A 57,671-nucleotide genomic window follows, 5' to 3' on the forward strand; every position below is an offset into this window, starting at 1 on the left:
CGGCTTTCAGCCTGACCCCGCGGACATAGCGGCAAGGGCCGAGGGCGCCCGATCCCTGCTGATCAACTCGCCCAACAACCCGACCGGCGTCGTCTATACCCACGAAACGCTCACCGGCATTGCGACCCTCGCGACGGAGCGTGAGCTGTGGCTGATCTCGGACGAGGTCTACGATACCCAGGTCTGGGAGGGTGATCACCTTTCGCCGCGCCAGTTGCCGGGCATGGAGACGCGCACGCTGGTCATCGGATCACTATCCAAGAGCCACGCCATGACGGGGAGCAGGCTGGGCTGGATCGTCGGACCGGAGGAGGCCATCGACCATCTCGCAAATCTCTCGACCCACACGACCTACGGCGTGCCGGGCTTCATCCAGGACGCGGGCCTGTTCGCGCTCGAACAAGGCCAGGGATTGGAGGATCGGATTGGAGAACCTTTCCGCCGCCGCCACAGGGATGTGCAGGACAGGCTCCGGTTCCGCGGAGTGCCGGTCGTGCCTTCGGGCGGCGCCATGTACCTGATGCTGGACATCCGGGCGACAGGTCTCTCGGGCGAGGCTTTCGCCCACCGGCTGCTCGATGAGCACAGGATCGCCGTCATGCCGGGCGAGAGTTTCGGCACCGCCGCCGCAGGACACCTCCGGGTCGCGTTGACCGTCGCCGACGAGCGCCTTCTGTCTGCGGTGGACACGCTGGCCGACCTTTACGACCAACTGACCGAGGCCGCCGCATGAGCTTTCGCGATCTGCACCGAAAGGGTGATCCGTTCATCCTCGCAAATGCCTGGGACGCAGGGTCGGCGCGCATGCTCGCCGCCCTCGGGGCACCTGCCATAGCCACCTCCTCCGCCGCTCATGCCTTCACTCTCGGCCGCCCCGATGGTGGAACGGTGACGCGCGACGAAGCCCTGGCCCACGCACAGGCGCTTGTCGCTGCCGTAAACCTGCCCGTCTCGGGCGATTTCGAGAACGGCTTCGGCCACGCTCCGGAAGATTGCGCCGAGACCGTCCGGCTGTCTGCCGAGGTCGGCCTGGCAGGCATCTCCATCGAAGACGCCGCATTGCCCGAGAACCGGGCCTATCCCTTCGAGGAGGCCGTGGAGCGCATCCGCGCTGCGGCCTCGGCCGCGCGCGCCCTGCCCCGCGACTTCGTCCTGGTCGCCCGCGCGGACGGGGTGATGAACGGGCATTACGACATCGACGAAGCGATCCGCCGCATCCGCGCCTTCGACGCGGCAGGGGCCGACTGTCTCTACGTTCCGCTTCCGAAAACTCTGGATGATCTCAAGAGCGTCATCGCCGCCACCGACAAGCCGGTGAACGTTCTGGTCGCAGGCCCGGTTTATTCGTTGATCCCACGAGCGGACTACTCAGCCATGGGGGCAGCGCGTCTTTCACTCGGGTCCGCGCTGGCCCGCGTGACCCACGGAGTGATCCGCGACACTGCCAACACGATGTTCGGCTCAGGTGACTTTTCGCCCTTGTCAAAGGCCATGCCCGGAGGCGATGTGGACGCGCTGCTTGGCTGAGGAGGCCTGTTCATGCCCGTCCATTACATCGCGCTCTTGGCCGCCATCATTGCGGAAACCATCGGCACCTCGGCCCTTCAGGCCAGCCAGCAATTCACTCGGCTCTGGCCCAGCGTACTGGTCGTCGTTTCCTATGCGGTCGCGTTCTATCTTCTCTCCATCGCGCTCCGCACCATGCCCGTGGGCGTGGTCTATGCCATATGGTCGGGCCTCGGGATCGTTCTGATCGCGCTGGCGGGTTTCCTGGTATTCGGCCAGAAACTGGATCTCGCCGCGATCATCGGGCTTGGGCTGATCATCGCCGGTGTGGTCGTGCTGCACGTCTTCTCCAAGACCACGCCCCACTGACACATGGCCGAACCGCACAAATCCATAGACCACTCGCTCTGGGAGGACGCGCAAGCCTTCATTCTGGGGACGGCGATGTGCGCGCTTGGGGTCACCTTCCTGACCCATCTCGGCCTGATCACCGGCCAGACGGCAGGACTCGCGGTGCTTGGCTCATATCTGACGCACTGGAGTTTCGGGGCGATCTTTTTCGTGGTCAACTTGCCCTTCTGGGTTCTGGCGCTGGCCCGGATGGGACTGCGTTTCACGACCAAGAGCGTCATTGCCGTTACCCTGGTCTCGGTCATGACCGAGACCCTCGGACGAACGCTCCTGATCGAAAGCGTGCCGGCACCGGTCGGAGCCCTGCTGGCCGGCGGATGCATCGGCCTTGGCCTGATCGTTCTTTTCCGTCACGGCGCGTCGCTGGGGGGTGTGGGCGTTCTCGCGCTCTTTCTGCAGGACCGGATCGGCTTTCGGGCTGGCTGGACGCAGCTGATCTTCGATCTCTGTCTCTTTGCGGTCGCCGCGATATTTCTCGACCAGATGCTGGTGCTCTGGTCGCTTCTCGGGGCGGTCGCGGTCAACATGATTATCGCGGTGAACCATCGCAAGGACCGCTACGTGGCACGTTAGGGCTGGTCTTCGCCAGCACGGCGGGCTAAGGCCGCTGAAAATTCCCGAGGCAAGAGTTTCATGGATCTCCGCAATATTGCGATCATCGCACATGTCGACCACGGCAAGACAACGCTCGTCGACGAACTCCTCAAGCAGTCCGGCGTCTATCGCAAGGGCGAGGCCACGGTCGAACGCGCCATGGACTCGAACGATATCGAACGCGAGCGCGGGATCACCATCCTCGCCAAATGCACCTCGGTCGAGTGGAAGGGCACGCGTATCAACATCGTCGACACACCCGGCCACGCCGATTTCGGCGGCGAGGTCGAACGGATTCTTTCGATGGTCGATGGCGTGGTCCTCCTCGTCGATGCCGCCGAGGGTCCGATGCCGCAGACCAAGTTCGTCACTTCGAAGGCACTGGCGCTCGGTCTTCGACCGATCGTGGTGCTGAACAAGGTCGACAAGCCGGATGCCGAACCCGACCGGGCATTGGACGAGGTGTTCGATCTCTTCGCCGCGCTCGACGCCAACGAAGACCAGCTTGACTTCCCGCATCTCTACGCATCGGGGCGTTCCGGCTGGGCAGATGCCGATCTCGATGGTCCCAGGAAGGACCTCTCGGCCCTTTTCGACCTGATCGTCCATCATGTTCCCCGCCCGCGTCAGCAGAAACGCGACGGCGAAGATTTCGGCATGCTGGCGACCACCCTGGGTTCCGATCCCTATCTGGGCCGCATCCTGACCGGGCGGGTCGAAAGCGGCAGGCTCAAGGTCGGCGCAACCGTGCAGGCGCTTTCGCGCCTTGGCCAGAAGATCGAACAATTCCGCGTCACCAAGATCCTCGCTTTCCGTGGCCTAGCTCAGCAACCGATCGACGAGGCCGTTGCGGGAGACATCGTGTCGATCGCAGGCATGACCAAGGCGACCGTGGCGGACACCATTTGCGCCCTCGCCGTGGAAGCCGCCCTTCCGGCGCAACCGATCGATCCTCCGACGATCTCGGTCACCTTCGGGATCAACGACTCGCCGCTCGCAGGCCGTGACGGCAAGAAGGTCCAATCCCGCGTCATCCGCGAGCGCCTTATGAAGGAAGCCGAATCGAACGTGGCCATCCGTGTCAAGGACACCCCCGGCGGCGAAGCCTTCGAGGTCTCGGGCCGCGGGGAACTTCAGATGGGCGTCCTCATCGAGAACATGCGCCGCGAAGGGTTCGAACTGTCGATCTCCCGGCCCCAGGTCATCTTCCGCGATATCGACGGGGTTCAGCATGAACCCATCGAGGAAGTCATCATCGATGTCGACGACGACTACACCGGCGCCGTGATCGAAAAACTGACAGGTCCCCGCAAGGGCGACATGACCGAGATGAAGCCCGCGGGCACCGGCAAGACCCGGATCGTCGCTCTGGTCCCCTCGCGGGGACTGATCGGCTACCATGGCGAATTCCTGACCGACACGCGCGGCACTGGTGTGCTGAACCGCGTCTTCCACGGCTGGGCGCCCCACAAGGGCCCGATCCCGGGCCGCCGTGCCGGCGTCCTGATCGCGCAGGAACCCGGCGTCTCGGTGGCCTACGCGCTCTGGAACCTCGAAGAACGCGGCAAGCTTTTCATCGGCGCGCAGGAACAGGTCTACGAAGGCATGATCATCGGTGAGCACAGCCGCGACAACGATCTCGACGTGAACCCGATGAAGGGCAAGAAGCTGACCAATATCCGCGCCTCCGGTACGGACGAGGCGGTAAGACTGACCCCTCCCACGATCCTTTCGTTGGAACAGGCCATCGCCTACATTAACGACGACGAACTGGTCGAGGTCACGCCGAACGCCATCCGGTTGCGGAAACGTTATCTCGATGTCCACGAGCGCAAGCGTGCGGCGCGTTCCGACAAATAAGGGACTGACCCTTTCGCGACACAAGGACCTTGGGCGTTTCAGGTATAACGGTTAGGCTGAAGGCGATGCGCTGCTCGGCCCTACTCATCAGCCTGCTACTGCCCTCGGCCCTCGCCGCGCAGGCTGTTGTTTGCCCGGATTCACGCTTCACCGTCGAAAATGGCGCACGATATACGGAGCATGTCTGCGAGGTGGTCGAGGCCGCCGCCAGGGAGTTGTCTGCCTGCAATCTTCCGATAAGCCGCCGGGTGAACATCACTCTCCTGGATGAGCTCGAGGAGAACTGCGTCGGTCTCTACCATTGCAGCGACGACAGGATCGAGGTTCTGCACCCGGATCAACTGGAACTGCAGATCCCGAACAGTGCGCTGTTCAGCGCGCTCGAACCCCTGGAGTACTTCGACAGCGTTGTCTTCCACGAACTCGTGCATGCCGCATTCGACGAGATCCCATGCCCGTTCCAGTCCTGCGCCGCGACAAGTGAGTATCTCGCCTATGCTCTGCAGATTCGGAACCTCAGCGACGATGCAAGAAAGCGCATCGGTCTCGAAGCCGTTCCCGAAGAACAGGTGTCACGGCAGAAGTTCAGTGCGATCATGGCGTTCTGGGTTCCGGACCGCTTTGCGCTGGACGCATGGGCCCATCTGATGCAGCGCCCCGATCCCTGCGCCTATGTCGGTAGCATCGCTGCAGGGAACATCCTGTTCGACACCGAGACCCCCTTCATCCTCGCGCCGCCGGATTGACCGAAACCTGCGGCTTTGCCAACGCGGACGGATCATCCGGTGTTCAGAACGGCCCCCGGAAAACAAAAAATGCCCCAAGCGCAATGAATCCAAAGCCCAACGCGTGGTTCAGCGTGATCGCTTCCTTGAGGTAAACAACTGAAAATACGGCGAAAACAGTAAGGGTGATAACCTCCTGGATCGTCTTCAACTCGGCCGCCGAGTAGACACGATGTCCGATCCGGTTCGCCGGAACGGCCAGGCAATACTCAATCAACGCTATGCCCCAACTGAGAAGTACCACCGCCCAAAGTGCGGTATGGGGAAACTTCAGATGCCCGTACCACGCCAGCGTCATGAAGACGTTGGACGCGACCAGCAAGAGAACCGGCGTGATGTATGGGCTCAATCAGTGGTCTCTACGATAACCAGTTCGCGCTCCGCCGCGCCTCGCGCGTGGCTCAGCGCCTCCTGGTATTCGGGCGAATGATAGCAGGCTTCCGCCGCTTCGACCGACGGGAACTTCGCCACCACGTTTCGCGGCCGCTCCTTTCCCTCGAGTTGAACGAACCGGCCTGCGCGCGCGATGAAATGACCACCATGCTTGGCAATGGCCGGCCCCGCCAGTTCGGCGTATTTTCCATAGCGCTCGGCGTCCGTAACGGTCACATGCGCAATCCAGAGTGCACCCATCTTATCCTCCCAAAGCTTGTCTTGCTGCCGCGATAGCCGCGTCCGCATTCGCAACCGAAGCTCCGCCACCTTGCGCCATGTCCGGACGGCCGCCACCGCCCTTGCCCCCCAGTTCCACGACGGCTGCTCGGAGCACATCCACAGCCGACACCTTTCCAGTCAGATCGTCGGTCACGCCGACAGCCACGGCGGCCTTGCCGCCAGCATCGGCCATCAGCAGAACCACGCCCGACCCCAGACGCGCCTTATGCTCGTCGATCAGAGGTGGAAGGTCCTTGCCGGAAACACCCGACAGCACCTGCGCATGGAACGCCATCCCGTTGACTGTCTCGGCCTCGGGCGCAGACTGACCGCTGCCGCCCCCGGCCATTGCCAGTTGGCGACGCAGATCGGCCACTTCCGCAGCCAGTGCCTTGCGCTCGGCCTGCAGCGCTTTGACCCGCTCTGCCACTTCCGAGGGTTGGGCCTTCAGAACTCCTGCAACCTCGCGCACCCGCAAGTCCTGCTCGCCCAAGTGCCGAAGCGCGGCGTCCCCGGTCAACGCTTCGATACGGCGCACGCCAGCAGACGACGCACTGTCACCCAGCACCACGCAAAGCCCGATATCGCCGGTCCGGGACACGTGCGTGCCGCCGCAAAGTTCGATCGACCAGGTGTCGCCATCAAGGCCCTTGCCGGTTTCGGCACGTCCCATCGAGACGACGCGCACCTCGTCACCGTATTTCTCGCCGAACAGCGCCTGCGCCCCTATGGCGCGCGCGTCGTCCGGCGTCATGATCCGGGTCTCGACGGGCGTGTTCTGACGGATAAAGGCGTTCACCTCGTCCTCGACCTGCCGCAACTCGTCTCCCGACAAAGCCTTCTGGTGGCTAAAGTCGAAGCGCAGACGGTCGGGCGCGTTCAGCGAGCCCCTCTGAGCGACATGTTCGCCAAGCGCCTGACGCAGCGCCTCGTGCAAAAGGTGCGTCGCCGAGTGGTTCGCGCGGATCGCCGTCCGCCGGTTGTGGTCCACTTCCAGCCTGACCGGTGCGCCTTTCTTCAGCGTGCCTGCCTCGGGCGTCACCCGATGCGCAAAGACGCGCCCGCCAGCAAAGCGCTGGGTATCCGAAACGCTGCCGTGGATGTCATGATCCTCGATCGAACGGAACCACCCGGTATCACCGACCTGACCACCCGATTCACCATAAAACGGAGTCTGGTTCGTAACGATCCAGGCGGTCTGGCCCGCCGATACGGCATTCGTCAGCTTACCGTCCTCGACGATGGCCAGAACCTGGCCTTCGGCCTTCTCGGTCTCGTAGCCAAGGAACTCGGTCGCGCCATGGGCCTCCGCGATCTCGAACCAGACCTCGGCATCCTTGGCCTCGCCCGATCCCGACCATGCGGCCCGAGCCTTGGCCTTCTGAGCATCCATCGCTTCATTGAAGCCCGCCAGATCGACCTTGATACCCTTTTCCCGAAGCGCGTCCTCGGTCAGGTCCAGCGGGAAGCCATAGGTGTCATAAAGCTTGAATGCCGTTTCACCGGGCATCTTCTCGCCTTCAGGCAAATCCGCCACGGCCTCGTCCAACAGGCTCAACCCGCGATCCAGCGTTGCCTTGAACCGGCTTTCTTCAGCCTTCAGCGTTTCCTCGATCAGAGCCTTGCCCCGGCCAAGCTCCGGGTAATGATCTCCCATCTGACGCACCAACTCGGCAACGAGACGGTGCATGACAGGGTCTTTCGCACCCAGCAAATGGGCGTGCCGCATCGCGCGCCGCATGATCCGGCGCAGCACATAGCCCCGCCCCTCGTTCGACGGCAGGACACCCTCCGCGATCAGGAACGCAGTCGAACGCAGGTGATCCGCGATGACCCGGTGATGGACATTGCCTTCGCCATCGGGATCTGTCGAGGTCGCGTGGGCAGAAGCCTCAATCAGCGCCCGCATCGTATCGGTGTCGTAGTTGTCGTGCTTGCCCTGCAAAAGCGCGCCGATCCGCTCCAGCCCCATGCCGGTGTCGATCGACTGCATGTCGAGTGCCCGCATCGAGCCGTCTTCGAACTGCTCGTTCTGCATGAAGACGACGTTCCAGATCTCGATGAACCGGTCGCCATCCTCCTCGGCGCTGCCCGGCGGTCCGCCCCAGATATGGTCGCCGTGGTCATAGAAAATCTCGGTGCAGGGTCCGCACGGGCCCGTCGGCCCCATCTGCCAGAAGTTGTCGCTGGTCGCGATCCGGATGATCCGGTCCTCCGGCACCCCGACCTTCTTCCAGATCTCGAACGCCTCGTCGTCTGTGTGATAAATCGTCGTCAGAAGACGTGACTTGTCGATGCCAAAATCCTGCGTCAGCAGGTTCCAGGCATAGGGAATAGCCTCGTTCTTGAAATAATCGCCGAACGAGAAATTTCCCAGCATTTCAAAGAAGGTATGATGCCGGGCCGTGTAGCCGACATTGTCCAGATCGTTGTGCTTGCCGCCGGCGCGGACACATTTCTGGCTGGTGGTCGCCCGAACGTAATCCCGTCGCTCCAGTCCGGTAAACAGGTTCTTGAACTGAACCATGCCCGAGTTCGTGAACATCAGCGTCGGGTCATTGCGCGGCACGAGCGGCGATGAGTCGACGACCTCATGGCCGTTCTTTTCAAAGTAGCTCAGAAAGGTAGAGCGGATATCATTCAGGCTGGTCATGGGCGTCACTTGTGGTTCCGGGCAGGAGCACCGAATATACGCTTCCTTTCAAGGCGTAAAGCAAGGATGACGCGCCCCTGGCAAGAGACGCGCACCATTGTCGGCGACCCGTGCACGGTCGGCAGACCACAATGAACGACAAGGACCGCCCCTGGGGACGGTCCTAATCGAGTGTCCTGTATAGTCTTCGCGCAAGAGCCGGCCTGTTCCGGAGTGCGCCGTCTCCGTTTCTCAGCCTTCGATCAGACCATCATCATCCGTGTCCATACCGGACAGGTCGTCGTCGTCGGCCCCATCGAAATCCAGGCCATGCGCTGCTCGGATCTTGTCCTCGATCTCCCAGGCAATATCCGCGTTGTCCTTCAGGAACTGCTTGGCGTTTTCACGCCCCTGCCCGATCCGTTCGTCGCCATAGCTGAACCAGGACCCCGACTTCTCGACCACCCCGGCCTTCACCCCAAGGTCCAGCAGTTCGCCGGTCTTCGAGATGCCTTCGCCGTACATGATGTCGAACTCGACCTGCTTGAACGGCGGGGCGACCTTGTTCTTGACCACTTTCACCCGCGTGGTGTTTCCGACCACCTCGTCACGATCCTTGATCGCGCCGATCCGGCGAATGTCGAGACGCACGGAGGAATAGAATTTCAGTGCGTTGCCGCCCGTCGTCGTCTCCGGGCTGCCGAACATGACGCCGATCTTCATCCGGATCTGGTTGATGAAGATCACCATGCAGTTCGAGCGTGCGATCGAGCCCGTCAGCTTGCGCATCGCCTGGCTCATCAGGCGGGCGTGGACGCCGACCGAGCTGTCGCCCATGTCGCCTTCCAGTTCCGATTTCGGCGTCAAAGCCGCGACCGAGTCGACGATCACCATGCTGACGGCGCCCGAGCGCACAAGCGTATCCGTGATCTCAAGTGCCTGCTCGCCGGTATCCGGCTGCGATATCAGCAACTCGTCGAGGTTGACGCCAAGTTTCTTCGCGTACTGCGGATCAAGCGCGTGTTCGGCATCGACGAAGGCACAGACGCCGCCTTTCTTCTGCTCTTCGGCCACGCAATGCAGCGTCAGGGTCGTCTTGCCCGAAGACTCGGGTCCGTAAATCTCGATAATGCGGCCCTTGGGCAGACCACCGATCCCCAGCGCGATATCCAGCCCCAACGAGCCGGTCGAGGTCGCCTCGATCTCGCGCATGGCATTGTCGCCGCCAAGCCGCATGATCGAGCCCTTGCCGAACTGCCGCTCGATCTGCGCCAGTGCGGAATCCAGCGCTTTCTGCTTGTCGCTGTCTTTCTTGGTGGTCATGTCCAGAATTTCTGCTGCACCCATTGGTCCTGTTCCTTATTCCACAGCCGCCTGTCGGCGGCAACGCCACTCATGTTCGCCTCTTGTTCTTATTGGAGTGTATGAGACCAAAAAGAGAACATTTCAACCGATTTGTTTCCCATTCTATGAAAACTTATTCTTAAGGGAGGGTTACCGCCGCTCGCCAAACATGGTTTTTTCTGTCTCCGCGAACGAAGACTAGTGAAACTGCTCATTCACTACGGATGTCAGTTGCTGCAGTGAGAATGGCTTGGGTAGAAACACCGAGTTGGGGATTCGCGCCTGTTTCTCGATGCGCCCCTCTTCCGAATAACCGGACACGAAAACAGTGCGCGTATCGGGTCGCTCCCGCAAGGCCCGGCGCACCCAGGTCGGGCCATCGAGCCCGGGCATGATGACGTCGGTGACAAATACGTCCACCTTCAGGTCACGGTCCTCTAGCGTGCTCAACGCCTGTTCGGCGTTTTCGGCTTCAAGCACGGTGTACCCCCGCATCCGCAACGCCCTGCTGGCGAAGGCGCGCACCGGGGCTTCATCCTCCACCAGCAGAATGACGCCGCCATCCTTGGGCGGAGCCACGGCGATCGGAGCCGGGCTCTCTTCGGCGTACTGCTCGCGAGGCATGTCATACGACGGGAAGTACAAACTGAACAGACTGCCTTTGCCGATCTCGCTGTCCACGAAAATGAAGCCGCCGGTCTGCTTGACGATACCGTATGCCGTCGAGAGGCCCAGCCCGGTTCCCTCGCCAGTTTTTTTCGTCGTGTAGAAAGGTTCGAAGATCTTGGTCAGCCCGTCGGGAGAGATCCCGGTGCCCGAGTCCTTCACCTCGATAACCACGTAATCGCCAGGGGGCACCAGCGCACGGTCGCGTCGCAACTCACTCGTCAGGCAGTCTTTGCGGATATTGATCGATATACGCCCGCCTTCCGGCATCGCGTCGCGAGCGTTCACGACAAGGTTGACGATCACCTGTTCCATCTGGCGCCGGTCGGCTCGGATGACCTGTTCTCCCAGAGCATGAACCACCTCGAGCTGGATTCGTTCCCCGATCAGTCGGTTCAGCAAGTGCGCCAAGTCGGACATGGTATCCCGCAGATCAAGCGCCTGCGGCTTCAGGTTCTGCTTGCGGGAGAACGCCAGCAACTGCCCCACGAGACTGGCCGCACGATTGGCATTCTGGGAAATCTGCATCAGATCCGAATAATCGGGGTCGCCCGGATCGTGACGCAAAAGCAGAAGATCGCAATGCCCGCTGATCGCTGTCAGAAGATTATTGAAATCATGCGCCACGCCGCCGGCAAGCTGTCCGATCGCCTGCATTTTCTGGCTCTGAACAAACTGAGCCTCCAGGGTTTTCAACTCGGTCGCGTCGTTCAGAATGCCGAAAAGCACGGTTCTGTCGTTCTCCATCGTGCGGCCAAGCGTGATTTGCAGGAAAAGCTCTTGTCCAGGCCCAACGACACGCACGATTTCAGGTTTCAGCAGACCACGCCCTTTGGCCGCATCCTCAAGCCAGTCGGATATCGGCCGCCCCATGCCCTCGACCAGTTCGAACAGAGGCGGCAAAGGCTCCTCTCCCAGGGAAAGGATGGATCGCGCCTCGTGGTTGGCCTCGATCAGATCGCCTTCAGCGGTCACCTTCAGCATCGGAACAGGCAGCGCATCGAGAAGGTCCGACTCCGACAGGATCTTCCCTATTGGCGACTCGACCGACGCTTCGGCCGGAAGCAGAGCGATTTCACGCCAGCCCTCCGAATTGCGCAACTCGACCAGCCGCACCGCAACGTCGTCACGCCTTCCCGAGATCCTATATGAGTTTCCAGATACGAACGGCTGGTGATCGAGAAGCAGCGCCAGAGTGGCCGGAATCTCGCCAATCTGGGACGATGCCAGATCATTTCCGCCAAGAATGCCGCCATCCGGTGAAACCGACAACAGAGCGACGCGATCCGCCACATCGGAGCGAGCGCTGGCCGCACAGCGCTGATCGAACCTCCATAAGAGACGCTCATCCGACACCTTGCAGACCTCGATACGCAAGCGCCGCGCCCCAACGCTGACGGTTTCGCCGGCATGCCCCTCGGCGAAAGCCTGCGCCGCGCAACGGTCGGAATGAAGGGTGCCAATTCCAAAGATCTTGCCCGCAAAATCGGTCGCATTGGTCGGTCGATAGCCTTTCTCCAGTCGGCTGGCAGCCCCGTTCAACGACATCAGACGCCCGGTGTGGTCCGACAACAGCGCGGGACACCGTTCGCCGCGAAGGGCGATCTCCGAAAGCCGGTTATGACGGATCAGGCTAGCGCGCTCCCGTACGAGCAACCCCAGGCCGAAGATGGCCAAAGCGAACAGTCCGATCCCGGCGCCAAGAAAGACTTTTGCCATACCCAAAGGTGGAACGATGACACTTGCCAGAAGCATTGCGCCTGAAGCGGTCAGGAACAGAAAAAAGCGCTCGGAAAAGTCAGAGGCCAGAGGCAGCAAAATCGCTGGGCCCTTACGGTCGGTCAAAAAAGCATCCTGCGGTTCAAGCTGCGATGTGAAACCGACAGTGTTGGCAATAGGTTAACGAAAAATGAACGGGTGTGCCAAATTCGTTGATTTCGTCAGCGTCGGCGCAGAATGGCAACGAAAAACCCGTCGCCGCCCTCCAGCGGGCTGAACCGCCGCTCGTCAACCGGATGCCATTCCGGATGCCGTTCCAGGAAAGCAGCGATCCTTTCGCCGTTCTCTTCCTCAAGAAGAGAACAGGTTGCAAAGGCCAGCACCCCGTTCTCTTTCACATGGGCAACCGCGCGGTCCAGAATCTCGTCCTGTACATCATTCAGCTCGGAAAGACGGGCCGGCGTCAGCAGCCATTTCGCGTCAGGTTGCCGCCGCCATGCTCCACTGCCAGAGCACGGTACATCCGTCAGGACACAGTCGAAAAGACCATCCGGGCGTTCTGCCACCTCGATGCGTTGTCCCGCGCGGGCCGCTCGCGCCGGAATGTCCCGCATTCTCTTCATATCCGCGTCATGGGCCACGACCCTCGATGCACCGCCGGCGGCAAGCTGCAGCGACTTCCCTCCACCTCCGGCGCAATAATCGAGGACCGAACCTCCGGCGGCATAGGGCGACACGAGGTCCACAACCGCCTGCGAAGCGGCATCCTGCAATTCGACGACACCATCGCCATAGGCTTTCGAGCCCTGAACGCGCCGCGCGTTCCCTGTCACCCGCAGAGCGGAGGGGCTGAGTGGCTCCTCGACAGCCACGATATCATCCTCCGCAAGCATCTTGATCGCTTGATCCGTTGTGGCTTTGGAGATGTTCGCCCGAAGAAATACCGGAGCCCGCGACTGCAACGCACTCAGAATCGGGGCCGCTTGCTCCCCAAATGCTTTCTGGAAAATCGGCCAAAGCCAATCCTGGCAATCGAAGCGCACCGGATCGGGCGCCAGGGAGATTTCCGGCGAGAGTGCCGCCTCACGCTCCGAAAGCCGGTCGAGACAATGACGATCGCCCGTGAATTCGGCATCAGGATCCTCGCCTTCGGCACGCACTCTGCCAAGCATGAGGCCTCGCCCGGTTTCCGCCCCTCCAATCCAGGCGAACGAACGCTGGCGCCGGCGCGCATCGAAAACAAGGTCGCGGACCGCCGCCCTGTCTCCTGACCCGGCATAACGGCTGGATCGCGCCCAGTTGAGCAGGCACTGCTCGGTCGAACCTCCAGCGATGACCTTGTCCAGGATGTCCGCCGCCGCGGCGATGCGCGCGGCGGGCGTCATATAGATGAGGCCTTTGAGTTAGTCATTGACAGTCGCCCAGCCCGGCGGCGTCCAAGCATCTTTGAGGATCGCATCGAATTTCAGCCGTCGGCAGTCGTATCGGACTCTGATCCCGAACCACCGCCACCGTTCCCGGAATTGCCATTTCCGGAGTTGCCGTTCGAGCCGCTGCCGGTGCTTGAACCGGTATCGTCAGATGTATCCGTCCCTTCCGAGGAGCTTGTGTCGCCAGACGTTCCCGTATCTCCGGAACCGCTGACATCACCATCCGTACCGCCCGTGGGCTCTGTTTCCTCCGACACACCGGAATCATCCGTTGTCCCGGTGCCGCCCAAATCGCCCGGAATACCTATGTCTGTCGATGTCCCGGACGAAGGAATACTCAATGCGGAAGACCCACCCTTAAGCGCAGAGGCCGGCGTACCGTCAATCTCATGCCCTCCGCCGAAGATCCGCTCCAGGAAGGACGGAGATCGCCTGACGATGACCACGCGCGGCGTCGGAGCCGGTTGCTGTGCCTGGACCTGGCGAGGCGCCGCTACAACAGCTGGACGTGACAATCCCTCACCGGCCAGCCAAATCTCGACGATTCCTTGGGCCGGAGACGGGCGGAAAGACGTAAAATCTCTAAGACGGGCGTCATAGGCTTCTGCCAGGCGCGCGGCCTCTCCACGGTCTTCCTCGTGGAAGAAGCGGATATTCCGCTCGCTGATCTTGAGATCCACCAGCGTCAGCGCCGAAAGTTCATGCCCCCGCTCGAGAAGGTTATCGGCGATGGCCTCCGCGATAGCGGGATCCGTCGTGCGCGGAACCATAATAGTAACAGACAGAAGACTGAGCGGAGCCGACAGAGGCTCGCTGGTGCCCGCCTCTTCGGCGATCGGATCTGCCGCGGCGACGCCGGGAAGGCGATCTGTTGCGGGAACGCTCACCCGGACCGCTGACGAACGGTCGCCTACCGGCTGGATCGCGGACCAGCCAGTCGTGCCAAAGCCATCGTCTCCGAAGGGGACAGGCAAAAGTGCTGCGACGAAACGTTGCTGAGATACGGCCGTCTCGAGGGGCAGTACCAAAGGACCGCGCGGCGGCCGACCCGAGACCGGCGTCCACTCCCCAAGGGTCGTCGAACGCGGAAACGCGTTCATCGGGCGCGTTATGCCAAGCGCGGGCTGCAGCCCGATCTGCGGAGCCGACCGTCCAGACGCGGGTCCCTTGTCCATCGGCGGCACTGTCTTGGTAAACGGAAGTACCGCCAGCAGACAGACGCCCGCCAGAAGCAAAGCCGGTATTCCGCGCCGACGTCGGCGCACCGCAGGTTTCGCCGCAGCTTCCGTCGCGGGCGTTTCAGATTCGGCAACGACTATGGTTGCCGCATAGTCTCGCGCCAGCCTTTCGGTCTCGTCGGCGGATCGCGTTTCAGCCGTTCGGCTTGGCTCGACGTGGGTAACCAGGCTTGGTTGCGGTACGAACGGGCGAACTGGAGTGAAATCCGGAGAAAGTGACTTGATATACCGATCCGCCACAGATCTCGGCTTTTTGGCCGCCTCGGAAAGACGCACGTCATCTTTTTTATCGGCAGTCGCGATCAAGCCGGGCGCATCGGCCTCGCGGGACGGGGGCTCGGACGTCTCGGGCCTCAACTCGTCAAGGCTTGGTCCGCCATTTCCTCCGGCGCCTTCGACAGTCTCACGAAGCGATCGGACGCGATCCGAAAAATCGAGCTTATCGTCGTCCTCGGATTTCAATAACGGCTCGATCGGCTCATAGCCCTCGGGACGATCCTGTCCGGCCTCCTCCCACGGCTTCAGGCGGCGTTTCGGAGCTTCCTGGGAATTGGCCTTCTCGCGCAGGGCAATGGCACGCCGGGCGCGCGCCTCGGCAAGACGGGCTTGCCAGCGGTCGTCCTTTTCAAGGTCAAAGACATCCCTTGCGGGTTCTTCAGGTCGTAATGCGCGGTCTGCCATGGCCCCCACCTGGCTACACATCAACAAACGGACCGACAGCGGTTCCTCAATCGTTACTTTTCAGCCCCGCCTCACCCGCCGAAGCGATAGTTGGGGCTTTCGCGCGTAATCTGGACATCGTGGACGTGGCTTTCCTTGAGCCCTGCCCCGGTTATCCGCACGAACTTACAATTTTGTCGCATGTCTTCGATGGTTTCGCAACCTGTGTAGCCCATGGCCGCGCGAAGCCCACCGATCAACTGATGTATGACGGCACCAGCGGACCCCTTGTAGGGCACTTGGCCTTCGATACCCTCGGGTACGAGCTTGTCGCTCGCCGCATCCTTCTGGAAATACCGGTCCGCGCTGCCGCGTGCCATTGCACCAAGACTGCCCATGCCGCGATAGGATTTGAAACTACGTCCCTGGTACAGGATCACCTCGCCGGGCGACTCGTCCGTGCCGGCGATCATAGAGCCGACCATGGCGCAGGACGCACCCGCGGCGATGGCCTTGGCGAAATCACCGGAAAATTTGATCCCGCCGTCGGCGATCACGGGAACATCGCCCGCGGCCTGTGCGCAATCGATGATCGCCGACAACTGCGGCACGCCGACGCCCGCGACCATTCGAGTCGTGCAGATCGACCCCGGCCCGATCCCGACCTTGACGGCGTCCGCACCGGCATCGATCAGCGCTTTCGTGGCATCGCCAGTCGCGACGTTGCCCGCGATGATCTGCACTTCGTTCGACAGTTTCTTCGCCCGGACAACGGCCTCCGCAACCGAAGCGGAATGCCCATGCGCCGTATCGATCACGATGATGTCCACGCCGGCATCGACCAGCGCCTCGGAGCGTTCGAACCCCGCATCGCCCACCGTGGTCGCTGCCGCGACACGCAAACGTCCCAGCGCGTCCTTGCAGGCCTGCGGGTTCAGGACCGCCATTTCGCTGTCCTTCAACGTCAGGAGGCCGGTGAGCTTGCCATTCGCATCCGTCACCAGCAACTTCTCGATCCGGCGCGCCCGCATCAGGCTGCGTGCCTCGTCGAGATCCGCGGGTTCCTTCAGGACCGCGAGGTTCTCCGAAGTCATCATGACCCTGACCGGGGTATCGTCGCTCTCGGCGAACCGCATATCCCGGTTCGTGACGATCCCAACGACCTTGTGGTTCTTGTCCACCACGGGAAAGCCGGTGAAATTGTAGCGTTCGATCAGCGCCTTGGCGTCGCCAAGGGTCTGGTCCGGCGTCAAGGTGACCGGGTTATATACGATACCGGACTCGAACCGCTTCACGCGCCGCACCTCGCGTGCCTGGGCCTCGATGTCGAGGTTGCGGTGGATCACGCCGATGCCGCCGGCCTGAGCCATCGCGATAGCCATGCGTGCCTCGGTCACCGTATCCATCGCCGAGGACAGAAGCGGTATGTTCATCTTGATGGTCTTGGTGACCTTCGTGCGCGTATCGGCCGTCGACGGCAAAACCTTGGAGGCGGCCGGAACGAGCAGAACGTCGTCGAATGTGAGTGCCTCACGAATCTCCATGAGCGGTTCTCCTTGGGAGGGATCGTTTGACGCCTCCCTATTGCATGGCTTGTCATGGGCCGAAAGCCCTATTCGTGGCCAAAACGACGCGGATCACCAGATTTTGTGGACGGTACCCCCAAAAAACTGCCGCTTGCATCCGCATCCGAACCCGGGCCTGATGACCTGATGAGCACGCATGGATACGAAACCGGCCGCCTCGATCTGCCCTTCGTCGGCATCTCGACCTTCGGCAAGAGACCTTACGTCCAGGACTGGGACAGGATCGACGCCCACGCCGCCGTTCTCGGCGCGCCCTTCGATGCAGGCACCCAGTGGCGCTCCGGCGCACGCTTCGGACCTCGTGCCGTGCGCGAGGCCTCGACGCTGTTTTCTTTCGGACACGCCGGCGCCTATGACCACGAGGATGACCGGACCTACCTGCCCGGCGACGTCCGCATCGTCGACATCGGGGATGCGGACATTGTGCATACCGACACCGAGAAGAGCCATGCCAACATCGAAACCGGCGTCCGCTCGATCCTGAAGGCCGGTGCCCTGCCGGTGGTGATCGGCGGCGACCACTCGGTCAACATCCCCTGTATCCGGGCCTTTGATGATCAGCCCCCCTTCCACATTCTTCAGATCGACGCGCATCTGGATTTTGTGGACGAGCGTCACGGCGTCCGCCACGGCCACGGAAATCCGATGCGCCGGGCCGCCGAGCAGGCTCAGGTCACCGGACTGACACAGGTCGGCATAAGAAACGTTTCCTCGACGGCCCGCGAGGGCTACGAGGACGCGCGCAGGATGGGCTCAGACATCCTGTCCGTCCGCCAGGCCCGCAACCTCGGCCCGGCAGGCGTCGCGTCAAGGCTTCCGACGGGTGCGCGCGTCTATGTCACCCTGGACATCGACGCTTTCTGCCCTTCCATCGCGCCCGGCACCGGCACGCCAAGTCACGGCGGCTTCCTCTACTACGAGGTTCTGGAACTATTGCAGACTATCGCCCGTAACCACGAGGTCGTGGGCTTCGATCTCGTCGAGGTCGCGCCCGACTACGATCCGACCGGATCGACCGCGATCCTCGCTGCCCAGGTCATGCTGAATTTCCTGGGTTTCATCTTCGATGCGCGCTGTCCGGGATGACCCGGCGCAGCGCCACCCCCGATACGGCGCCATAGACTGCCGAAGTCCGACGGTTCGCTGAGGGGAATCTCCGCCTGTCTCTGCGCGGTTCTCCATAAGGAGCTGCCCAGATCTCCACGGGGCGCTGCCCAGATCTCCAACCGACTCTACTCTTGTTTCTGCCGGACTCTGCGCTGCCAACGACTCCTTGGCGCGCGTTCGCGGTTTATTAGGACAGCGGGCGGTAAGTTAGGGGTGGGTGTACGGGGGAAACAACACAGGCCGCAAAAACGATTCGACATCTCCCAGCTGTGCCGTGGGATCACGCAATGGCCGCGTTGGTTTTCGCAGCCAGCATCCCCTTCGCCCAAAGCTTCAGCACACGGTAGGCAATCGCAGGGATGTAGAGCGTAGCGGCCACAAGAACGATCGCTCCGAGGTAGCGCAGGACTTCCATGTCGAAGTACTGCGACCCGATCAGCAGTGCACCCGCGAATGCCGTCACCGGAAACGTGAAGGCACTCCAGAACCCGCTGAATTCGCCCTCTGTCAGCCAGCGGATGCGAACCAGGAAGATCGCGGCGAGAACGGCAGCCCAGATCAGCGAAATCGCCCCAAGCAAGGTCTGCCCGGTGAGCATGGCGGCTCCGGCGACAAATCCCGCCGGCGCAAGCTGTATCACCTGCAACGGCCGCAAGGGCGGCTGTCCCTCCCCGGTCAGCAGCGGCCGGACGCTCACTGCCGTAACCACAACCGCGGCAGCGGCGCAGTAACCGATCAGCCAGGGCAGCGTTCCGGTCACCACATCCAGCGTCAACGCCGCGCCCGGGGCCAGAATGAAGCCGACGAACACAAGGTGCATCGCGGGCGTGACGGGCCCCGAGGTGTCCGTTCCCGACAATCTCTGCACCAGAACGCGAAGCGCGATTCCAAGGAGCCCCAGAAATCCGACCACCAGACAGGCCAGCGCCAGACCGCGCGCCATCGGCGCAAGTATTGCGGCCTCGACCATCAGGCCTATGAAAAGAGCGGCCAGACCCGTCCGGCCCGGAAGCGTCTTCAGATCATCCAGCATCACGCCTGGGCGGAAAAAGAACTTCGCCCCGTAAGCCACCAGACAATATGCAAAAAGCAAACTCACCATACCGGCGGCCAGATCGACAGGCGCGGTTGGAAACCCAAAGACATCAACCGCCCGCCTCCAGGCCGCGACCAGCCCCAGAAGTCCAAGGACAGCCGGAAATATGGCCGGAGGAACGCGCCGGAACAGGCCCACTTTCTGGGGCAATTGGGGCGGTGGGGGAAAATGTGACATGGGCGAAATCTCCTGACCCCATGTCTGCCACAGCCGGTGGGCCCGGTGCAGCGCGGCACGACATCGCACGGCCCCCATCGTGATTGACCGGCATCAACGACAGAACCGCTGAACCGCTTATACTGTTCAGGTTCAGAAGGGAGGTTTGAACATGGAAACGAATACTCTTCCCCGCTTCGACGACAGCGTCAATGAAACCGGCTGTTGCCCGCGATTCAATCCCGAAGGATGGGACGGTCGGGAATTGCACTTCAGGGACAAGAGGTTCCTCCGGGCAGAGACCCGCAGCGCGATGCATATCCCGCTCAACATGGGTCGTGTGTTCGCGCGGGTGAACAGCCGCATTGAAGAAGCCGGTGGCTGGGACAACGACGACATGATCGTCCTCAGCCGCGATCTGTCGCCGTTCAAGGCAGAACACCTGTTTTCCGTTCCGCGCGATATCCCCGGTGAAGAGATGACGTCACTGACCGGCGACTTCGTCACCAAGGCCTTCGAAGGCCCCTACCGAGACGCGAAAGACTGGTGCGCCGAGATGGAACAGCTTGTTCGCGACAAGGGCAGCCTGCCCGGCCGCGTGTATTTCTTCTACACGACCTGCCCGAAATGCGCGAAGCACTATGGCAAGAACTACGTCGTCGGGGTGGCCGAGATCTGATCCGCCCGTTCAGTCATCAAGGATCGCCACGGCGCGCGTGAAACCCGCCGAGCCGCCCTTGATCTTGATCGGGAAGCAGCAGACCGTGAACCCGGTCTCCGGCAGGGACTCCAGGTTCGACAGCTTCTCGATGTGGCTATACCCGATGTCCATCGAGGCCCGGTGCCCCTCCCAGATGATCGATGGGTCCCGTGTCTCGGCCCATCGTTTAGCAGTATAGGAAAACGGCGCATCCCACGACCAGGCATCCGTGCCGGTCACCCGCACTCCTTTTTCCAGCAGGTACAACGTAGCCTCCCGCCCCATGCCGCAGCCCGCGTCCAAGTAATCCGGCTCGCCGTACTTCGCCCCCGCCGACGTGTTGACAAGCACGATGTCCAGGGGCTGCACATCGTGCCCGATCCGCTCCAATTCGGCTTCCACTTCGGCGGCGCTGACCACGTGCCCGTCCGGCAGGTGCCGGAAATCCAGCTTCACTCCCGGATTCATGCACCACTCCAGCGGAACCTCGTCGATCGTGATCGCACGCTTGCCGCCGTCCATGGTCGAATGATGATGGTACGGCGCATCCAGATGGGTGCCATTGTGGGTTGCCACCTCCATGAACTCCATCGCCCACCCCTCTCCGTTCGGCAGATCGTCCCGCGACAGACCCGGGAAGAACGCTTCCAATCTATCGGCCGTATCGGCGCCGGTCTTGTAGTCGATCTTCGGCAACATGAATGGCGGGTCCGAGGCGATCCCGGCCTGAAGCGCGACGGAGATATCGATGAAACGGCGGGGCATGAAGTGCAATTCCTTCCGAACAGGCAGCCATGTCTGCCCGACGGCAGGCTATCACATGCCGGGGGTCTTCCAAGATCGCTTCAACGAATACGAAAAGACCGGGCAATTGCCCGGCCTCTTCGACAAGCACCTGCCCTGGCTCAATGCGCCTTCGTCGCGATCCGCTTGATCGGACGGTCGCGGTAAAGAAGCGATTGCGTATCGAGGAATACATGCACCTTCGACGGATCGGCCGTCAGTTGCACGTCCTTTCCGCGCAGCTCGTTGTGGATGCCCTGCAGCTTTCCGATAACCGGGTCACGACCGTCCTGCGGCTCGAAATAAAGCAGCGTCACCTCGCCCAGTGCCTCGGTGATGTTGACCTTGCCGCTGAAGATATGGCTGCCGCCGGGGGCTGCGGCCACGAAATCCTCCGGCCGCACACCGATATTCACCTCCTTGCCCATCTCTTCGGGCAAAGAGGGATAGTGCGACACGGCCAGCCCTCCGCCAACGACCTCGATGGTAGTCTGTTCACCGGTCCCGGTGATCCTGCCGGGGATAAGGTTCATCGCGGGCGACCCGATGAACTGGGCCACGAATTCGTTCTCGGGGCGCTCGTACAGCTCAAGCGGCGACCCGACCTGGGCGATGCCGCCGCCTGCCAGCACGACGATCCGCGTGGCCAGCGTCATCGCCTCGACCTGGTCATGCGTGACGTAAATCATCGTGGAGTCCGGCATCGATTCCTTCAGCTGCGCGATCTCGATCCGAGTGGCCACCCGCAACGCCGCATCGAGGTTCGAGAGCGGCTCGTCGAACAGATAGACCTTCGGATCGCGCACGATGGAGCGTCCGATGGCAACGCGCTGGCGCTGTCCGCCCGACAGGGCCTTGGGCAGCCGGTCCAGCAGGTTGTGCAACTGCAGGATCCGCGCGGCCTTCTCCACGCGTTCGTCGATCTCGGCCTGGCTTTTCTTGGCGATCTTCAGCGCGAACTGCATGTTCTCCCGCACCGTCATGTGCGGATAAAGCGCATAGGACTGGAACACCATCGCGATGCCCCGCTGGGATGGCGGGACATCGTTCACCACCATGCCGTCGATCTGCAGCTCGCCGCCGGTGATCTTTTCCAGACCCGCGATCATGCGCAGAAGCGTGGATTTGCCACAGCCTGACGGCCCCACGAAAACGATCAGTTCGCCCTTCTTGATGTCGAGATTGATGTCCTTCAGGACATCCACCTCGCCATAGGACTTGGCCACATTCGTCAGCAAAAGATCAGCCATGGTTTCCCTCCCCTAAAGTCATGCGCCGGCAAAGGCGAAAAGCGCCTGCCACGGCGGCAGGGTCGTGTTGGTGTCGTCCTCGACGCAGGTGAACGGCGCGCCACGATCGATTTGCCAGCTACCCTCCGGCATCGTGACAACCCTGTCTTCGTCCGACAGGTTGAAGGCGCAGAATACCCGCGCATTTCCATGCGCGCGGATGAAGCTGATATAGGTATCGTCAGCCTCGACCAGTTCGAAATCGCCCTTCAGCAACGCCGCATAGGCGCGCCGAAAATCGATCATCCGGCGATAGAAATTCAGCGTCGACGCCTCGTCGCCATCCTGGACCTCTACCGCTGCCTGCACGTGCTCCATCGCCACCGGCAACCACGGCTTGCCCTGCGAGAAACCGCCGTGCACCTGGTCATGGCTCCACGCCATCGGCGTCCGGCAGCCATCGCGGCCCTTGAACTTGGGCCAGAACCTCTTGCCGTACGGGTCCTGCAAATCCTCGAAGGGGACGTAAGCCTCGGTCAGTCCCAGTTCCTCCCCCTGGTACAGGCAAATAGTGCCGCGAAGCGACATGAGGAGCGCCGCGTAAAGCCGTACCGCCTCGGGCGACAGGCCCCAGCGCGATGCATGCCGCTCCACGTCATGGTTCGAAAACGCCCAGCAGGCCCAGCTCTCGGGCGCCGCATCGCCGAACTGGCGCAAGACCTTCGCGACCCGCGTGCCGGTCGGGAACTGTGACGAGAGAAAGTCGAATCCATAGCACATGTGGAGCCGCTTGGTGCCCTCGGTATAGGCCGCCTGGATCGCCAACCCCTGCTGGTCGTCGCCAACCTCGCCCACCGCGGTGATGTCCTGAAACTCGTCCATCACGCCGCGCAGGCGCTCCAGGAACTTCAGGTTCTCGGGCTGGGACTTGTCGTATTTGTGGTTCTGGAATGTATAGGGGTTCACCGAAGGCGCCGTGGTGATGTCGCTTTCGGCGCGGTTAACCGGCGGGTTGTCCCTGAGTTCCTTGTCGTGAACGTAGAAGTTCACCGTATCGAGGCGGAAGCCGTCAACGCCGCGCTCCAGCCAGAACCGGGCCACGTCCAGCAACTCCTGCTGCACCTCCATATTGTGGAAGTTCAGGTCGGGCTGCGAGGTCAGGAAGTTGTGCAGGTAGTACTGCATCCGCTGCCCGTCCCATTCCCAGGCCGACCCGCCGAAGATCGACAGCCAGTTGTTGGGCGGCGTCCCGTCGGGCTTGGCCTCGGCCCAGACATACCAGTCGGCCTTGGGATTTTCGCGCGAGGCGCGGCTTTCCTTGAACCACGGATGCTGGTCCGAGGTATGGCTCAGCACCAGGTCGATGATCACCCGAATACCCAGCTCGTGCGCCCTTGCGATCAGCGCGTCGAAATCGCCCAGCGTTCCGAACATCGGATCGACATCCCGGTAGTCCGACACGTCATAGCCGAAATCCTGCATCGGCGAGGTGAAGAAGGGCGAGATCCAGATGGCGTCCACGCCCAGCGATGCCACATGCGGCAGCCGGTGAATGATGCCGGAAAGATCGCCGATGCCGTCGCCGTTCGAGTCCTGGTAGGAGCGCGGATAGATCTGGTAGATCACCGCACCCCGCCACCAGTCGGCATCGGCCTTGAGGGTCGACTTGGATTCGACACGCGGGTCGAGGAAACTCATCAGGATAGTCCTTACTTGACCGAACCGGCCAGAAGGCCGCGAACGAGATAGCGTTGCATTGCAAAGAAAACGACCAGCGGCACCGCGATCGAAACGAACGCCGCGGTCGCCAGGATTTCCCAGTTGCCGCCACGTGTACCCAGAAGTTCGACGATCTGGTTCGTCATGACGGTCGTGGACCCGGTCGAGTCGATCAGGAACACCTTGGCCACAAGCAAGTCGTTCCATGTCCAGAGGAACTGGAAGATCGCGAAGCTCGCCAAGGCCGGGAACGACAGAGGGAGGATGATCTTCGTGAAGATCTGGAAATCCGTCGCTCCATCGACCTTGGCGTTCTCGATGATGTCCCTCGGAAGGCCCACCATGTAATTTCGCAGGAGATAGATCGCGAGCGGCAGCCCGAACCCGGTATGGGCCAGCCAAACGCCAAGATACCCCTTGCCGATGCCGATCCCCAGGTGCAGTCGCAGAAGCGGAATGAGCGCCAGCTGCAACGGCACCACCAGCAGCGCCACGACCAAGGCGATCAGAAGCGCACGGCCCGGGAAATCCATCCACGCCAGCGCATAGGCCGCGAAAGCTGCCACCACGATCGGGATGATCGTCGCAGGTATCGTCACCGTCAGCGTGTTGAAGAAGGCTTTCGCCATGTTGTCCTGGCCGGTGCCGCTGAAGAGGATCGTGTTATAGTTGCCCAACGTGAAATCCGGCGGGGTTTCCGCGGTGACGAATACGCGCTGACCACGCCGCCCCGGCTCTTCGGGGCTCGTGTAGCGGTAGCTGCCATCCGCCTCCAGGGTGAGCGTTTCGCCTTCGCCGAACTCGGCGGTTTCCCCGGCGCCAAAAGCGCCGATGTCACGCGACGAGACACCGAAACTGCTGATCACGGCCGCTTCTCCCGGCCCGCCCTCGTCGGTCAGAAGATTGCCGGTCACGACATAAAGACCGTTCTCCTGAACCGCAGCGTCTCCGCCACCGGTTCTCAACTGAATAGTCTGCTCCGTCGGGAAAAGCGCCGCCCACCAGCCCGAGGACGAAATCTGATCAGCGGTCCGGAAGGACGACACGAACAGGCCAACCGTCGGGAACAGCCAGAGCAGCACAAGCAAGGCGACCGAGATATGCACGGCCCAGGTCAGACGGGATTTGGTTCCAGCGATATTGTCCATCTCTCCGTCTCCCTCAGCGCATTTCTTTGCGGGCGTTGTAGACGTTCCAGACCAGGATCGGCGTCACCAGAAGCATGATGACGATCGCACTGGCGGATCCGACACCCCAATCGTTGGCACGGAACAGCTTGTCGTACATGTAGTTCGCCAGAACCTGCGTCTCCCACTGCCCGTTCGTCATCGCGAACACGATGTCGAAGACCTTCAGCACGGTCAGGGTAATCGTGGTCCAGACCACGACGATCGTCGGCATGATCTGCGGCACCTTGATCTGGAAGAAAATCTGGAACGGGTTGGCCCCGTCGATAATCGCGGCCTCGACCGTTTCCTCGGGGATTCCGCGCAGCGCGGCGGAAAGGATCACCATGGCAAAGCCGGTCTGGATCCAGATCAGCACGACCATCAGGAAGAAGTTGTTGTAGAACGGCAGCGTCAGCCAGGTCTGCGGCTCGCCATAGGGCAGAACGGTTGTGAACACATCCAGAACCGATTTCAGCGAGATCACCGCAAGGATCGCCGAGAACACCGCCAGAACCAGGCGGACGCCCTTGACCCCCGCGCCGGCATGCGACCGCTCGTTCGTCAGAACGGGACGCGCCAGCGCCCACGCCACGAAACCGAATACGGCAGCAGAGGCGAGGAACAGCACCGCCGGAAGGATCTTCAGCAGAAGGATCGACCCGATCCCTCCGTCGAACTGCATCCAGACCGCGTTCAGAATGCCGATCTGCCCCACGTCCTCGGGACGGGTATCATAGATCAGCTTAAAAATCACCGAAGCGCCGACGAAAGAGATCGCCATCGGCATGAAGATCAGGGACTTGGCGACATTGCCCCAGGAAATGCGGTCGGTAAGCTGCGCGACCAGAAGCCCGAATGCGGTCGAGGCCGCGGGCACGACGATCAGCCACAGCATGTTGTTCCGGATCGCTTCCCAGAATTTCGGCTCGGACATCATCTGGGAGTAATTTGCAAATCCGACGAACGCGCCGTCCCGGCTGCGGTCGGTCAGGGACAGCCTCAGCGTCTCGAAGACGGGATATCCAAGGTAAAGAAGCAGCGCGAACATGGCAGGAAAGACGAAAAGCCACGGGCGGATCTGGTTCGCCCGGTTGATGTTACGGCCTGCGTTGGGTCCGCTCGCGGGGAACAGAACCTTGTCCAGAAACAGGTTCGAGAAATAGAAGTAAGCCAGGCAACCGCCGACACCGATGACAATGGTCACGAGACCGAGCAATGCGGGATGCATGTTCCCCTCCCTTCAACCGATAGCCTGAAATCTTTTTTGTTCTTTCGTGGAGAGGCCCCGCCTGAGCGGGACCTCTCGAATGCCTGACGGGAAACCGTTTACTTCAGGGCGTCCCAGCTTGACTGGATCTCATCGGCCACGGTCTTGGCATCCTTGCCGCCCGTGTAGTCGACCATACCGGTCCAGAACGTGCCGGCACCGACACCGCCCGGCATCAGGTCGGACCCGTCGAAGCGGAAGGTCGTCGCGTTCACCAGAATGTCGGCCTGACCGCGCAGCGCGTCGTTCAGGTAGGTTTCCGGGTTCACGCTTTTCAGCGGCGTCAGGAAGCCCGACTGCGAGCCGAAGACCTCGTGCGCCAGCGGCAGCTTCAGGAAGTCGAAGAACGCGTTGGTGGCGTCCGACGGATCGGTGATCGCCATCAGCGTGCCACCGCCAAGAACCGGGCTGCCGAGGTCCTTCTCGGCGAAGGCCGGGAAGTAGAAGAAGTCGACATCCTCACCAAACTCGATGCCTTCCGGGAAGAACGCCGGAACGAACGAGGCCTGGCGGTGCATGTAGCACTGCGGCGGCGACGCGAAGAGACCCTTCGGGCTGTCACGGAAGTCGGTCGTGGCCACAGCACCGGCACCGCCGGACACATAGGCGTCGTTCCGCGCGAACCAGCCGAACTCCTCGATGGCAGCGACAACGCGCTCGTCGTTGAACGGCATCTCGTTGGAGGTCCACTGGTCGTAGACGTCAGCAGGCTGGGTGCGCAGCATCAGATCCTCGACCCAGTCGGTCGCAGGCCAGCCGGTCGCCGCACCCGAACCCAGACCGATGCACCACGGCACTTCGCCGTCGGCGGCGATCTGCTCGGTCAGCGCCTTCAGGTCTTCCATGGTCTCGGGGACCTCATAGCCGGCATCCTCGAAGTTCTCGGGAACGTACCAGACCAGCGACTTCACGTTGACGTTGTAGAAGAAGCCATAAAGCTGGTCGTTGCCGTCCTTGTCGGCATAGGTGCCGAGGTCCACCCAGGACGGACCCGCGCCGTAGTTCTCGGCGGTCCACTCCCCCATGCCCTCAGGCAGCGGGTACAAAAGGCCACGGGCAGCCATGTCCGCGGCCAGACCCGGCTGCGGGAAGACCGCCACGTTCGGGGCGGCACCGGCTTCGGCGTCGATCACGATCTGCTGCTCGAACGAGTCCGAGCCAGTGTAAATGATTTCCGCGCCCGTAGCGTCGGCGAAATAGGCGATGACAGAGCGGAAGACGTCGTCTTCCGGCTGCAGCCACGGACCGGCGATCGTGACGGTCTGACCGCTGAGATCAGGCGCCGTTTCCGCCCAGGCGTTGTAGCTGTCCCAGCTGAACGGGCCTTCGCCCGGTGCATACTGAAGATGCCCGCCCGCCAGCGCGCCCGTCGCCGACATGGCAGCCACAGCCACGCCCGCATACAAACTCTTTTTCATAAGGTAACCTCCCAGTTTGGGCCATCGACCCATTTCCTCTCCACAAACCGGCCTCAGGATTTTCAAAGCGGTTTGGATAGCGGCATCTTTCGCCTAAATAGGCAGCCCTGTCAATCATGGTTTTCGAAATCCATATATAAAAGGAAAATGCCGCACCTGCAGCGCCGCGACGCGGAAATTCTCGCCTTTGACATGCGCGAATGATTCCGTATTCTGCGCAATAATTCAAAACGCTTTGGCAATCGTAACCGACAATGAACCTCAAGGAACTTTCTCAGACACTCGGCCTCTCTCCGACGACCGTCAGCCGGGCGCTCAACGGGTATCCCGAGGTCAGCGAGCGCACCCGCAGACGCGTGATGGAAGCGGCGGCCCGGTATAACTACGCTCCCAACAGCGGTGCGCGCCGACTGGCGACCGGACGCTCCATGGCCATCGGTCACGTCCTGCCCCTCTCGACCCAACACGAACTGGTGAACCCGATTTTCGCCGACTTCATCGCCGGCGCGGGCGAGGTCTACGCCAGGTCGGGCTATGACCTCATGTTGTCGGTGGTCAACGACCGCGATGAAGAGGAATTCTACCGTGACCTCAGCACACGGGGCACTGTCGACGGCCTCGTGGTGCACGGGCCGCGCGTTGCCGATCCGCGTATCGCGATGCTGACCGAACTCGGTATCCCCTTCGTCGTCCACGGACGCTCCAGCGAGGTGGCGACAGACTATTCCTGGATCGACATCAACAATCGGCGGGCCTTCTTCCGGGCAACCAACTTCCTTCTCGACCTTGGCCACCGATCGATCGCGCTGGTCAACGGCCTGGCCGATATGGATTTCGCCCGCCGCCGCCTGCTCGGGTACCAATCCGCGTTGTGCGAGCGTGGAATTCCGCTGAACCCGGCGCTTGTTGCAAATGACGAGATGACAGAAAACTACGGATACGAGACGGCTCACAGGCTGCTCGCGTCTTCTGATGCCCCCACCGCGTTCCTGGTCTCGTCGATCATCGCCGCGATCGGGGTCCGCCGGGCCATCTACGACGCCGGCCTCGTCATGGGGCACGACATCTCTGTCGTCATCCATGACGATGACCTCAGCTATTTTCGCAATATCGGAGACGTACCGATTTTCACGGGCGTGCGGTCGTCGGTGCGGCAGGCAGGACAGCAGCTTGCGGATGTGCTGATCAATGCGATACGCAACCCCGGACAGCCGCCGCAGCACGTGCTGCTGGAGGCCGAATTAACGGTCGGTCAGTCGACCGGCCCTGCCCCGGCGATGCGCCGGGTTCTCGAACAAGGATAAACCATGAAAACCAAGCGTTCCGACTTCCCCGAGGACTTTCTCTTCGGGGTTGCAACGTCGAGCTACCAGATCGAGGGTCACGCTTTCGGCGGCGCCGGCCGCACGCACTGGGACGATTTCGCCGCGACACCGGGCAATGTCGTGCGGGCCGAAAATGGCGCGCGCGCCTGCGACCATTTCCACCGGATGGACGAGGATCTGGACCTGATCGCCGGCCTTGGTGCGGACGTGTACCGCTTCTCCACAAGCTGGGCCCGCGTTCTGCCCGAGGGTCGTGGCGCGGTGAACCAGGAAGGACTGGATTTCTACGACCGCCTTGTCGACGGCCTCCTGGCACGCGGCATCAAGCCCGCCGCAACCCTCTACCACTGGGAACTGCCCTCGCCGCTTGCCGACGCAGGCGGCTGGCGCAACCGCGATATCGCCGGCTGGTTCGCAGATTTTACCGAGGTCCTGATGACGCGCATCGGTGACCGCATCTGGTCGGCGGCCCCGATCAACGAGCCCTGGTGTGTCGCCTGGCTCTCGCATTTCATGGGCCTGCACGCACCGGGCGTCCGCGACATCCGTGCGGCCGCCCGCGCCATGCACCACGTCCTGCTGGCCCACGGCACCTGCATCCAGACGATGCGGGGACTTGGCATGAAGAACCTCGGCGCAGTCTGCAACTTCGAGTGGGCCAACCCGGCAAGCGACAGCGAAGCCGACCGCGCCGCGACGGCCCGCTACGACGCCTATTACAACCGTTTCTACCTGTCGGGCATCTTCAAGGGCGAGTATCCCGCCGAAGTTCTCGCGGGGCTCGAACAACATTTCCCCACGAACTGGCAGGACGACCTGCCCACCATCACCACGCCGGTCGACTGGTGCGGCCTCAACTACTACACGCGCAAGAACATCGCCGCGACCGATGCGCCATGGCCATCCCTCGAGGAGGTCGAGGGCCCGCTTCCCAAGACCGCGATGGAGTGGGAAATATACCCCGAAGGGATCGGAAATTTCCTGCGCCGCACCGCCGACGACTATAGCGGCGACCTGCCGCTTTTCGTGACCGAAAACGGGATGGCCAGCCATTCGGGGACCGAGGATCAGGACCGCATCGACTATCTCGACGCCCATCTCGATCAGGTCAAGGCGGCGATCTCCGACGGCGTTCCCGTGGCCGGGTACTACATCTGGTCGCTCCTCGATAACTACGAATGGTCCCTTGGCTATGACAAACGCTTCGGTCTCGTTCACATCGATTTCGACAGCTTGCAGCGCGCACCCAAAGCATCCTATCACGCGCTGAGCGCGGCCCTGACCCGCTGATCCTGACGGAGTTCCGACAATGCCGAAACACGCCCCCGACACGCTCTCGCTCGTGGCCGACGTCGGCGGAACCAACACCCGCGTCGCCTTGGCCGACGGGCCGGTTCTTCTGCCCGAAACGGTGCGCAAATACCGGAATGCGGACTATGCGGGTCTCGAGACCGTGCTCAGAACCTATGTTCAGGACGAGGATGGCGTCGATTGTACCGCTGCCGCCGTGGCCGTGGCCGGCCCGGTCCGCGACGGACGCGGCGAATTGACGAATCTCGACTGGTACATCGACCGTGACACCGTCGCGCGCGCCACGGGAGCCGAGCGCATCTCTGTCCTGAACGATCTCCAGGCCCAGGGCTTCGCCGCCGGCATGACGGCTCCCGAGAACCTGCGCACGGTCATCGAAGGCCCCGAGGCCGATCCCAGGGCGACCCGGCTGGTGATCGGCGTCGGCACCGGTTTCAATATCGCCCCGGTCTTCGAAACGCCTGGCGGAAGGCTGGTGCCCCCATCCGAGGCCGGGCACGCCAACATCCCCTTGCGCACGGACGAGGAACTGCGTCTCTTGCGCTTCGTCGAAACCACGCACGGTTTTCCGGGCGTCGAGGACGTGCTGTCCGGACGCGGCCTTGAACACGTCTACGCATGGCGCCGTGCCGAGGCCGGCGATCCGGCCGAGAAACGCGCTGCCGACATCATGGCCGATTGCGAAAGTGGCGCCGATCCGGCGGCGGTCGAGGCCGTGCAATGGTTCGTTCGCATCCTCGGAACCGTCGCGGGCAACCTGTCGCTGATCCATCTGCCCTTCGGCGGCGTCTACCTGATCGGCGGCGTCGCCCGCGCGGTCACGCCCTATTTCGAGCATTTCGGCTTCGCTGAAGCGTTCCGCGACAAGGGCCGCTTTTCCGGATTCATGAAGAATTTCGGGGTTTTCGTGATCGAAGATGATTTCGCCGCCCTGAACGGTCTGGCCAGCCATCTGGCCGAGTGACGCGAACGTTTTTTCCGCATCCCGCGTAACCACGTCTTAACGTCCACCGGTCTAGGAAGGCCGGGTCGCCGGATTCGCAAAACGGTCCGGGCGACGACGGTCTGTGGCGAGAGGTGCGTGAATGGTCAGACGTATCATCCTGAAAGAAAGACTCGATTCCGTTGCGGCCGATCCGTTGCGGGCGCAACTCGCCGAGGCCGAGGGCCACGCCATCGCCCTCGACGCCTCGGGTGTCGAGTTCCTGGGCGGCCTGTGCCTCGAACTGATGCTATGCGCCCGCCAGGTATGGGACGCTTCCGGCACGACGCTCTCGATCGTATCGCCGTCCGACGCATTCAACGAAAATCTCGCCCGCTTCGGACTGACGGCGGACACCATCACCGCGGGAGAACCGGCATGACGATCAACGTACTGGCGGTGGATGACAGCCGCACCATGCGCGACATGATCACGTTGGCGCTCAAGGACGAAGGCTTCGACGTGACGACCGCGGACGATGGCGTTCATGGGCTCGAGGTTCTCGAAGGTTTGCAGCCCGACGTGATCATCACGGATATCAACATGCCCAGAATGGACGGCTTCGGCTTCATCGACGCCGTGCGGGGCCGCGATGAATCGCGCCTGACGCCGATCCTCGTCCTGACCACCGAAAGCTCCGACGAACTCAAGATCCGGGCCCGGAACGCCGGCGCAACGGGATGGATCGTCAAGCCCTTCGCTCAGGACAAGCTGATCCGCGCCTTGCGCACGGTCGCAGGCTAGGAGACGCGGAATGTCCGATCCGATGCAGGAAATCATGGCCTCGTTCTTCGTTGAATGCGAAGAATTGCTCGAGGCCCTTGTCGACGCCCTTCAGACGATGTCTGACGGCGATGTCGACGCCGAGACAATCAACGTCGCGTTCCGCGCAGTCCATTCCATCAAGGGCGGCGCGGGCGCCTTCGGCCTAGAAGACCTCGTAGGTTTCGCGCATCAGTTCGAGACGGTCATGGATTTGTGCCGCAGCGGGTCACTGACCGCCGACGCCCGCCTTCTCGATCTGTTCTTCCGCTGCTCCGACATGCTGTCCGACCTCGTCCGTGCGTCACGTGACCACGCGCCGATCGACACCGCCAACCGCGACGCGATGCTGGCAGAACTTACCGGTTACTCCGGCGATGATGCCGGCGGCAACGCGCCTGCCGCCGAAATCGACTTCGCGCCCATGACCATCGATCTCGGTGATCTTGATGGCCCGGACCTGTCCCTGGACGATCTTCCGCCCCTTCCCGGCGGCACCGATCTGCAAGCGGAAACAGATGAAGATCCGGCACTGGACGGCGAAGCGAAGCAACTGCTCCACGTGACGTTCCGTGCCTCGCCCGAGCTGTACGACAGCGGCAACGACCCCCGCAGCCTGCTGAAATCCCTGGCGTCACTCGCCCCCTGCTCCGTCAGCGTAGACTGCGATCCCACTCCCAGTCTCCCCGATGTCTCCACTCTGGGCAGCCGTCTGTCCTGGACCATAGTCATTTCCGGACCCGTTGCGCCAAACGCCGTCAGGGAAGTGTTCGAATTCGTCGAAGACGTCTGCACACTTCGTATTCAGGCAGCCGGCCCCGGAGCCGCGCATTCCCCGGCGGCCAAGGCCAAGGCTTCCCCTCCCGAAGTCACTGCCGCTCCCGAAACCTCGGTGGGCGAGGCCGAAGCACATGATCCGGCGCCTGGCGTCTCGAGCGGAGATCCTCAGGCCTCGTCCACTTCCAAGGCTTCCGCCAAACCTTCCGCCACCGTGCGCGTCGACATCGAGCGCATCGACCGTCTGGTCAATCTCGTTGGCGAACTGGTGATCAACCAGGCGATGCTGTCGCAGTCGATCACCGCCGAAAACATCCCCGCCAACTCCTCCGTTCTTGTCGGACTGGAGGAATTTCTCCAGCTCACCCGCGATATCCAGGAAAGCGTGATGATGATCCGGGCGCAGCCCGTCAAATCGCTCTTCCAGCGCATGTCGCGGATCACGCGAGAGGCTTCGGCGGCCATCGGAAAGCCCGTCAAACTCGTCACCGAGGGAGAAGCGACGGAGATCGACAAAACGGCGATCGAGCGCCTTGCTGACCCTTTGACCCACATGATCCGCAACGCGGTGGATCACCGCCTTGAGGCCCCAGAGGTGCGCAGGGCCGCAGGCAAGCCCGAGCAGGGCGAAATCCGGCTGTGCGCCTATCACCGATCCGGCCGCGTTCTGATCGAGGTCGGCGACAACGGCGGCGGCATAAATCGCGAAAAAGTTCGCACAATCGCGATCACCAAGGGCCTGATCCCCGAAGACGCCGTTCTTTCCGATGCGGAAATCGACCAGCTTTTGTTCCTCCCGGGTTTTTCCACCGCCGACAAGGTCTCCAACCTGTCTGGACGCGGCGTCGGCATGGATGTCGTGAAGACTCAGATCGCGGCGCTGGGGGGCCGGGTCGCAATCGAGTCGATTCCCGGCCAGGGAACGACATTCTCGATTTCGCTCCCGCTCACCCTGGCCGTTCTGGACGGCATGGTAATCTCGGTTGCCGGCGAAACACTGGTAGTTCCGCTTGGCTCCATCGTCGAGACCCTGTCGCTGACACCGGGCGACCTCAGCCCCGTCGCACCCGGCCAGTACGTCGTCCGCGTGCGCGACCGCTTCGTCCCGGTTCTCGATCTCGGAACCGAACTGGGTTACCGCCCTCCGCGCCGCGCGGACGAAAGCGGTATCGCGCTTCTGATCTCACCCGAAGAAGGCCGACTTGTGGCGCTTCTGGTCGACACAATCGACGACCAGCGGCAGGTCGTGATCAAGGGACTTCAGGAAAGCTACGGGCATGTGCCCGGCGTGGCGGCGGCAACGATACTCGGCGACGGGCAGATCGCACTGATCCTCGATCCCACAGACCTCGTCCAGAATGCCAGCCTCCAGGACGACAGCACGGCCACAGGCAGAAAGGCGTCTTAGGATGACGGAACCTCTCAGACTCGACCTCTCGCAAACCGCGAATGCAGCTCCCGGAGAAACGGAGTACCTGAGCTTCGGCCTCGGTGAGAACGAATACTCGGTCGACATCATGTCGGTTCGGGAAATCCGGGGATGGACACGCACCACATCGCTTCCCCATTCACCGGACTACGTGCGTGGCGTCATCAACCTGCGCGGCGCCGTTCTGCCGGTAATTGACCTGGCGGTCCGCCTCGGGCTTCCGGCGACCGATCCGGAAGACCGCAACGTGATCATCGTGGTCGATGTCGAGTCGCGCACCATGGGTCTGAGGGTTGATGCCGTCTCCGACATCCTCACGCTTTCGCAGGAACAGCTGCATCCGCCGCCAGATCTCGCGACCAGCCAGGGCGCACGTTTTGTAAAGGCGCTGACAATCCTGGATGATCGAATGGTCCGTATCCTGGATCTTGCGCAAGTGCTGCCTTCGAACAGCGAGATCTCTTTGTGACCGAAAGGCTCGATCCCATGGTCGGCGACAACCTAGAATTGGCCGGAAGCGCATTGTCCGATCACGATTTTCGGCTGATAACGCGCATCGCTCTTGATGAAGCCGGTCTGGCGATCCCCCAAACGAAGAAGGCGCTTGTCCAGTCCCGGCTGTCCCGCCGCCTTCGCGCGCTCGGGATCGGCGAATTCGCTGAATATATTGCCCTGGTTTCGCTGCCCGAGAACCGCGAGGAACGGCGCGAACTGGTCTCTGTACTGACGACGAATGTCTCGAGTTTCTTTCGAGAGCGTCACCATTTCGATCATTTTTCGCAAACCGTCTGGCCGCGCATCGCGGCAAAGCTGGGAAATCGCACGGCACCCGCCCGCATCTGGTCGGCCGGATGTTCGAGCGGACAGGAACCGTATTCCATAGCTATGGAATGCCTTCGCGCAATGCCCGACGCCGCAAGCCGCGACCTTCTGATCCTGGCATCCGACATCGACCCGGTCATCCTGCAACGCGCCGCCGAGGGGCGATACACTCAAGCCGAAGTTTCGGGCATACCGGAGAGAGACCTCAGAACCCATTTCACCCCGGCACCGGACAAGACGTCTTACTCCGCGAACGACACGCTCAGGCGCCTTGTCCGCTTCCGGGAACTGAACCTTCACTCCGCATGGCCGATGCGCGGGCAATTCGAGGCGATTTTCTGCAGAAACGTCCTGATCTATTTCGATGAAGACCACCAACGCCGGCTCTGGCCGCGCTTTCATGACGCCCTCGTACCCGGCGGCTTTCTGTTTCTCGGCCACTCGGAACGAATTCATCCGCTGGAAGGCTCGGGTTTCACCAGCGCCGGCGTCACCATCTACCGCAAGTCATGAGGCCTGGGCCTGTGGCTCGGCTTCCCAAGGCAAGGAAATGCAATAAATGTCGCTACGCGAGAAACTGAGGGTGATGGTCGTCGACGACATGGCAACCAGCCGCGGATTAATCACCCAAGCGCTTGATTCCATCGGTATCGCGAATGTTGCGACGGCATCGGACGGGAAAGCGGCGATCGCGGCCATCGCCCGGGCACCGGTCCACCTTGTCATCTCGGATTACAACATGCCCGAAATGGATGGGCTTCATCTTCTGCACTATCTCCGCAATTCGCCACAGACCCAGAAAGTCGGTTTCCTGCTGATCACGGGCCGCGCCGATCCGGCAATCATAAACAAGGGCAAGCAACTGGGAATGAACAATTATATCGCTAAGCCATTCCAGCCGGCGGACCTGAAATCGGCAATCGAGTCGATCGTGGGCCGCCTGTGACGCGTGAGGTCCTTCCCCAGGCGGGCGCTACAGCCGCGCACCAGCCCGCGACAACCCTGGCCGAGGTTCTCGAGGCCGTTGGGAACCTGATGAAGGAGTGCCATGCGGAATCACTGTCCCTGCAGGACGCGCTATCGATCTCCCTGCCGATGGAAGACTTGGATCTTTCCCGGCTGGACACCTACCAGCAGCTTGATCGGATGACGCAGGTCAACGAGGACCTCTCGCGGCTTCTGCCCGCGCTTGCCCTTGCGTTGAAAGAAGGTGTCACGGACATCGACCATCTCGCGAACACGCTCAGGCTGGTATCTTTGCGAGAAAGGCTGTTCACGAGCCATCAGCCCGTTGCCGTAAATGCTGCCAGTTCCGGAGACGTGAGTTTCTTCTGACCCGGATCAGGGTGGCACTCGGCGGCTTTCGTTCCAATCGCCCTGCGGTCGCACCGAAAATCGCCGGTCCGACCGGGGCGATGAACGGGGATCCGCATTGACACCCGCACCGATGCTGCCGCTAACTTGTGCCGGAAAGGGCAACCCGGCGGACCATGGAGTACTTCAATCCCAGAACACTGAACGAGGCGCTTGGCCTGTTGGGCGGCAAGCGAGCCACCATCCTGGCCGGGGGAACCGATGTTTATCCCTCGCTCGCAGGCCGCGACCTGCCAGCTTGCGTGATCGATATCTCGGCGATCGGCGAACTTCGGGGAATCGCCAAGACAGACACGGGCCTGAGAATAGGGGCGCTCACACGCTGGAGCGATATCCGGAAGGCCGATATGCCACCGGCTTTCGACGGGCTGCGCCGTGCGGCAGGACAGGTGGGAGGCATTCAGATCCAGAACGCCGGTACGATCGCCGGAAATCTGTGCAACGCCTCTCCTGCGGCCGACGGCGTGCCGCCACTCCTGACCCTTGAAGCCGAGGTCGAACTCACCTCGCATCACGGCCAGAGGCGACTTCCCTTGCCCGACTTCCTCGAAGGCCCCCGCACCACGGCCCGCGCCGCCGACGAGGTTCTGACCGCCATTCACATCCCTGCCCCGCCATCCGCAGCCCGCGGCGCGTTCGAAAAGCTTGGCGCGCGCAGTTACCTCGTCATCTCCATCGCCATGGTCGCCGCGCTCGTCACGCGCGACGCCGCCGGGCGCATCGCAGAGGCCCGCATCGCCGTCGGCGCGTGCTCACCCGTTGCAAAACGGCTGGCCGCGCTGGAAGCAAGTCTCGTCGGGCAAGACCCCGAAGCGCCCGAAATCGACCCGCGCACCCTGGCGCCCCTCGCGCCCATCGACGACCCGCGGGGCACCGCCTCATATCGTCAGAATGCCGTGGCCGAACTCTGTCGCCGTGCAATCCGGACCTCCGGGGGCGACAATGGATAAGCGAGCCGGAGAAAGCACCATCCAGATCGGGTTGAACGGGCAGACGGTCACGCTTGATGTTCCGCCCGGCATGCGGCTTTCCGAAGTTCTCCGGCAACGCGCCGGGGCCCGCGACGTCAAGATCGGCTGCGACGCAGGCGACTGCGGCGCCTGCACCGTTCTTCTCGATGGCGCCCCCGTCTGCGCCTGCCTCACACCGGCAGCGCAGGCCAACGGACGGCAGGTTGAAACCGCGACGGGCCTCACCGCCAGTGATCCCGTCGGCATCCGGCTTGCCGCCGCGTTCCACGACCACGGCGCGGCGCAATGCGGCATCTGTATTCCGGGTATGATCGTTTCGGCCAGCGCGCTGCTGCGCGAAAACTCCAGCCCCGACGAGCCCGCGATCCGGGATGCCTTGGGTGGTGTGCTCTGCCGATGCACGGGATATCGCAAGATCATCGATGCGGTGGCGTCCGCTGCCAGGGACGAGGCCATCCGGCCGGCGGCCGGGACCGGGCTGGGAATGCCGCTGCGCCGCCTTGATGGCGGCCCGAAAGTGACCGGCGCCGAGGTGTTCGGCGACGATGTCGCTGGCCCGCAGACACTGGATATCCGCGTTCTCCGTTCGCCGCATCCCCGGGCGCGTTTCGTACTCGGGGATCTCGACGCGTTCCGCCAGGCCCACCCCGGCGTCGTGGCGGTACTGACATCGGCGGATGTGCCCGGCCGCAATGCCTTCGGCACGATCCCGGGCTTCATCGACCAACCCGTCTTCGCCGACGGTGAAGCACGCTTCCGGGGTGAGGCGGTGGCCGCACTGGTCGGCCCCAGAGATATGCTGACCGACGCCATCCTCCACGCCTTCCCGGTCGAGTGGACCCCGCTTGAGCCCGCGCTCGATATCGACACCGCCCTGTCCGACGCCGCCGCGCAACTCCATGCAGAGCGCGCAGGTAACGTGATGTGCCGGGGTTTCGTCGCCTGCGGTGATGCCGAAGCCGCGCTCTCCGCCGCCGACGTCACGGTCGAAGGGCGCTATCGCACGGCCTATGTCGAGCACGCCTATATCGAACCCGAGGCCGGCTATGCCCGCCCCGACGGCGACCGGATCGAGATACAGGCCTGCACGCAAGCCCCTGTCATGGATCAGGAAACCGTCGCAGATGTCCTTGGCTGGCCCAAGGACCGCGTGCGCATCGTCCCCACGGCCGCCGGTGGCGGCTTTGGCTCCAAGCTCGACGTCTCGGTCCAGCCGATCCTGGCCATCGCGGCTCTGAAAACCGGCCAGCCCGTTCGCATCACCTATTCGCGGCGCGAGTCGATGCAGTCGACCACCAAGAGACATCCCGCCGACATGCGGGTCCGGATCGGAGCCACGAAGGACGGCAGGCTCTCGGGCATGGCCTTCGACGGCCGCTTCAACACCGGCGCCTATTCCAGCTGGGGCCCCACCGTCGCTACCCGCGTTCCGGTCCACGCCTCCGGACCCTACCGTTTCGCCGACTACCGCGCCGAGGCCACCGGCGTCTTCACCAACGGCCCTGTCTCCGGCGCCTTTCGCGGCTTCGGCGTGCCGCAGGCCGCCATCGCACAGGAATGCCTGTTCGACGAACTGGCCGCGAAACTCGCCATCGACCCGCTGGAATTCCGCACCGCGAACGCACTCGAAAACGGCGTGAAAACCGTCTGCGGACAAACCTTCAGACAGGGCGTCGGCATCAAGGCCTGCTTTGAAAGCCTCCGCCCCGCCTGGGAGCGCGAACGCGCGAAAGCGGCCCTCGTCAACGCCCAGGGTGGCAGGGTCCGGCGCGGCGTCGGTGTCGCCGCTGGCTGGTACGGCTGCGGCAACACCTCGATCTCGAACCCCTCCACCATCCGCGCCGGCGTCCGCCCTGACGGCACCCTCGTCCTGCACCAGGGCGCGGTCGACATCGGCCAGGGTGCGAACACCGTCATCACTCAGGTCTTCGCCGAAGCGCTCGGTGTCCCGACCGACGCGATCACCCTGACCGGCGCCGATACCGACATCACGCCCGACGCGGGCAAAACCTCCGCCTCGCGCCAGACCTTCGTGACGGGCAACGCCGCCCGCCTGGCCGGAGAGGCTCTCCGCCGCCAGATCCTCCAGCGCGTCAATGCCGAGGAAGACGCCACCATCGCCTTCGGAAACGGCCGGATCACCGTCACCGGCAAGACAGAGACCCACGGCATCGCGCTCGCACAGCTTCCCGGCGACGACGGCTATGTCTTCGAGGCCATCGAGACTTACGATCCCCCCACCGCGCCCCTCGACGCCAACGGCCAGGGCGCGCCCTATGCGCAATACGGCTACGCCGCGCATGTCGCGGTGGTCGAGGTCGACACCACGCTCGGCACAACCCGCGTCGTGGCCTACATCGCCGCCCATGACGTCGGCCGCGCCATCAACCCCCTGATGATCGAAGGTCAGGTCCAGGGCGGGATCGCGCAAGGCCTCGGCATGGCGCTGATGGAGGAATATCTCCCCGGCCGCACCGAGAACCTGCACGACTACCTGATCCCGACGATCGGTGACATTCCCCCGATCGAGACGATCATCGTCGAGGAACCGGACGAGCATGGGCCCTACGGTGCCAAGGGTCTTGGCGAACACGTGCTGATCCCCACCACCCCTGCTATCCTGAACGCCATCGCCCACGCCACCGGCGTCCGCATCACCCAGACGCCCGCCACGCCGTCGCGCGTCCTCGCCGCCATCAAGGCCCTGAAAAATGGCTGAAAAACGCACAAGGCCCGAAGACAAGATCCGCTGCGACGCCTGCCCCGTCCTCTGCTACATCGCCGATGGCCGCGCAGGGGCCTGCGACCGCTACGCCAACCACGGCGGCGAACTGGTCCGCCTTGATCCCCTGACCGTGCTCGAAACCACCGACCAGAAACTTGTCCCCTTCCTTGGAGACGACGCCACCGACTGGGACGGCGACATCGTCCATGCCGGGCAGCCCTTCATCACCGCCGTTGGCGCCGGCACCACCTACCCCGATTACAAGCCCGCTCCGTTCATCGTCAGCCAGCAGATCGACGGCGTCGACATGATCACCGTCGTGACCGAGGGGATCTTCTCCTACTGCGGCGTGAAGGTGAAAATCGACACCGACCGCCACATCGGAGACGAACGCGACATCGTCCGCGTCCTGGGCGAGCCCATCGGCCACGTAATGACCTCGGAATACGGCTCCAAGATGCTCTCCCTCGGCGGGGTCGAGCACCTGACCGGCGGTACAAAGTCCGAAGGCCGCGTCACCTGCGACGCGCTTCTCAAGCTCTGCAACCGCGAGGCGGTCGAGATGCAGATCGGCGAGCATGGCACCACGGTCACCATCCAGGCTGGTCAGGCCCCGATCATCAACGGCGAGCAAGAACGCCTGATGCGCGTCGGCTGCGGGTCGGCCTCGATCGGGATGTTCGCGCGTCAATGGCTCGGCCATGCCGACGAGGTCGTCGTCGTCGACGACCACATCACCGGCATCCTGTCCGAGCATCAGGCCGGGAAACTTCTCGACATCCCGCCCACCGGTATCCGCATCCACGGGCGCCGCTCAACGCCGGGACGTTATTTCCAGGTCGCACAGCCCGGCAACGGCTGGGGCGGCACGGATATCGTGGACCCGCTGACCATCCTCAAGCCCTTCGATCCCAAGGTCGCCTGGCCGGGCCTCAAGCTCTTCATGATCTCCACCACGGGCGAGCAATACGGATACTACGAACTGGACGAAAACCTCCTGCCCCAACCCGCGCCGATCCCGCCCGCGCTCAAGGCCTCCGCCGAGCGCGTGGCCGAGAACTGCGAACCCTCCGTCGCCTCCGTCCTCTTCATGGGCGGTGCAGGCGGCAGCCTGCGCGCCGGCGTCACCGAAAACCCGGTCGGCCTCACGAAATCCGTCCGCGCCGCCCTGACCCACGTCACCGTTGGCGGGGCCGAGGCCTATGTCTGGCCCGGCGGCGGCATCACCATCATGGCCGACGTGATGGAGACACCGCAAAACGCCTTCGGCTACGTCCCCACGCCCGCCCTTGTCGCGCCGATCGAATTCACCATGCGGCGCGAGGATTACGCGGCCCTCGGCGGACACATGGAAGACATCGTCGAGGCCGACAAGGTCGTCACAGACCGCGCCCGCCGCGTCACGGGCAAGGACGATCCCCGCGCACCCTCGCATTTCTCCTGGGGACGAAAAACCTGATGCAACCGCCTCGGGAGAAACGGCTTTCCGGCAACCGCCTGCACCTCTCCCACGGACCAATCGACCTGATAATTTCCGCCGAAGGCGACCGTGAGGCAGCCTTTTCCGCCGCGACGGATCGCTTCCAGACGATCCTGACCGAACTCGTGGCAGAACTCCCGCGCCTGCGGCAACCGCTCGGCGCCACTCCCTTCAGCGGGCCCACAGCCCGCCGCATGGCAAGCGCCATCCGCCCGCACACCGATGTCTTCGTCACCCCAATGGCCGCCGTAGCCGGTTCCGTCGCCGACGAGATCCTTGCCGCGATGACCGGCGCCGCCACCCTAACGCGCGCCGCCGTCAACAACGGTGGCGATATCGCGCTTCACCTCGCTTCCGGCCAGAACTTCACGCTCGCCATGGCCTCCGCCGATGCCCACGACCTCGGACGGATCGACATCCGCGCCGAAGACGACATCCACGGCATCGCCACCTCGGGCCGCCACGGGCGCAGTCACTCGCTCGGCATCGCCGACAGCGTGACAGTGCTTGCCTCAACCGCCGCTGCCGCCGACGCCGCGGCGACGCTCATCGCGAACGCGGTCGACCTGCCCGGACATCCGGGCATAACGCGCGCGCCCGCGAATAGCCTCTCCCCCGACAGCGATCTCGGCGACCGCCTCGTGACGATCGAGGTGGCCAACCTGACGCCATCGGACATCTCCGCGGCCCTCGACGCGGGCGAAGCCGCGGCGCGGAAGATGCATGCGGCCTCTCTGATCCGGGGAGCCGCGCTGTTCCTCGCTGGCCAAAACCGAATTCTGGGCGAAACACTCACTCGGAGCGCCGACGAGATGCCATACGTTTTGCCGACGTAACGCAGACGCTCCGCCGACATATGATTTTCAATTCAGTACAAAAGGTTACGGTGCGATTCTACGACGCCAAGGCGCACACCCGCACTCAGCAAAAACGCCCGATTAACCATTGGGGCGCGCATAGCGGACGAATGCGAACTTGTCTCCCGAAGGCGCCCAGCATGGCACGTTGATCGTCCCTTGCCCGCCAAACAACTCCACCAGCGTCCGGACTGATCCATCGGCTTCATCCAAAAGCCGCAAGGACACCTCGAGGCCTCTCGGATGCCCCTCGGTCCCTGCCGGATAAGCGAGGTACAGAACCGCGCCACCCTTCGGAGACGGATGCGGGAACCAGTTGACCCGCTCATCGTCCGTCATCCGTTCCGGTGGTCCACCCGTGGCCGGCACACGCCAGAGATCGACCTGCCCATTCACTTCACCATTAAACCACAACCATTTGCCATCACTTGAATAATCCGGTCCATCGCAGTGGTCGAATGCGTCCGTCAATTGCCGTTCCGGCCCACCACCGACAGGACAGGTGTAGACCTGGAAACCGGCCTGCCTCCGCCCGACATAGGCCAGCGTTTTCCCGTCCGGCGACCACCCGTGCCAATAGGACGGCCCCGTCTCCGTCACGAGCTGCGGCGTCCCGCCCTCCGCGGAAAGCGTATAGACCCGGCTCTCTCCGAACTCTGTCTTGTCGGAAATCACCAGGGTACGGCCATCCGGCGAAATGCCGTGGTCGTTGTTCAGACGGTTCAACTCTCCTGTCGGAATTTCGACCATGTCCGGCCGATTCAGGGGCACCCGGTACAGCCGCCCATCGGCATTGACGATCAGGTCTGCGCCATCCGGCGTCCAGTTCGGCGCCTCGACCAGCCGGTCGCTGGCCAGCACGACGGTCACCTCTCTAGAAGCCAAGCCATAGACACATATTTCGCTTTTCATTCAGCACCTTGCGGTGAATATGTGAAGTTTGAAAACCGCGCTTCCCGCGCCATGCCCGAGGTGTCATAAGCCACCATTCCGACGAAGGCACCGGTAAACGACGCGTGTTCGCCCCGACCACCCTCGTCCGAGATGACCGCGGCATTCAGCTCCGGCCCAACGGGCCGCCAGTCCATCTCGCCCTGCGCCCAGTAGAACCGCTGAACCGCGTGATCCACTTCGACCGCAAGGCGCACCGGCCCGTAGTCAAGCTCCACCGGCAGCTGCAGCGGATGTTCCAGCGCGCAGTCCGGCCAGTTGCCCGGGCAGGACTGGATCGACAGTGTCCGCCCCACCCCCAGCTCATGGGACACCAGAAGGGCATGGTACTTGTGCCGGTTATAATAGGTCGTCAGCCCTGCCGCCTCCTGATATGAGGCCGGCGCAAAATCCACCGTCGTCTCGGCCCGATAGTGGAAATGCTGCTGCCGACGGGCCACCAGCGCCTGCTCGAACCAGCTTCCAAGGCTCTCACGCCCGATCAGCACCAAAGTGCCATCCTCGATCCGGAAGATTCGCCCGCTCTCGGGTGTCCGAAGCCACTGAAAATCGTGGGGCAGCCCCTCGTCAAAGCGGTAGTGCGACGCCCCGACTGCAGGTATCGCCGCATCGCTTCGCACATCCAGCGGTGCAAGGAGCCCGCCGTCCTCCAGCCACAGCCAGTCGTCCTGCCAGACAACCCGCGCAATCCCGGTTTCGCGGCCGAGGGGACAGAACCGGCCCTTGCCATCCTTGCCCGCAATCGGCCGGCCCATCAGGTAGGTGTGCCAGTGCGATCCATCCGGTCCCTCGACATATTGGCCGTGACCGGTCCGCTGGACAGGATGCTGCGAAGCTCCCGCCGCGCTCATCACGAACTTCTGCGGATGAACCTCGTAAGGCCCTGTAATTTCTCGCGATCTGGCGAGCGTGACCGCATGGTCGTACCCAGTACCGCCCTCTGCGGTGGTCAGGTAATAGAAGTCGCCTCTCCGAAACAGGTGTGGTGCCTCGGTCAACCCGCGCTCTGTGCCGTCGAAGATGTTGATCGCCTCTCCAAGCAAACCCTTCTCGGGCGACCACTCCTGCAACAGGATACCGTCGAAACTCGCATGCTTCGGGTTGCCGCCTGTCCCCTCGCCGCGATGGTTCCACCGCATGTTGACGAACCACTTGCGCCCATCGTCGTCGTGGAAAAGCGACGGATCGAACCCGCTTGAATTTACATACCAGGGATCGCACCACGTGCCGTCGATCGTCTCGCAGGCCGTTATATAGTTGTGCGTGTCCTTGTAGGCCCCATCCAACCGCTTAACATCCGTGTAGACCAGCCAGAACCGGTCTCCGTCATGGGACAAGCACGGTGCCCAGATCCCGCACGAGTCGGGATTCCCGCGCATATCCAGCAACTTGGCTCGGTTCAGCGGCGCCGCCACGAAGCGCCAGTTCGCCATGTCTTCCGAGGCGTATATCCGGACACCCGGGTACCACTCGAACGTGGACGTTGCGATATAGAAGGTCTCCCCGACCCGGCAGATCGACGGATCGGGGTGAAAACCCGGCAGGATCGGGTTGCGGATCATGCGCTGACCAGAAGTCCCCTAGCAGCGGCCGGATCCAGCGCCGCGGGACGCTCGCAGGTTGTCGTCATCTCCACGAAGGAACCGGTTTCGCCCGACTTGAGGATTCCAGTCATTACCTCGACGGCATGCAGAGCCAGCTCCATAGAGCAACGGTGCGCCCGCCCCTCGCCGATGGCCTGCGCCATGTCGGCAAGCCCGGCAGTGCGATAATTCGCTCGCGTATCCTGATTGGCAACACCGAACGGATGATCCCATGGCGTTACTGTTTCGGCCTCGGCATTGGCCCGCTTCAGGATCAGATCGCCCCCGAAGAAGTTCGGATCGGGCACGTCCAGCGAGGCCTCGGTTCCATAAAGCTCCATCGGCTTGTGGCCATGACCCCAGACGTCCCAGCTTGTGCACATGGTGATCACGGCGCCATTAGCGAAATGCAGCAACCCGTGGATCGTCGTCGGCGTCTTCACCGGAATGGTCTCGCCCTTCCGAGGCTCGGACAGGATGGTCCGGGTCTCGCTGGGCGTCACTGTCACCGCCGCCACTCGGGAAACGGGACCAAGCAACTGGACAAGGTTCGTCACATAATACGGACCGATATCCAGTACCGGCCCCGCACCCGGGAGGAAAAAGAAGTCGGGGTTGGGGTGCCAGTGCTCCATGCCGTGGCTCATCACGAAGGCGGTGCCGCTTGTCACGCGGCCGACCGTGCCATCATCGACCAGCGCACGCGCCTGCTGATGCGCGCCGCCAAGGAACGTGTCCGGTGCCGAACCGATGCGAAGGCCCTTGGGTCCGGCAAGCCGCTTCAATTCCGCACCTTCCTCAAGCGACAGCACGAAAGGCTTTTCGGAATAGACGTGCTTGCCCGCCTCCAGCACCCTGGCAGAAACCTCGAAATGCGCGGCGGGAATGGTCAGGTTGACGACGATGTCCACGTCGTCCGCCGCCAGCAAGCCGTCCACCGTTTCGGCGCGCACGCCGAACTCCGCAGCCCGCGCCTTTGCCGCGTCAATGTTGATATCCGCGACCGCGCGAACCTCGATGTCCCGGAACATGGGAGCAAGGCGCAGGTATGCCGCCGATATGTTTCCACAACCGATGATGCCGACACCATGTTTGGTCATGTTCACCAACTCCTCAGAGCGAATTCAGAAAGGTGATCGAGCGGTTGGCAAAGCGCGCATCGTCACTGGGATTGTCGTGCTCCAGAACGAACAGCTGGCAATCCGCCCGCTTTAGCGCCGCCATCAGTCCGGCCCAGTCCATCGTGCCATGGCCCACGTCCGCCCAGCCGTCCTCGTCGGCGCACTCGCCCTCGGCGGCGATATCCTTCACATGAGCAGCCACCAGCCTGTCCGCGTATTTCTCGATCCAGACCAGCGGGTCCTGGCCACCGCGCACGACCCAAGCCACGTCGAGTTCTAGGTCCAGTTCCGGCCCGCCCTCGAGGATAAGGTCCAGAGGATGCGCACCGCCTGTCCGCGAGAACTCGAAATCGTGATTGTGCCAGCCGAACGCCAGGCCCGCATCCTTGAGCGGCTTGCCAGCTTCCTCCAGACGCGCGCCGAACGCACGCCAGCCCGCATCGTCGGTTGGCCGCTGATCCGCGGCCAGGTGCGGCACGAAAACGTGGCTCATGCCCAGAGTGCGTGCAACCTCGATCACGCGCGCGGGATCTGTCTCGACCATGTCCAGCCCGACATGCCCACTGGGCATCGCCAGACCATTGTCGCCCAAAGCCGCTTTCAGGCCTTCAAGGTTGTCGAGCGACGCATAAAGCGCCCCATAGCCTTCGACCTGGCGATATCCCAGATGGGCCACCATCTTGAGGGTCTTTTCCAGCGGGGGAAAGTTGCGGGAGCTGTAAAGCTGATACGAAAGCGTTGTCACTTGTCTCGTCCTTTGGGCCGGTCGACGGCAAATCCGCGACCGGGGTTTTGAGGTCTTTGAACGTGCGGGTATCCTCAGATACGGCGCTCGTCCTTTGCATCGAACAGCGAGGCCGGCCCTGATGATATACCGATCGGCAACATGTCTCCGGCGCGAACATGCGACTGTCCGCTGATCCGCAGCCAGAAACGTTCGCCACCCAACCGGGTCATGACCAGCGTGTCAGAGCCTAGAGGGTCCACGACCTCGGCCTTCGCTTCGAATTGGGTGGCGCTTTGTGCGGCCTCACTGCCGAACACAACGTGTTCGGGCCTGATGCCAAACCAGGCGTCGCCCTCGATCTTGCGGGTGAACTCGTAGTCAGAGAGTGCAACCCTTATGTCGCCAGCCACGAAGCTGTCGCCCTCGATCCGCCCCTTCATCAGGTTCATGGCCGGAGACCCGATGAAATCGGCAACGTACAGGTTCGCGGGCCGGCTGTAGATCTCGGCGGGCGACGCCAGCTGCTGAATGATACCGTCTTTCATGATCGCGATCCGGTCCGCCAGCGTCATCGCCTCGACCTGATCGTGCGTCACGTAGATCATCGTGTTCTGAAGCCGGTCGTGCAGCTGCTTCAGCTCCACCCGCAAATCGGCACGCAGTTTCGCGTCGAGGTTCGACAACGGCTCGTCGAACAGGAACACGTCCACATCCCGCACCAGCGCCCGCCCGATCGCGACCCGCTGACGCTGGCCGCCCGACAAGGCAGAAGGCTTCCGGTTCAGAAGCGGTTCGATCTGAAGGATCTCGGCAGCGCGCGCCACCCGCTCCTTGATCTCCGGCTTTGGCACCTTGGCGTTCTTCAGCCCGAACGACATGTTCCCTTCGACGGTCATCTGCGGATAGAGCGCATAGGACTGGAACACCATGCCGATACCCCGTTCAGAAGGCTCGGCCCAGGTGACGTTCTTTCCCTTGATCCAGATCTGCCCGCCCGAGACATCCAGAAGCCCGGCGATGCAGTTCAGAAGCGTGGACTTTCCGCAACCCGAAGAGCCGAGCAGCACCAGGAACTCGCCCTCGTGGATGTCGAGATTCAGGTTCTTCAGAACCTTCACTGCTCCGAAACTCAGGTCCAGGCTCTTGATTTCGACGGATTTCGCCTTGGTTGTCTCCATAGGTCTTATCCTTTCACGGCGCCGGCAGCGATACCGCGCACGAACAGGCGGCCCGACACGAAGTAGATGATCAGGGGAACAAGGCCGGTCAGGATCGTGGCCGCCATGTTGACGTTGTATTCCTTCACGCCCTGCACCGAGTTGACGATGTTGTTCAGCTGAACCGTCATCGGGTAGAGGTCAGGCTTGGTATAGACCACGCCGAACAGGAAGTCGTTCCAGATGCCGGTAACCTGCAGGATCATCGCGACAACGAAGATCGGCAGTGACATCGGCAACATGATCCGGAAGTAGATACCCCAGAACCGCGCGCCATCGACGCGGGCGGCCTTGAAAAGCTCCTCGGGAAGCGAGGTGAAGTAGTTCCGGAAAAGAAGCGTCAGGATCGGCATCCCGAAGATCGAATGCACGATAACCAGCCCCCAGAGAGTTCCATAAAGCCCGATTTCGCGCAGCAGGATCACGATTGGATAGAGCATCACCTGGTAAGGGATGAAAGCCCCGAAAATGAGGATGGTGAAGAACAGGTCGGCGCCCTTGAACCTCCAGTTGGCAAGCGCATAGCCATTCACGCTGGCGATCGCGATCGACACGATCACCGAAGGCACTGTGATCCGCACCGAGTTCCAGAACCCCCGGCTCAGACCGTCGCAGTTCAGTCCCGTGCAGGCCTCGGCCCACGCTTTGACCCAGGGCTCGAAGGTGATTTCGACGGGCGGAGAAAAGATGTTCCCCATCCGGATCTCGGGCATCCCCTTCAGCGACGTCACGATCATCACGTAGAGAGGCAGCATGTAATACAGCGCGACAACGGTCAGTGTGCCGTAAAGGAAGATATTCCGGCGCGACATGACCCGGCGGGGTTTCGGCCCGTGAGGGCCTTCGAATTGCATGATGTCAGCCACGTTTCTTCCCTCCGAATTCCAGGTAGGCCCAGGGGATGATCACTATGGCCACAGTAATCAGCATCATGGTCGAGGCGGCAAAACCCTGGCCAAGGTTCTGGCTGAGGAACATCTTGTCATATACGTATTTTGCCGGGACCTCCGAAGCGATACCGGGACCGCCGCTGGTCTGCGCGACGACCAGGTCGAAGACCCGGACAATGCCGCTGGCAATGATGACAAGCGTCGTGATGAAGACCGGCCGCATCATCGGGATCACGATGAAAAGATAGGTCTTCCACATCGGGATGCCGTCGACGCGCGAGGCTTTCCAGATCTCCTGGTCGATACCGCGCAGGCCCGCCAGCATCAGCACCATGATGAACCCGGTGCCCTGCCACAGCCCCGCAATCAGGATCCCGTAGATCACGATATCGGCGTTGTAGAGCGGATCGAACGTGAACCCTGTCCATCCAAGCGCGCGGACAATCGACTGCACGCCGAATTCCGGGTTCAAAATCCATTGCCAGACCAGCCCCGTCACAATGAACGACAGCGCGAAAGGATACAGCATCACGGTCCGGAACGTGTTCTCGAACCGGATCTTCTGATCCATAAGCGCAGCAAGGACAAAACCGATCACGAAGCTGAGGATCAGCGAGCACGCCCCGTAAATGGCGAGGTTCTCGATCGAGGTCAGCCAGCGGTTTTCCCCCCAGAGGCGCTCGTACTGCTCGAAGCCGACCCATTGCGTCTTGGGCAGAAGTTTCGAATTGGTGAAGGAATAGACGATCGTCCAGATCGTCCCGCCCACAAAGACCCCGAGCGCACACAGTATCATCGGGATACCGGCGACCTTCGCGGTCATGTTTACTGCGAAATAGCGCTCGATCGCACCAGTCCGCGACTCTTCTTCCGAACGGCTGCCGGAAAAGGCGACCGCGGCCGCGACAAGCCCGAAAGCGATGACGAAAAACAGTCCGAACTCGTTCATCGCCGACCAGAACTTGCGAGAACCGTTCAGGAAGGGCAAAGCGGCCTGCGCCCATTTCTCGCCCGCGGCCCAGATACAAAACGCCACGACCGCGGCGATGCTCCAGCCGATGATGAATCGCCGGTGACGATTGCCCGAAAGCCGGACGCCCCCTTGCCCCAGGATGAGTGCCACGACCACAACGACGGCGCCCGCCAAGGCCGCAAGCGTCACCCAATAGAAGATACCTGAGTAAACCCCGAACCGGGTTAGCACCCCGGCGACCAGCGACAGGAACATCGCGGCCACGAAGCCCCTCTCGAGTTGCAAAGATTGCGCCATCTAGCCTCCCGCCCGCAGGGACGGCCCCCTGTTTGCCGCAGCTCTACGGCGTTGCGGCAAGGAGTGCCGGCCCAACAGGGCCGGCACGCGTGATGTCAAACCGGATCAGTCGGCGTTCGCGATGATGTCGGCATAGCGCGCCTGCGCATCTGCTGCCGAGATCGAGGTGTCCGCCCAGAACTCGGTCATCAGGTCTTCGATCTGACCCTGCGTGTCAGGAGACAGCGTCTGGTTTGCGTCAGGCAGGATGTTGCCGTTTGCAAGGATGGCCAGACCCTTTTTCATGCAGTCGTTGGCAGCCGCCAGATCGACGTCGCCGCGCACGGGCAGCGAGCCTTTCTTGAGGTTGAAGTTCACCTGAACTTCCTTCGACAGCATCAGAGAGGCCAGCTCCTTCTGCGCCGCTTCAACCGCCGGATCGTCGATCTTCGGGAAGTAGAAGGCGTCGCCACCAGTCGAGATAACCTCGGTCACGCCGAGGCCTGGCAGACAGGTGTAGTCTTCACCGGCAACCTGGCCGGCCACCTGGAATTCACCCTGCGCCCAGTCGCCCATGATCTGACCGCCGGCCTGGCCGGTGATGACCATGTTGGTCGCCTGGTTCCAGTCCTGGACGTTCGAGCCCTCGCGCATTTCGCGGGCAGCAGCAGCCGCCGCGAAAACCTTGGCGTACTCGGGGCCGGCAGCGACTTCGGCATTCTTGTCCTGGTTCACCGCAAGCCACGCATCCTGACCAGCGATCGCGATCGTCATCACGCCAAAGGCGCCGGACGCCTGCCAGGCCTGGTTGCCCATGGCCAGCGGCACGATTCCAGCCGCGCGCAGCGCCGGACCGGCAGCTACGAATTCATCCCAGTTGGTCGGCACGGCGACGCCCGCCTTCTCGAAGGCATCATGGCTCAGCCAGATCCACTGCCAGGAGTGAATGTTGACCGGCACACAGTAAATTCTTCCGTCGATGGTGCAGCTGTCCAGCAGCGAAACCGGATGCACGATATCGCGCCAGCCTTCGGCCTCGGCGACGTCGGTCAGGTCAAGCATCAGGCCGGCCTCGACCAGTTCCTCTGCCTGACGGCCGTGGTTGAACTGCGTGGCGCCCATCGGGTCGCCGCCTGTGATCCGGCTGATCATGATCGGCCGCGCCACACCACCCGAACCGGCGATCGCGCCGTCGACCCATGTGTGCTCGGTCTTTTCGTTGAACGCCTTGGCGAATTCGGCAACAGCCGCAGCCTCGCCGCCCGACGTCCACCAGTGCGTGACCTCGAGATCGACCGCATGCGCGGCGCCCGCCGCGCAGATCGCGGTGGTCGCGAGCATCGTTTTGAGTGATTTCATGGTTTAGTCCTCCCTGTTTTCTAAATCGTTTGCAATTAACTTAAATCGATTTAGAATTTCAAATCAAGCTAGATAATTTCCAGGTTTTCTTGGTAATTACCCCCTGAAAAGCACCCGACGGCGATAGCGCCGTTAGCGCAAACGAATCAAGAAACTCAGCTGATTCCCTCAGCGACAACCACGATGACCGACAAAATAAAACTCGACGATCTGCTGGAACCGGGTGAGCGCGAGCGGCCCACGCTCAAGACCATTGCGCGAATCTCCGGGCTCGCGGTTCCGACCGTTTCACGCGCTCTCAGCGATGCACCCGACATCGGCACCAAGACCAAGAAGCGTGTCCGCGCGCTTGCCGACCAGCTCGGCTATCGGCCCAACCGCGCCGGCCTCAGGCTGCGGACAGGAAAGACAAACGTCATCGCCCTCGCACTCCACACCGAGGATGACGTCATGAGCCACGGGTTCCGGTTGATCACCGCCGTCGCCACCGAGCTGCGCCAAACCCCCTATCACGTGATCATCACGCCCTACTTCCCGGATGAAGACCCCCTGGCGCCGATCAAGTACATCGTCCAGACGGGTTCGGCGGATGGCGTCATCATGAACCGGATCCAACCCGACGACCCAAGGATCGCCTACCTGCGCAAACACAAGTTTCCCTTCGCGATGCACGGGCGCACACGCGACTGCGGCGATATCCCCTGGTTTGATTTCGATAACGCCGCATACAGCCGGCGATCGATCGCGATCATGCAGGAACGGGGACGCAAGAGCATGCTCCTGATCGCGCCACCGCGTGACCAGAACTATGCCCAGCACATGATTGCCGCCGCAGAGGAAAGTGGCGCGAAAGCGGGGATCACCGTCCGCGTCCTCGAGGGAACCACCAGCGACGGAACATCAGGCACCATCAAGGAAGCGGTGGTGGCGCACCTTCTGGCCCATCCCGACACGGATGCAATCATGTCCGCCTCGGTCCCGGCCGCCGTCGGCGGCACCCTCGCCGTCGAAAGCCTGGGAAAGACAATCGGTCGCGAAATTGACTTGATCGGCAAGGAAAGCCGACCGTTCTTGGAAGGCTTCAGGCGTGACATCCTGATCGTGCGAGAGGACATCGCCGAAGCCGGACAGTTTCTCGCCCGCGCCGTCCTGCAGGCCATCGACCATCCCGAACTGCCGACGATGCAGAAACTCGTCATGCCCGGCTGAAACGAGAAAGACTCTTGGCTTTTGTCGCGTGGTCCCGGACATTGGGACCAAGAACAGAAAACCGGGCAGTCTTCGGCAGGACCTTTCCTTGAAGCAGAAAAAGGTCGTCTTCATCTCACGCAAATGGCCCCCTGCCGTCGGCGGGATGGAGACCTATTCCGTCCGGCTGTGTGAGGAACTGCAAAAGCACGCCGACCTTGTGCGCATCGTCCTGCCCGGCCGGTCGGATGGCGCTCCGCCTTCGCCTGTCGCCCTGATCGGCTTCGGCATCCGCGCCTTCTGGCGACTTCTGCTCGGCGAGCGGGACGCCGACATCGTGCACATCGGCGACATGGCAAGCTGGCCCCTCGCGCTGGCCACCCTGTTCAGGAGCAGACGGCCCGCCCTGGTCCTGTCCGCACATGGCACCGATGTCAGCTTCCCCCGCCGCGGCACCCTGCCGGGCCGGCTCTACGCTCGGCACCTCAAGTTCGGCGCACGGCTCCTGCCCCGCGCACAGGTCATCGCGAATTCCCGTGCAACCGAAGCCGAAACCCGCCTCTACGGCTTCACGCAGATCACCGTGGTACCGCTCGCCAGCGATTTTGCCCGCCAGGAGCGAACGCCGGACATCGACAAACTCCTGTTCGCGGGTCGAATTCTCCCTCTCAAGGGCCTGTCCTGGTTCGTGACCAACGTCCTCGAACACCTGCCTGAAGGCGTCACGCTCGATGTGGCCGGAACGATCTGGGACAAAGACGAAGCCCGTTGCCTCGACCATAGCCGTGTCACCCATATCGGGCACCTTGACCACAAAGCCCTCGCCCGCCGCTATGCCGACAGCCTCGCCGTCGTCGTCCCGAATCTCGCTGTGCCCTCCGGTCAGTTCGAGGGTTTCGGGCTCGTTGCCGTCGAAGTCGCGGCAGCGGGCGGCATCGTTCTGGCATCGGATCACGGCGGTCTGTCCGAGGCGGTAATCGACGGCGAAACCGGCCTGACGCTCCCCTCCGGCGACGCAAAACCCTGGATAGACGCAATACGCGACCTGCGAAACTGGAGTGCCGAACGCCGCCGGCAGTTCACCGACAAGGCGTCCGCCACGGCGCATGCCCATTTCTCGTGGGAGCGGGTCGCCCGCGATACCCGCGACGTCTATGCGCGGGCGATGAAGGTGGACGCGCCGTGAGCCTCTCGCTGCCGAAGCTACCGCCGAAACTCCGGCTCCCCGCGACCGTCCTCGGCCTTGCCATCATCGTTGCCGGATCGATCTGGTCGATCTCCGGCCTTGGGATCACCTGGAGCGATACGCGCCCCGGCCCGCTTCTGCTGAACCTCATGGTGGTCCAACCCCTCATCCTGGCGATTGCCTCGGCGACCCTCTCGCTTTCCGCCCGCGCCATCGGCAGCACCGTCGGCTTTCGAGGCGGGCTGACCACTGTCGCATACGCGACCCTCGCCGAAGTCCTGCCGTTGCCCGGCGGTGCGCTGGTGCGGGGCGCGGCGCTCATGAAATCCGGCGCGACACTGCGCGACGCCACCTCCATCGTGACCGTGACAGCCGTGATGTCGCTGGCGCTTCTGGTCTCCCTCTCGGCGGCCGCACTGGCGATGCTCGGCACCGCACAGGCCTGGATCGTCGTCGCTCCGTCGCTCGCCGCACTGGTGATTTCGCTCGAGTTCGTCCGCCGCCGCGCGGGCCTGCGCCTGACCCTTGCGATGCTCGCAATCCGCATCGTGACAGCCGCGGCCGGGGCTGGCTCCGTCTATCTGGCCCTCGCAGCCCTGTCGGAACCCGCCGGCCTGCTCGAAGCGGCACTTCTGACAACTTCGGCATCCCTTGGCACGGCCGTGGCCATCGTGCCTGCCGGGCTCGGCATCGGCGAAGCCATCGCCGCGGCCCTCGCGACGCTGACCAGCGTGCCGCCGGAAGCGGCGTTTCTCGCCGTCGCCCTGCACAGGGCGCTCGGCCTGATCGCCAGCCTCGGCGTCGTCACCCTGAAAAGGCTCCGTGGCTGAGCCTCAGCTACCCGGCACGTCCAGAACGCAGATCTCTCTCACCTTACCGACGCCCAGACCAGGATGTTCGGTCACCATCCGCGCGCAATCCTCGTAGGATCGCAGCGCCGTGCCCCAGTCCCAGTTCAACATGTCCCGATAGACATAGACGTTCAGCAGCCCAACGCCCAGCGCGGCGACCGAGGCAATCCACATGCTCCGCATCATCCGTTTCCGCGCCTCCGGATAATTGCGCATACGCTCCAGCAGACCGGCAAGGGCCACGACGCCGAGAACGAAGAACACCGGCCAAAGCTCGGTCCGATAGCGCATGGTGTAGGTCGTATAGGACAGCATCACCAACGCCGCCGGCAGGTTTGCCGCAAGCCCAAGCCAGAGAAAAGCGCCCGTCCCCCCGCGCCGGAACGCCGCCGTGACGGCAAGGATGCACCACGGCAGCCACAACAGGACGAACCCCAGAACCGGAGGCTCGATGCGCACATGCCCCATGTGCTCGCTGATCCGGCGATAGAACCCGACCGAGGCCTCGCCGCCCATCGAGAACGCATAGAGAAAGAGATTGGGCAGGATCCGTCCGGGATAGAAACTTCCGTGGGTCTTCTGCGACTGGAACCGCGGATTATCCGGCGGCTCCCACCCCCAGTAGAGGAACCCGTAAACGGTCCGCGCGGCCGCGTCCGAAACGGTGCCCGAGGTCGCGGTTGCACTGCCGAAACGCAGGGCGTTCAATTGCAGATAGGCCAGCCCAGACACCAGCAGCACCGCCATCGCGGCCCCCACAGGCACCAGCGCACGGCCCCGCACCCGCCACAGCATGACAAGCGATGCCAGCACCACCACAAGGTAGAGTCCCACCGCAACATGTGGCCGCCCATGCACTGCGAAGGCGCCGGCGACAGCCACGCCCAGCAACCAGGGCCATCCCTCGAACCCGCCCTCGACCAGCCGCCAGGTGCAATACAGGCCCAGCCCGGCCATCGCGAAGGCAAAGGCCAGCGGCTCATGGAAGAACGAGCCGTTCGAGGCCAGAACGAACCCCGGAGCAAGCACCCAGATCAGCAGCCATAGAAGGGCGCCAAGCCCCGGAACCGGCGTTTCCAGTTTCAGCCACCGGATGACCGACACGCCGGTGGCGTAAAACCCGGCGGACCCGAGCGTGGCGAAAAGCCAGATTGTCGGGACCCTCAGATCCACCACTGTTAGGTCGACGAAGGGCCATGCCAGCAGCCGCGTGAAAAGCGGACCCACACCGTGATACAGGAACGCCCTGCCTTCGGCGTCGTAGAACCCTTCAAGCCCGGCAATCTGCGCAGGAACTGTCAGCGAACCGTCGAGAAGACCAAGAAAGTAATAGTTGTAGATGAACCCGCCGATAAAAGGCGTTTCGCTCCAGGCCCAGGCAATCCACTGCAGCGCGGCGTAAAGCAGCGCGCCGAGAGCGATTCCCATCCAGACCTGTGGACGCGGGTGCAATTCAGTCACGCGCGGCCTCGTCATGCTCCATGCGCCTCAGGATCGTGATGATCTCTTCCTCGAGCCGCCGGTTCGTGGCCACCACGTCGCTCAGAAGCGCCACCAGGCAGGTGATGTAGCCGCACACAAGCAGCGCACCTCCGATGACCAGCGATTGCACATGACCAGCCCCCCCATCCGTAAAGTAGAAATAGACGAACCGCACCATCGGGAAGAGTCCGATCAGAATCATCCCGAAGCCCAAGACCATGAACGCCCGAAGCGGTCGGTACATGATGTAGCTGCGCACGATCGTCACCATCTGGCGCAGGACGAACGACCGGACCGAATTGAACAACCTCGATGGCCGGGTGACGGCATTCGTATCCACGGGAACCGAAGCCACGACCATTCCGCTGTTACCAGCCGCGATCAGCGTCTCGGTGGTATAGCTGAAACGCGTGAAGACGGTGGTCCGCATCGCCGCTTCCCGGCTGTAGGCCCTGAAACCCGACACCGCATCCGGCACGTCGATCGAGGCCAGCGTCTTCACAACCGTGCTGCCCACCCGCTGCAACGTCCGCTTCGATGCCGAAAAATCGGTGTTATCGCCCGGCTTGCGGTCGCCCACCACGATATCCGCCTCGCCCCGTACGATCGGCGCAACGAGATCGGCGATGGAATGTCCCGCGTACTGCCCGTCGCCATCCGTGTTCACGATGATGTCGGCACCCAGCGAAAGCGCGGTCGCGATCCCCTTCTGGAAGGTGCGCGCCAGCCCCAGGGTCTTCTTGTTGATCACGACGTGATCCGCGCCCGCCTCTGCCGCGACCGCCGCGGTTCCGTCGGAAGAGCCATCATCCACGACAAGAACCTCAACCCTGTCGACGCCCTCGATCTGGCGCGGCACGGCCTGGATCACGCCTGCGATATCGCGGGCTTCATTCAGGCAGGGAATCTGCACGATAAGCTTCATTGCTTTGCCTCATCTCGGGTGCGTCTTCTTCCGAAACGCCGTCCTTTGGCGCCGGACACTATGCGCAACTGACCAGCAGGCAAACCCCGCCCGCGTTCATTCGCCCGGCTCGTGGCCGAATTGATACCGTGGCTCGTGTCCCGGCCCGCCACCGGCGCAAAGAATTTTCGAAAAGTTTTCGAGAGCAAACCGCCCACAAATTAAGCGCATCGCAAGGATCGGAAGCTAGGTCATCGGTGTTTTGGAGTTGCCAACAGAGAATACAGGGATACCGGAATGACGCCTCTGCCAGTTGCCGCGTTCGCGACATGCGCGGCGGCCCCCGAATGCACGATCCTGACCTCTGAGCTCTCCTGGCGTCTGTCCGATGCGCGGGTCTTGCGAGCCCGTAACGCCCA

General features: G+C 62.7%; 51 protein-coding genes (1 of these 51 cut by a window edge). 26 read left to right on the plus strand and 25 right to left on the minus strand.

Annotated elements, in window-relative coordinates:
- The 6 genes from ACKLNI_RS13545 to ACKLNI_RS13570 form a co-directional block, all read left to right on the plus strand.
- Nucleotides 1-733, plus strand: the 3' portion of a protein-coding gene (locus tag ACKLNI_RS13545; RefSeq protein ID WP_413719608.1) for a pyridoxal phosphate-dependent aminotransferase. Its footprint begins 446 nt before the window's first position; only the last 733 of its 1,179 coding nucleotides appear in the window; the start codon falls outside the window, past its left edge; the stop codon is at nucleotides 731-733.
- Nucleotides 730-1,527 (plus strand): isocitrate lyase/PEP mutase family protein, encoded by a 798-nt coding sequence (locus ACKLNI_RS13550; RefSeq protein WP_413719609.1) that lies wholly within the window; start codon nucleotides 730-732, stop codon nucleotides 1,525-1,527. The genes ACKLNI_RS13545 and ACKLNI_RS13550 overlap by 4 nt, the downstream gene beginning before the upstream one ends.
- 12 nt (nucleotides 1,528-1,539) lie before the next feature.
- The gene (locus tag ACKLNI_RS13555; RefSeq protein ID WP_413719610.1) at nucleotides 1,540-1,875 is read left to right on the plus strand and encodes a DMT family transporter; all 336 of its coding nucleotides are present in this window, start codon (nucleotides 1,540-1,542) and stop codon (nucleotides 1,873-1,875) included.
- Between the two features lie 3 nt (nucleotides 1,876-1,878).
- Nucleotides 1,879-2,490, plus strand: coding sequence for a YitT family protein (locus tag ACKLNI_RS13560; protein WP_413719611.1), 612 nt, complete (start codon nucleotides 1,879-1,881; stop codon nucleotides 2,488-2,490).
- Nucleotides 2,491-2,550: 60 nt separating this feature from the next.
- Entirely contained in the window at nucleotides 2,551-4,371 is a 1,821-nt protein-coding gene (gene typA / locus ACKLNI_RS13565; RefSeq protein WP_413719612.1) for a translational GTPase TypA, read from the plus strand.
- Between the two features lie 65 nt (nucleotides 4,372-4,436).
- Complete coding sequence (locus tag ACKLNI_RS13570) at nucleotides 4,437-5,117, plus strand: DUF6639 family protein (protein WP_413719613.1); 681 nt, start codon at nucleotides 4,437-4,439, stop codon at nucleotides 5,115-5,117.
- A gap of 43 nt (nucleotides 5,118-5,160) precedes the next feature.
- On the opposite strand, the gene ACKLNI_RS13575 is transcribed toward ACKLNI_RS13570, so the two are convergent.
- The 8 genes from ACKLNI_RS13575 to guaB form a co-directional block, all read right to left on the minus strand.
- The gene (locus tag ACKLNI_RS13575; RefSeq protein WP_413719614.1) at nucleotides 5,161-5,505 is read right to left on the minus strand and encodes a DMT family protein; all 345 of its coding nucleotides are present in this window, start codon (nucleotides 5,503-5,505) and stop codon (nucleotides 5,161-5,163) included.
- The gene (locus ACKLNI_RS13580) at nucleotides 5,502-5,789 is read right to left on the minus strand and encodes a DUF1330 domain-containing protein (RefSeq protein WP_413719615.1); all 288 of its coding nucleotides are present in this window, start codon (nucleotides 5,787-5,789) and stop codon (nucleotides 5,502-5,504) included. Before ACKLNI_RS13580 ends, ACKLNI_RS13575 begins: the two co-directional genes overlap by 4 nt.
- A gap of 1 nt (nucleotide 5,790) precedes the next feature.
- Entirely contained in the window at nucleotides 5,791-8,463 is a 2,673-nt protein-coding gene (alaS, locus tag ACKLNI_RS13585) for an alanine--tRNA ligase (protein WP_413719616.1), read from the minus strand.
- 231 nt (nucleotides 8,464-8,694) lie between these two features.
- Nucleotides 8,695-9,789 (minus strand): recombinase RecA, encoded by a 1,095-nt coding sequence (gene recA, locus ACKLNI_RS13590; RefSeq protein ID WP_413719617.1) that lies wholly within the window; start codon nucleotides 9,787-9,789, stop codon nucleotides 8,695-8,697.
- A gap of 195 nt (nucleotides 9,790-9,984) precedes the next feature.
- Nucleotides 9,985-12,297, minus strand: a complete 2,313-nt coding sequence (locus ACKLNI_RS13595) for an ATP-binding protein (RefSeq protein ID WP_413719618.1) — start codon at nucleotides 12,295-12,297, stop codon at nucleotides 9,985-9,987.
- Between the two features lie 95 nt (nucleotides 12,298-12,392).
- A complete protein-coding gene (locus tag ACKLNI_RS13600; protein WP_413719619.1) occupies nucleotides 12,393-13,556 on the minus strand; it encodes an RsmB/NOP family class I SAM-dependent RNA methyltransferase in 1,164 nt (387 codons plus the stop codon).
- A gap of 80 nt (nucleotides 13,557-13,636) precedes the next feature.
- Nucleotides 13,637-15,520, minus strand: coding sequence for a hypothetical protein (locus tag ACKLNI_RS13605; protein WP_413719620.1), 1,884 nt, complete (start codon nucleotides 15,518-15,520; stop codon nucleotides 13,637-13,639).
- 71 nt (nucleotides 15,521-15,591) lie between these two features.
- Nucleotides 15,592-17,043: an IMP dehydrogenase gene (gene guaB, locus ACKLNI_RS13610; protein WP_413719621.1), complete on the minus strand. Its 1,452-nt coding sequence runs from the start codon at nucleotides 17,041-17,043 to the stop codon at nucleotides 15,592-15,594.
- A gap of 168 nt (nucleotides 17,044-17,211) precedes the next feature.
- On the opposite strand from guaB, the gene speB reads away from it, so the two are divergent.
- On the plus strand, nucleotides 17,212-18,171 hold the full coding sequence (gene speB, locus ACKLNI_RS13615; RefSeq protein WP_413719622.1) for an agmatinase: 960 nt from the start codon (nucleotides 17,212-17,214) through the stop codon (nucleotides 18,169-18,171).
- 301 nt (nucleotides 18,172-18,472) lie between these two features.
- Here the strand turns inward: speB and ACKLNI_RS13620 are convergent, their stop codons facing one another.
- On the minus strand, nucleotides 18,473-19,465 hold the full coding sequence (locus ACKLNI_RS13620) for an SLAC1 family transporter (RefSeq protein WP_413719623.1): 993 nt from the start codon (nucleotides 19,463-19,465) through the stop codon (nucleotides 18,473-18,475).
- Between the two features lie 151 nt (nucleotides 19,466-19,616).
- Between ACKLNI_RS13620 and ACKLNI_RS13625 the strand changes: the two genes are divergently transcribed.
- The gene (locus ACKLNI_RS13625) at nucleotides 19,617-20,123 is read left to right on the plus strand and encodes a hydrolase (RefSeq protein WP_413719624.1); all 507 of its coding nucleotides are present in this window, start codon (nucleotides 19,617-19,619) and stop codon (nucleotides 20,121-20,123) included.
- Between the two features lie 9 nt (nucleotides 20,124-20,132).
- On the opposite strand, the gene ACKLNI_RS13630 is transcribed toward ACKLNI_RS13625, so the two are convergent.
- Nucleotides 20,133-20,909, minus strand: a complete 777-nt coding sequence (locus ACKLNI_RS13630; protein WP_413719625.1) for a cyclase family protein — start codon at nucleotides 20,907-20,909, stop codon at nucleotides 20,133-20,135.
- Between ACKLNI_RS13630 and ACKLNI_RS13635 the strand changes: the two genes are divergently transcribed.
- Nucleotides 20,908-21,078 carry a hypothetical protein gene (locus ACKLNI_RS13635; RefSeq protein ID WP_413719626.1) on the plus strand — a complete coding sequence of 57 codons (171 nt, stop codon included), beginning with the start codon at nucleotides 20,908-20,910 and terminating at the stop codon, nucleotides 21,076-21,078. The genes ACKLNI_RS13630 and ACKLNI_RS13635 overlap by 2 nt on opposite strands.
- On the opposite strand, the gene ACKLNI_RS13640 is transcribed toward ACKLNI_RS13635, so the two are convergent.
- The 5 genes from ACKLNI_RS13640 to ACKLNI_RS13660 form a co-directional block, all read right to left on the minus strand.
- Complete coding sequence (locus ACKLNI_RS13640; RefSeq protein WP_413719627.1) at nucleotides 21,050-22,177, minus strand: ABC transporter ATP-binding protein; 1,128 nt, start codon at nucleotides 22,175-22,177, stop codon at nucleotides 21,050-21,052. The two genes, ACKLNI_RS13635 and ACKLNI_RS13640, sit on opposite strands and share 29 nt — an antisense overlap.
- An 18-nt stretch (nucleotides 22,178-22,195) precedes the next feature.
- Nucleotides 22,196-23,854, minus strand: coding sequence for an alpha-glucosidase (locus tag ACKLNI_RS13645; protein WP_413719628.1), 1,659 nt, complete (start codon nucleotides 23,852-23,854; stop codon nucleotides 22,196-22,198).
- An 11-nt stretch (nucleotides 23,855-23,865) separates the two neighbouring features.
- A complete protein-coding gene (locus tag ACKLNI_RS13650) occupies nucleotides 23,866-25,023 on the minus strand; it encodes a carbohydrate ABC transporter permease (RefSeq protein WP_413719629.1) in 1,158 nt (385 codons plus the stop codon).
- A gap of 13 nt (nucleotides 25,024-25,036) precedes the next feature.
- Nucleotides 25,037-26,272, minus strand: a complete 1,236-nt coding sequence (locus ACKLNI_RS13655; RefSeq protein WP_413719630.1) for a carbohydrate ABC transporter permease — start codon at nucleotides 26,270-26,272, stop codon at nucleotides 25,037-25,039.
- 98 nt (nucleotides 26,273-26,370) lie between these two features.
- Complete coding sequence (locus tag ACKLNI_RS13660) at nucleotides 26,371-27,729, minus strand: ABC transporter substrate-binding protein (RefSeq protein WP_413719631.1); 1,359 nt, start codon at nucleotides 27,727-27,729, stop codon at nucleotides 26,371-26,373.
- 254 nt (nucleotides 27,730-27,983) lie between these two features.
- Here ACKLNI_RS13660 and ACKLNI_RS13665 point away from each other — a divergent pair, with 254 nt between their 5' ends.
- From ACKLNI_RS13665 to ACKLNI_RS13730, 14 genes are all read left to right on the plus strand, one after another.
- Nucleotides 27,984-29,033 carry a LacI family DNA-binding transcriptional regulator gene (locus ACKLNI_RS13665; RefSeq protein ID WP_413719632.1) on the plus strand — a complete coding sequence of 350 codons (1,050 nt, stop codon included), beginning with the start codon at nucleotides 27,984-27,986 and terminating at the stop codon, nucleotides 29,031-29,033.
- A gap of 3 nt (nucleotides 29,034-29,036) precedes the next feature.
- Nucleotides 29,037-30,344 (plus strand): GH1 family beta-glucosidase, encoded by a 1,308-nt coding sequence (locus ACKLNI_RS13670; RefSeq protein WP_413719633.1) that lies wholly within the window; start codon nucleotides 29,037-29,039, stop codon nucleotides 30,342-30,344.
- A 19-nt stretch (nucleotides 30,345-30,363) separates the two neighbouring features.
- Nucleotides 30,364-31,329: a glucokinase gene (locus ACKLNI_RS13675; RefSeq protein ID WP_413719634.1), complete on the plus strand. Its 966-nt coding sequence runs from the start codon at nucleotides 30,364-30,366 to the stop codon at nucleotides 31,327-31,329.
- Nucleotides 31,330-31,450: 121 nt separating this feature from the next.
- Nucleotides 31,451-31,729: an STAS domain-containing protein gene (locus ACKLNI_RS13680; RefSeq protein ID WP_413719635.1), complete on the plus strand. Its 279-nt coding sequence runs from the start codon at nucleotides 31,451-31,453 to the stop codon at nucleotides 31,727-31,729.
- Nucleotides 31,726-32,091, plus strand: coding sequence for a response regulator (locus ACKLNI_RS13685; RefSeq protein ID WP_413719636.1), 366 nt, complete (start codon nucleotides 31,726-31,728; stop codon nucleotides 32,089-32,091). Before ACKLNI_RS13680 ends, ACKLNI_RS13685 begins: the two co-directional genes overlap by 4 nt.
- Nucleotides 32,092-32,101: 10 nt before the next feature.
- A complete protein-coding gene (locus ACKLNI_RS13690; protein ID WP_413719637.1) occupies nucleotides 32,102-34,294 on the plus strand; it encodes a chemotaxis protein CheA in 2,193 nt (730 codons plus the stop codon).
- 1 nt (nucleotide 34,295) lies between these two features.
- Entirely contained in the window at nucleotides 34,296-34,784 is a 489-nt protein-coding gene (locus ACKLNI_RS13695; protein WP_413719638.1) for a chemotaxis protein CheW, read from the plus strand.
- Nucleotides 34,781-35,650: a CheR family methyltransferase gene (locus ACKLNI_RS13700; RefSeq protein ID WP_413719639.1), complete on the plus strand. Its 870-nt coding sequence runs from the start codon at nucleotides 34,781-34,783 to the stop codon at nucleotides 35,648-35,650. Before ACKLNI_RS13695 ends, ACKLNI_RS13700 begins: the two co-directional genes overlap by 4 nt.
- 46 nt (nucleotides 35,651-35,696) lie before the next feature.
- Complete coding sequence (locus ACKLNI_RS13705) at nucleotides 35,697-36,083, plus strand: response regulator (RefSeq protein ID WP_413719640.1); 387 nt, start codon at nucleotides 35,697-35,699, stop codon at nucleotides 36,081-36,083.
- Nucleotides 36,080-36,472, plus strand: coding sequence for a hypothetical protein (locus tag ACKLNI_RS13710; protein WP_413719641.1), 393 nt, complete (start codon nucleotides 36,080-36,082; stop codon nucleotides 36,470-36,472). Before ACKLNI_RS13705 ends, ACKLNI_RS13710 begins: the two co-directional genes overlap by 4 nt.
- Before the next feature lie 155 nt (nucleotides 36,473-36,627).
- Complete coding sequence (locus ACKLNI_RS13715; protein WP_413719642.1) at nucleotides 36,628-37,461, plus strand: FAD binding domain-containing protein; 834 nt, start codon at nucleotides 36,628-36,630, stop codon at nucleotides 37,459-37,461.
- On the plus strand, nucleotides 37,454-40,201 hold the full coding sequence (locus ACKLNI_RS13720; RefSeq protein WP_413719643.1) for a molybdopterin-dependent oxidoreductase: 2,748 nt from the start codon (nucleotides 37,454-37,456) through the stop codon (nucleotides 40,199-40,201). Before ACKLNI_RS13715 ends, ACKLNI_RS13720 begins: the two co-directional genes overlap by 8 nt.
- Nucleotides 40,194-41,666: a 6-hydroxynicotinate reductase gene (locus ACKLNI_RS13725; protein ID WP_413719644.1), complete on the plus strand. Its 1,473-nt coding sequence runs from the start codon at nucleotides 40,194-40,196 to the stop codon at nucleotides 41,664-41,666. The genes ACKLNI_RS13720 and ACKLNI_RS13725 overlap by 8 nt, the downstream gene beginning before the upstream one ends.
- Nucleotides 41,666-42,523, plus strand: a complete 858-nt coding sequence (locus tag ACKLNI_RS13730) for a UPF0280 family protein (RefSeq protein WP_413719645.1) — start codon at nucleotides 41,666-41,668, stop codon at nucleotides 42,521-42,523. The genes ACKLNI_RS13725 and ACKLNI_RS13730 overlap by 1 nt, the downstream gene beginning before the upstream one ends.
- 102 nt (nucleotides 42,524-42,625) lie before the next feature.
- Here ACKLNI_RS13730 and ACKLNI_RS13735 read toward each other — a convergent pair whose 3' ends face one another.
- The 8 genes from ACKLNI_RS13735 to ACKLNI_RS13770 form a co-directional block, all read right to left on the minus strand.
- Nucleotides 42,626-43,456, minus strand: coding sequence for a TolB family protein (locus ACKLNI_RS13735; protein WP_413719646.1), 831 nt, complete (start codon nucleotides 43,454-43,456; stop codon nucleotides 42,626-42,628).
- Complete coding sequence (locus tag ACKLNI_RS13740) at nucleotides 43,453-45,057, minus strand: glycoside hydrolase family 43 protein (protein WP_413719647.1); 1,605 nt, start codon at nucleotides 45,055-45,057, stop codon at nucleotides 43,453-43,455. Before ACKLNI_RS13740 ends, ACKLNI_RS13735 begins: the two co-directional genes overlap by 4 nt.
- Nucleotides 45,054-46,178 carry a Gfo/Idh/MocA family protein gene (locus ACKLNI_RS13745; protein ID WP_413719648.1) on the minus strand — a complete coding sequence of 375 codons (1,125 nt, stop codon included), beginning with the start codon at nucleotides 46,176-46,178 and terminating at the stop codon, nucleotides 45,054-45,056. The genes ACKLNI_RS13740 and ACKLNI_RS13745 overlap by 4 nt, the downstream gene beginning before the upstream one ends.
- Nucleotides 46,179-46,191: 13 nt before the next feature.
- Complete coding sequence (locus ACKLNI_RS13750; RefSeq protein WP_413719649.1) at nucleotides 46,192-46,944, minus strand: sugar phosphate isomerase/epimerase family protein; 753 nt, start codon at nucleotides 46,942-46,944, stop codon at nucleotides 46,192-46,194.
- Nucleotides 46,945-47,018: 74 nt separating this feature from the next.
- Complete coding sequence (locus ACKLNI_RS13755) at nucleotides 47,019-48,104, minus strand: ABC transporter ATP-binding protein (RefSeq protein ID WP_413719650.1); 1,086 nt, start codon at nucleotides 48,102-48,104, stop codon at nucleotides 47,019-47,021.
- A gap of 5 nt (nucleotides 48,105-48,109) precedes the next feature.
- Nucleotides 48,110-48,997 (minus strand): carbohydrate ABC transporter permease, encoded by an 888-nt coding sequence (locus tag ACKLNI_RS13760; RefSeq protein ID WP_413719711.1) that lies wholly within the window; start codon nucleotides 48,995-48,997, stop codon nucleotides 48,110-48,112.
- A 4-nt stretch (nucleotides 48,998-49,001) separates the two neighbouring features.
- A complete protein-coding gene (locus tag ACKLNI_RS13765) occupies nucleotides 49,002-49,856 on the minus strand; it encodes a carbohydrate ABC transporter permease (protein WP_413719712.1) in 855 nt (284 codons plus the stop codon).
- 552 nt (nucleotides 49,857-50,408) lie between these two features.
- The gene (locus tag ACKLNI_RS13770; RefSeq protein WP_413719651.1) at nucleotides 50,409-51,641 is read right to left on the minus strand and encodes an ABC transporter substrate-binding protein; all 1,233 of its coding nucleotides are present in this window, start codon (nucleotides 51,639-51,641) and stop codon (nucleotides 50,409-50,411) included.
- 183 nt (nucleotides 51,642-51,824) lie between these two features.
- Here ACKLNI_RS13770 and ACKLNI_RS13775 point away from each other — a divergent pair, with 183 nt between their 5' ends.
- From ACKLNI_RS13775 to ACKLNI_RS13785, 3 genes are all read left to right on the plus strand, one after another.
- Nucleotides 51,825-52,850 (plus strand): LacI family transcriptional regulator, encoded by a 1,026-nt coding sequence (locus ACKLNI_RS13775; protein ID WP_413719652.1) that lies wholly within the window; start codon nucleotides 51,825-51,827, stop codon nucleotides 52,848-52,850.
- An 88-nt stretch (nucleotides 52,851-52,938) separates the two neighbouring features.
- Entirely contained in the window at nucleotides 52,939-54,015 is a 1,077-nt protein-coding gene (locus tag ACKLNI_RS13780; protein ID WP_413719653.1) for a glycosyltransferase family 4 protein, read from the plus strand.
- On the plus strand, nucleotides 54,012-54,845 hold the full coding sequence (locus ACKLNI_RS13785; RefSeq protein ID WP_413719654.1) for a hypothetical protein: 834 nt from the start codon (nucleotides 54,012-54,014) through the stop codon (nucleotides 54,843-54,845). The genes ACKLNI_RS13780 and ACKLNI_RS13785 overlap by 4 nt, the downstream gene beginning before the upstream one ends.
- A gap of 3 nt (nucleotides 54,846-54,848) precedes the next feature.
- Here ACKLNI_RS13785 and ACKLNI_RS13790 read toward each other — a convergent pair whose 3' ends face one another.
- Nucleotides 54,849-56,342, minus strand: coding sequence for a hypothetical protein (locus ACKLNI_RS13790; protein ID WP_413719655.1), 1,494 nt, complete (start codon nucleotides 56,340-56,342; stop codon nucleotides 54,849-54,851).
- On the minus strand, nucleotides 56,320-57,273 hold the full coding sequence (locus tag ACKLNI_RS13795; RefSeq protein ID WP_413719656.1) for a glycosyltransferase family 2 protein: 954 nt from the start codon (nucleotides 57,271-57,273) through the stop codon (nucleotides 56,320-56,322). The genes ACKLNI_RS13790 and ACKLNI_RS13795 overlap by 23 nt, the downstream gene beginning before the upstream one ends.
- Nucleotides 57,274-57,671 lie beyond the last annotated feature (398 nt).

The sequence above is a fragment of the Silicimonas lutimaris genome, from assembly GCF_047314965.1.
In the GTDB taxonomy this organism is placed as follows: Bacteria; Pseudomonadota; Alphaproteobacteria; order Rhodobacterales; family Rhodobacteraceae; genus JAVJUV01.

Excerpts from the sequence above, each read along its gene's own strand:
- ACKLNI_RS13550 (WP_413719609.1), top strand. The coding sequence starts at position 730 with ATGAGCTTTCGCGATCTGCACCGAAAGGGTGATCCGTTCATCCTCGCA.
- ACKLNI_RS13555 (WP_413719610.1), top strand. The coding sequence starts at position 1,540 with ATGCCCGTCCATTACATCGCGCTCTTGGCCGCCATCATTGCGGAAACC.
- ACKLNI_RS13560 (WP_413719611.1), top strand. The coding sequence starts at position 1,879 with ATGGCCGAACCGCACAAATCCATAGACCACTCGCTCTGGGAGGACGCG.
- typA (WP_413719612.1), top strand. The coding sequence starts at position 2,551 with ATGGATCTCCGCAATATTGCGATCATCGCACATGTCGACCACGGCAAG.
- ACKLNI_RS13570 (WP_413719613.1), top strand. The coding sequence starts at position 4,437 with ATGCGCTGCTCGGCCCTACTCATCAGCCTGCTACTGCCCTCGGCCCTC.
- ACKLNI_RS13580 (WP_413719615.1), bottom strand. The coding sequence starts at position 5,789 with ATGGGTGCACTCTGGATTGCGCATGTGACCGTTACGGACGCCGAGCGC.
- alaS (WP_413719616.1), bottom strand. The coding sequence starts at position 8,463 with ATGACCAGCCTGAATGATATCCGCTCTACCTTTCTGAGCTACTTTGAA.
- recA (WP_413719617.1), bottom strand. The coding sequence starts at position 9,789 with ATGGGTGCAGCAGAAATTCTGGACATGACCACCAAGAAAGACAGCGAC.
- ACKLNI_RS13600 (WP_413719619.1), bottom strand. The coding sequence starts at position 13,556 with ATGACGCCCGCCGCGCGCATCGCCGCGGCGGCGGACATCCTGGACAAG.
- ACKLNI_RS13605 (WP_413719620.1), bottom strand. The coding sequence starts at position 15,520 with ATGGCAGACCGCGCATTACGACCTGAAGAACCCGCAAGGGATGTCTTT.
- guaB (WP_413719621.1), bottom strand. The coding sequence starts at position 17,043 with ATGGAGATTCGTGAGGCACTCACATTCGACGACGTTCTGCTCGTTCCG.
- speB (WP_413719622.1), top strand. The coding sequence starts at position 17,212 with ATGAGCACGCATGGATACGAAACCGGCCGCCTCGATCTGCCCTTCGTC.
- ACKLNI_RS13620 (WP_413719623.1), bottom strand. The coding sequence starts at position 19,465 with ATGTCACATTTTCCCCCACCGCCCCAATTGCCCCAGAAAGTGGGCCTG.
- ACKLNI_RS13625 (WP_413719624.1), top strand. The coding sequence starts at position 19,617 with ATGGAAACGAATACTCTTCCCCGCTTCGACGACAGCGTCAATGAAACC.
- ACKLNI_RS13635 (WP_413719626.1), top strand. The coding sequence starts at position 20,908 with ATGAAGTGCAATTCCTTCCGAACAGGCAGCCATGTCTGCCCGACGGCA.
- ACKLNI_RS13630 (WP_413719625.1), bottom strand. The coding sequence starts at position 20,909 with ATGCCCCGCCGTTTCATCGATATCTCCGTCGCGCTTCAGGCCGGGATC.
- ACKLNI_RS13640 (WP_413719627.1), bottom strand. The coding sequence starts at position 22,177 with ATGGCTGATCTTTTGCTGACGAATGTGGCCAAGTCCTATGGCGAGGTG.
- ACKLNI_RS13645 (WP_413719628.1), bottom strand. The coding sequence starts at position 23,854 with ATGAGTTTCCTCGACCCGCGTGTCGAATCCAAGTCGACCCTCAAGGCC.
- ACKLNI_RS13650 (WP_413719629.1), bottom strand. The coding sequence starts at position 25,023 with ATGGACAATATCGCTGGAACCAAATCCCGTCTGACCTGGGCCGTGCAT.
- ACKLNI_RS13655 (WP_413719630.1), bottom strand. The coding sequence starts at position 26,272 with ATGCATCCCGCATTGCTCGGTCTCGTGACCATTGTCATCGGTGTCGGC.
- ACKLNI_RS13660 (WP_413719631.1), bottom strand. The coding sequence starts at position 27,729 with ATGAAAAAGAGTTTGTATGCGGGCGTGGCTGTGGCTGCCATGTCGGCG.
- ACKLNI_RS13665 (WP_413719632.1), top strand. The coding sequence starts at position 27,984 with ATGAACCTCAAGGAACTTTCTCAGACACTCGGCCTCTCTCCGACGACC.
- ACKLNI_RS13670 (WP_413719633.1), top strand. The coding sequence starts at position 29,037 with ATGAAAACCAAGCGTTCCGACTTCCCCGAGGACTTTCTCTTCGGGGTT.
- ACKLNI_RS13675 (WP_413719634.1), top strand. The coding sequence starts at position 30,364 with ATGCCGAAACACGCCCCCGACACGCTCTCGCTCGTGGCCGACGTCGGC.
- ACKLNI_RS13680 (WP_413719635.1), top strand. The coding sequence starts at position 31,451 with ATGGTCAGACGTATCATCCTGAAAGAAAGACTCGATTCCGTTGCGGCC.
- ACKLNI_RS13685 (WP_413719636.1), top strand. The coding sequence starts at position 31,726 with ATGACGATCAACGTACTGGCGGTGGATGACAGCCGCACCATGCGCGAC.
- ACKLNI_RS13690 (WP_413719637.1), top strand. The coding sequence starts at position 32,102 with ATGTCCGATCCGATGCAGGAAATCATGGCCTCGTTCTTCGTTGAATGC.
- ACKLNI_RS13695 (WP_413719638.1), top strand. The coding sequence starts at position 34,296 with ATGACGGAACCTCTCAGACTCGACCTCTCGCAAACCGCGAATGCAGCT.
- ACKLNI_RS13705 (WP_413719640.1), top strand. The coding sequence starts at position 35,697 with ATGTCGCTACGCGAGAAACTGAGGGTGATGGTCGTCGACGACATGGCA.
- ACKLNI_RS13715 (WP_413719642.1), top strand. The coding sequence starts at position 36,628 with ATGGAGTACTTCAATCCCAGAACACTGAACGAGGCGCTTGGCCTGTTG.
- ACKLNI_RS13720 (WP_413719643.1), top strand. The coding sequence starts at position 37,454 with ATGGATAAGCGAGCCGGAGAAAGCACCATCCAGATCGGGTTGAACGGG.
- ACKLNI_RS13725 (WP_413719644.1), top strand. The coding sequence starts at position 40,194 with ATGGCTGAAAAACGCACAAGGCCCGAAGACAAGATCCGCTGCGACGCC.
- ACKLNI_RS13730 (WP_413719645.1), top strand. The coding sequence starts at position 41,666 with ATGCAACCGCCTCGGGAGAAACGGCTTTCCGGCAACCGCCTGCACCTC.
- ACKLNI_RS13735 (WP_413719646.1), bottom strand. The coding sequence starts at position 43,456 with ATGAAAAGCGAAATATGTGTCTATGGCTTGGCTTCTAGAGAGGTGACC.
- ACKLNI_RS13740 (WP_413719647.1), bottom strand. The coding sequence starts at position 45,057 with ATGATCCGCAACCCGATCCTGCCGGGTTTTCACCCCGATCCGTCGATC.
- ACKLNI_RS13745 (WP_413719648.1), bottom strand. The coding sequence starts at position 46,178 with ATGACCAAACATGGTGTCGGCATCATCGGTTGTGGAAACATATCGGCG.
- ACKLNI_RS13755 (WP_413719650.1), bottom strand. The coding sequence starts at position 48,104 with ATGGAGACAACCAAGGCGAAATCCGTCGAAATCAAGAGCCTGGACCTG.
- ACKLNI_RS13760 (WP_413719711.1), bottom strand. The coding sequence starts at position 48,997 with ATGCAATTCGAAGGCCCTCACGGGCCGAAACCCCGCCGGGTCATGTCG.
- ACKLNI_RS13765 (WP_413719712.1), bottom strand. The coding sequence starts at position 49,856 with ATGACCGCGAAGGTCGCCGGTATCCCGATGATACTGTGTGCGCTCGGG.
- ACKLNI_RS13770 (WP_413719651.1), bottom strand. The coding sequence starts at position 51,641 with ATGAAATCACTCAAAACGATGCTCGCGACCACCGCGATCTGCGCGGCG.
- ACKLNI_RS13775 (WP_413719652.1), top strand. The coding sequence starts at position 51,825 with ATGACCGACAAAATAAAACTCGACGATCTGCTGGAACCGGGTGAGCGC.
- ACKLNI_RS13790 (WP_413719655.1), bottom strand. The coding sequence starts at position 56,342 with ATGACGAGGCCGCGCGTGACTGAATTGCACCCGCGTCCACAGGTCTGG.
- ACKLNI_RS13795 (WP_413719656.1), bottom strand. The coding sequence starts at position 57,273 with ATGAAGCTTATCGTGCAGATTCCCTGCCTGAATGAAGCCCGCGATATC.